The organism is Streptomyces tateyamensis (assembly GCF_003205575.1).
In the GTDB taxonomy this organism is placed as follows: domain Bacteria; phylum Actinomycetota; class Actinomycetes; order Streptomycetales; family Streptomycetaceae; genus Kitasatospora; species Kitasatospora tateyamensis.
Map to the genome: position 1 here is coordinate 168,203 of NZ_PYBW01000053.1, position 44,691 is coordinate 212,893.

The following is a 44,691-nucleotide window of genomic DNA, read 5'->3' on the forward strand; positions in this document are numbered from 1 at the left end:
CCCACGGGCCGTCAGGCGTTGCACGGCGTCACTTGGAGACGACGACCACCGACTTGACGATCTTGTCGGCGAAGGTCTGGTTCTTCTCGTCCCACAGCGGCCACAGGTAGCCGATGCAGCAGATGGCGTCCAGCACGTGCAGGAACTTGCGCCCGATGCCCAGGCCGGCGCCGAGCAGCGAGCCGTCCTCCAGCTTGGCCAGCCGCAGGCCCAGCACCTTCTTGCCGACCGTCTGGCCGCTGGTGCCCTCCATGTAGCCCCAGGCTATGGTGCCCAGAATCTGGATGACGTACTGCAGGCCGACGCCGCCGATCTTGCCCAGGATGAAGGCCGGGACGCCGACGATCAGGCCATCGATCAGCGAGGCGCCGACGCGCTGGCCCCAGTTGGCCAGTACCGGGGCCGGCGGCTGCGGGGTGTAGCCGTAGTTCGGGTCGAGGTTGGGCTGGTAGCCGCCGGGCTGCTGCTCGTACGGGTTGCTCATGCGATCCCCCTGGGACGGTGAGTGCGGTGGATGGTGAATTGGGTGGAACCGTGGTGGCGCGCCGTCAGGCGCGGATCACCAAGCTGTTGCAGACCTTGTCGGCGAACGTCTGGCTCTTGTCGTCCCACAGCGGCCAGAGGTAGCCGAGGTAGCAGACGGCGCCGTCGAGGAAGTGCGCCAGGCGGCGCACGAAGGCCATGCCGAAGCCGAGGGGCTGGCCGTCCTGCTCCCGGACCAGCCGGATGCCCAGGGCCTTCTTGCCGGTGGTCTGGCCGGTGGAGCCCTCCTTGACCAACTGCCAGATCCCCAGGCCCAGGCTGATCGCGAAGCCGAGCAGCATGATCATGGCGCCGCCCCCGACCGCGCTGCTGTCGGTGGTGCTGTAGCAGTAGCCGTAGGAGTCGCAGGTCTGGTGGGTGGAGCCGGCCGCCATCGCGATCAGGACGATGTAGCCCACCAGGGCGGGTACGCCGACGACCAGGAAGTCGACGATGCTCGCCCCCACCCGCGAACCCCAACTGGCCAGCACCGGCGGGGCCATCGGCGCCATCGGCGCGTAGCCGTAGCCGGCCTGCTGGGGGACGCCGTAACCGGCCTGCTGCGGGACGCCGTAGCCGGCCTGCTGCGGGTAGCCGTAGTTGGGCGCGGGCGGCTGCTGCTGCGGGTAGCCGTACATCGGCGGCTGCTGGCCGTACGGGTTCTGCGGCGGAGCGCCGTAGGGGCCCTGCTGCGGCTGGCCGTACGGGTTGTTGGGGTCGGGCGGGTACGTCACGTGGTGCCTCCGGGCGGACGAGCTCGGGTCGAGCCGGTTCTTCGGTCTCCCCGGGCGCGGGTTGGGGAGGACTTGACAGCGGGTGAGACTAGTGGAGCGTCAGGACAGGTGGACACCCAGGCGGTTGAGCTGCCAGATCCAGGCCGTGCCCAGTGCGGCGCCGAGCAGGCCGCGGCGCTTGCCGGTGGAGAGCGACCACCACCAGGCGCCGCCGCCGAGCGGGGCGGTCAGCAGACCGATGGCGGCCACCACGGTGACCGGATTGGCCGTCAGCGCGGCCAGCCAGTGGCCGTGTCCGGCCTCGATGAAGACCGTGGTGGAGCCGCAGCCCGGGCACGGGACACCGGTGAACCGGCGCAGCGGGCAGAGCACGCCGGGGTCGTGGGCGTCGTGCAGGACGGCCACGGTGACCGCGGCGACGGCCGCCGCCCCGCAGCGCAGCGCGGTCTGCGCGACACGGGCGCGCCAGCCCTGCGGATCGGTACGGGCAGCCCGGACCGGCGTGCTCACGGGCGGTGGTGCGGTGCGGGGCCGCAGCGGCCCGGCGGATCGTACTCAAAGATCACGACGTCTGTTCCCCCTGTGCGTTCGCTCGCCCTATCGTCGGGCCGGGGATGCGGGCTGTCCAGCGGCTTAACGTGCTGTGGACACAACTGTGGCGCAACTGCAATCGGATCCACACGTTCCGTTAAGTCGGCGGGGTCCGGGCACCGCGGTTCGGAACCCGGGCCCGGATCCGGGAGGATAGGGGCCATGACTGCCCAGATTCTCGATGGCAAGGCCACCGCGGCCGCGATCAAGTCCGAACTCGCCGTCCGCGTGGCGGCCCTCAAGGAGCGGGGCATCACCCCCGGCCTCGGCACCGTCCTGGTCGGCGACGACCCGGGCAGCCACTCGTACGTGCGCGGCAAGCACCGCGACTGCGCCCAGGTCGGCATCGCCTCCATCCAGGTCGAGCTGCCCGCCGACGCCACCCAGGCCGAGGTGGAGGCCAAGGTCCGGGAGCTGAACGAGGACCCGGCCTGCACCGGCTACATCGTCCAGCTGCCGCTGCCCAAGGGGCTGGACGCAAACCCGGTGCTGGAGCTGATGGACCCGGACAAGGACGCGGACGGCCTGCACCCGACCTCGCTGGGCCGGCTGGCGCTCGGCATCGACGGGCCGCTGCCGTGCACCCCGTTCGGCATCGTCGAGCTGCTGCGCCGGCACGGCGTGGAGCTCAACGGGGCCGACGTCGTGGTGGTCGGCCGCGGGGTGACGGTGGGTCGGTCGATCGGCCTGCTGCTCACCCGCAAGAGCGAGAACGCGACCGTGACGCTCTGCCACACCGGCACCCGGGACCTGTCCGCCCACCTGCGCCGGGCCGACATCATCGTGGCCGCGGCCGGCGTGCCGTACCTGGTCAAGGCCGAGGACGTGCGCCCGGGCGCGGCGGTGCTGGACGTCGGCGTCAGCCGTACCGAGGCGGGCCTGGTCGGCGACGTGCACCCGGCGGTGGCCGAGGTGGCCGGCTGGCTCTCGCCCAACCCGGGTGGTGTCGGCCCGATGACCCGCGCCATGCTGCTCAACAACATCGTCGAGGCGGCCGAGCGCCAGGCCGCCCAGCTGTAGTACCGACCTCGTAGGGGAAGCGCACATGAGGGACAGAGCGCGGCGCCGGCCGGTCAGGAGCGCCGGGACCAATCCGCCGCAGGGCTCCCGCGCGGCGATGGACCGCGAGCATCCGCTGCCGTTCCGGCAGTGGCCGATAACGCTGGTCCTCGCAGTGGTCGGGATCGGCCTGCTGGTCACCTACGCGGACGACTTCCGCTACGGGCTGCTGGTGATCGGCGCGGGCTTCGGGCTCGGTGCCGCGCTGCGGCTGCTGCTGCCGGAGGTCGGCCTGCTGGCGGTGCGCAGCCGGTTCACCGACGTGCTGGTGCTGCTCTTCTTCGGCACGGTGATCGTGCTGCTGGCGCTGCTCGCCCAGCCGGACCAGTGGGTGCACCTGCCGTCGATCGAGTACATCGGCAAGGTGATCGGCCGGCGGGACTGACCGACGGCCCCGGACCTCGGCGGTCCGGGGCCCGGTCCGCCGCGGTCCGGCCTGTGACGCACCAACCACGGCGCCGGTCACGCCGAGGGCTCGGCCTTGCGATAACCTGACGCAGGTTTGTCTCGATGTCGAGAGAAACCGTCCTCGGCTCCAGAGCGCCGGTGTGCCTGGGGCATGTCGGCGATCGTCGGAGAAGGAACCCATGACTCGCACCCCCGTCAACGTCACCGTCACCGGAGCGGCCGGCCAGATCGGCTACGCGCTGCTCTTCCGCATCGCCTCGGGCCACCTGCTCGGTGCGGACGTGCCGGTCAACCTGCGCCTGCTGGAGATCACCCCGGCGCTCAAGGCCGCCGAGGGCGTGGCGATGGAGCTGGACGACTGCGCCTTCCCGCTGCTGCGCGACATCACCATCACCGACCAGGCGAACACCGCCTTCTCGGGCACCAACGTGGCGCTGCTGGTCGGCGCCCGCCCGCGCACCGCCGGCATGGAGCGCGGCGACCTGCTCGCGGCCAACGGCGGCATCTTCGGCCCGCAGGGCAAGGCGATCAACGACAACGCCGCCGACGACGTCAAGGTGCTGGTGGTCGGCAACCCGGCCAACACCAACGCCCTGATCGCCCAGCGCAACGCGCCCGACGTGCCGGCCGAGCGGTTCACCGCGATGACCCGCCTGGACCACAACCGGGCGGTCGCCCAGCTGGCCAAGAAGGCCGGCGTCACCGTGGCCGACGTCAAGAAGGTCACCATCTGGGGCAACCACTCCGCCACCCAGTACCCCGACCTGTTCCAGGCCGAGATCGCCGGCAAGGCGGGCTTCGAGGCCGTCGGCTCCGACCAGGCCTGGGTCGAGGACTTCTTCATCCCGAAGGTGGCCAAGCGCGGCGCCGAGATCATCGAGGTCCGCGGCGCCTCCTCGGCCGCCTCGGCCGCGAACGCCGCCCTGGACCACGTGCACACCTGGGTGAACGGCACCGCGGCCGGCGACTGGACCTCGATGGGCATCGTCTCCGACGGCTCCTACGGCGTGCCGGAGGGCATCATCTCCTCCTTCCCGGTCACCACCAAGGACGGCAAGTTCGAGATCGTCCAGGGCCTGGAGCTCTCCGAGTTCTCCCGCGCCCGGATCGACGCCTCGGTGGCCGAGCTGGTCGCCGAGCGCGACGAGGTCACCGCCCTCGGCCTGATCTGAGCACCCGGTCCGCAACGGCGGCCCGCCCCTCCCTCGCGGAGCGGCGGGCCGCCGCCGTTTACACTGGCCGACCGTGACCGAAACCCTCCAGGACGCGGCTCTCGTCCTGGTCTTCATCGTCCTGGGCGGCCTCTTCAACATCGCCGAGATCTCGCTGATCTCGCTGCGCGAGGGGCAGATCCGCGCGCTGGCCGGGCGCGGCACCAAGCGGGCCGCACGGGCCGCGCACCTGGCCGCCGACCCCAACCGGTTCCTGGCCGCCGTGCAGGTCGGGGTGACCTGCATGGGCTTCCTGTCGGCCGCCTTCGGCGCGGACACGCTGGCCGGCAAGCTCTCCCCGGTGTTCGTGCGGCTGGGCCTGTCGACCGGCGTCGCGGACGCCGCGGCGCTGGTCGGGCTGACCCTGCTGATCTCCTACCTCTCGCTGGTGCTGGGGGAGCTGACGCCCAAGCGGATCGGGCTGCAGCGGTCCGAGTCGATCGCGCTGCTGGCCGCCCCGGTGGTGGACGTGATGTCGGTGGTGCTGCGCCCGGTGATCTGGCTGCTGGGCCGCTCGACCAACCTGATGGTCCGGCTGCTGGGCGGCGACCCGAAGGCCGGGCGCGGCAGCATGAGCTCCGAGGAGCTGCGCGGGCTGGTCGCCTCCAACACCGAACTGGGCAGCGACGAGCGGGCGTTGATCGCCGACGTGTTCGCCGCCGGGGAGCGCCAGCTGCGCGAGGTGATGGTGCCGCGCACCGAGGTGACCTTCCTGGACGCCGACCAGCCGCTCAGCGAGGTGCGGGAGGAGACCAGCACCTCGCCGCACTCGCGCTACCCGGTGGTGGAGGGCTCCTACGACGCGGTGGTCGGCTTCGTGCACGTCCGCGACCTGTACCGGGCCCGCGGGGAGCAGGCGCTGCGGGTGCGCGAGATCGCCCGGCCGGTGAAGCTGCTGCCGGCCACCAAGCGGGTGCTGGAGGCGATGAGCGAGATGCGCAGGGAGGGGCACCACCTGGCCATGGTGGTGGACGAGTACGGCGGCACCGCCGGGATCGTCACGCTCGAGGACCTGGTCGAGGAGGTGATCGGGGAGATCCGGGACGAGTACGACGCGCAGGCCAGCACCACCCGGCGGCTGGCCGGCGGCGGCGTGGAGGTCAACGGACTGCTGAACCTGTCCGACTTCGCCGAGGAGACCGGCGTCGCGCTGCCCGAGGGGCCCTACGAGACAGTGGCCGGCTACGTGGTGGCCGAGCTCGGCGAGCTGCCCGCGGTCGGCGACCAGGTGCTCACCGAGGCGGGCGTGCTGCTGACCGTGGCGGTGCTGGACGGCCGCCGGATCGACCGGATCCGGGTCGCGGATGCGCCCGGTACCGCACCCTCGTCGGAACCTCCAAGGACGACCGGGTCCTGAGCCCGGCACGAAGCTGGAAGAATGGCTTTCATGGTCAACGCAGCGGTCGCCGGTCAGGCGCAGGATCGTCCCCGGGTGCTCTCCGGCATCCAGCCCACCTCCGGCTCGTTCCACCTGGGCAACTACCTCGGCGCGGTGCGCCAGTGGGTGGACCTCCAGGAGGCCAACGACGCCTTCTACATGGTCGTCGACCTGCACGCGATCACCGTGCCGCAGGACCCGGCGGTGCTCCGGGAGAACACCCGGGTCTCGGTCGCCCAGCTGCTCGGCGCGGGCCTGGACCCGGAGCGGTGCACCCTGTTCGTCCAGTCCCACGTGCCCGAGCACGCGCAGCTGGGCTGGGTGATGAACTGCTTCACCGGTTTCGGCGAGGCCTCCCGGATGACCCAGTTCAAGGACAAGTCCGCCAAGCAGGGCAGTGACACCACCACCGTGGGCCTGTTCACCTACCCGGTGCTGATGGTCGCCGACGTGCTGCTCTACCAGGCCGACGCGGTGCCGGTCGGCGAGGACCAGCGCCAGCACCTGGAGCTCACCCGGGACCTGGCCGAGCGGTTCAACACCCGCTTCGCGCCGACCTTCACGATCCCGAAGCCGTACATCCTCAAGGAGACGGCGAAGATCATGGACCTGCAGGACCCGGGCGCCAAGATGAGCAAGTCGGCGGCCTCGCCCAAGGGCCTGATCAACCTGCTGGACGACGCCAAGGCCAGCGCCAAGAAGTTCAAGAGCGCGGTCACCGACACCGACACCGTGGTCAGCTACGACGAGGAGAAGAAGCCGGGCGTCGCGAACCTGCTGCGGATCCACTCGGCGCTCAGCGGCCAGAGCGTGGACCAGCTGGTGGCGCACTTCGAGGGCAAGATGTACGGCGCCCTCAAGACCGAGCTGGCCGAGCTGTTCACCGAGTGGGTGGCCCCGTTCCAGGAGCGCACCCAGGGCTACCTGGCGGACCCGGCGGAGCTGGACCGGGTGCTCGCCCGCGGGGCCGAGAAGGCCCGCGAGGTGGCCTCGGTGACGCTGGAGACGGTCTACGACCGCATCGGTCTCCTGCCGGCCGCCAAGCGCTGATGACGCCGGCCGCCGCCCCGGGTGCCGGGGCCCCCGAGCGGGGCCCCGGCACCGGTGCCGTGCTGACCCTCGGGGTCGCGGTCACGGTGCCGGAGCCGTACGGCTCGGCGGTCCAGGACGCCCGGGCCGGTCTCGGCGACCCGCAGGCCCGGGCGATACCCACCCACGTCACGCTGCTGCCGCCGACCGAGCTGGCGGCCGAGCAGCTCGACCGGGTGCGCGCCCACCTGGCGGCGGTGGCCGCGGCGCACCGCCCGTTCCGGATGCTGCTGCACGGCAGCGGCTCCTTCCGCCCGGTCTCCCCGGTGGTCTTCGTCCGGGTCGAGGAGGGCGCCCAGGAGTGCCGGGAGCTGGAGGCGGCGATCCGCTCCGGCCCGCTGGCCCGGGAGCTGGCCTTCCCCTACCACCCGCACGTGACGGTGGCGCACGGGCTGCCGGAGCCGGTGCTGGACCTGGCGGCCGAACAGGCCCGGGAGTTCCACGCGGCGTTCACGGTGTCCGGCTTCACGCTCTCCCGGTTCGACCGGGACGAGGTCTGGCGGCCCTGGGAGACCTTCGAGTTCGCCGAACCGCGCAAGTGACGGAGTTCTCTCGCAGTCCCGCCGCCCGCCCGGGGTCCGCGCCGACCCGCTCAGCCGAGCTGGAGCATCCGGTCGACCAGCCGGGCGGTGGCCCGGCCGTCGTCCAGCGGGCAGAACCGCTCGCGGAAGGCCTGGTACCGGCCCTGGAACGGGGCGACGGCGGCCTGCGGATCGGCCAGCGCGTCCAGTAGCTGGTCGGACCCGGTGAGCAGCGGACCCGGGGCGATCGCCGCGAAGTCCAGGTAGAAGCCGCGCAGCGCGTCCCGGTAGTGCTCCAGGTCGTAGGTGAAGAAGAGCATCGGGCGGCCGCGGATGGCGAAGTCGAAGAGCAGCGAGGAGTAGTCGGTCACCAGCACGTCCGCGATCAGCAGCAGGTCCTGCACGTCGGGGTAGTCGCCCACGTCGTAGAGGAAGCCGTCGCCGGCCCCCGGCAGCCGGTCCCGGACGTGGGCGTGCGGGCGGACCAGCAGCGCGGTGTCGGGGCCGAGCACGCGACGGGCCGCGGCCGGGTCCAGGTGCAGGTCGAAGCGGTAGCCCTCGCCGTGCCGGCGGTCCTCGCGCCAGGTGGGCGCGTACAGCACCACCCGGCGCTCCGGCGTCAGGCCCAGCCGGCGGCGGACCAGCTGGGCGGCCCGCTGGTCGGGCCGGACCAGCTGGTCGTTGCGCGGGTAGCCGGACTCCAGGATCTCGCCGCGGTAGCGGAAGGCCCGGCGCAGGATCGGGGTGGCGAACGGGCTGGGGGAGACCAGCAGGCTCCAGTGGGGCACCTCGCGGGCCAGCCGCTCCAGGTAGCCGGAGCCGCGCAGCCAGGGGTGGTCCACGTCGTGCGCGATCCGCTTGAGCGGGGTGCCGTGCCAGGTCTGCACCACCACCTGGTCGGGGCGGCGCTGCAGGAACTCCGGCAGGTGGGTGTTGCCCACCAGGTACCGGCAGGTGGCCAGCGCCCGGTACCACTGGGCGCTGCCGACCCGGACCGGGACCACGCCCGGCGGCAGCTCGGCCTGCGCGTCGTCCACCGTCCACAGGTGCTCCAGCGCCGCGCCGCGGCGCACCAGCTCGGCGTGCACGGCGCGCGGCGAGTCGGCGTAGCCGCGGCCGCCGAAGTTGTCGTAGAGCACCGCCTGACGCAGCTTCAGCCGACGGGCCGCGCGGTAGTCGGCCCGCAGCCGGGACTGCGCGTAGTCGCCGCGCTCGGTCGGCGCCAGCACCGGGTGCGCGTCCAGGATCAGCGTGTCGTGCCAGCGGCGCTGCAGGGTCACCGTCTTCGGGCCGGCCGGCAGCCCGGCCGGCAGCAGGGCCAGCGCGCCCGGGGACAGGGTGAGCCGCTGCTCGGCCCCGGGCCGGCCCACCGGGCGCAGCAGCAGGTCCCAGACGCCCCGGCGCAGCGGCAGCGAGCCGCCGTAGCTGGTGGCGGTGCCGACCGGGACCAGCAGCTCGAACCGGTCCGCACCCAGCGGGCGCACCGGGTGCCGGTCCTCCGCGGTGCCGTCGGTGTGCCGCAGCACCAGTTCGGCGGGGGCGGTGCCGATGCCGGGCTGGCGGCCGGTCAACCGGAATCCGGCCGCGGTCGCGGTCAGCTCCTCCACCACCGGCAGCGGTGCGCGCACGCACAGCTGGAGGGTGCCGTCGGCCGGGCCCTTCAGGTGCACCACCCGGTCCGTCCCGGGCAGCCGGTGCTGGCCGGTGACCGGGCCGGCGCGCTCGTCCAGCAGCGGTGCGACGCCGGCCAGCTGCAGGTCCCAGTGCTGCAGCGGCGCGGCGCGGTCCGCGGCCAGCGCGGCGAGCGGGACCTCGGCCGCCGGGCCGCCGGGCACCGGGCGCAGCGGGCAGCGCAGTTCGGCCCCGGTCTCCCGGTTGGCCAGCAGCAGGGCGTCCCCGGGCCCGACCGGGCCGGCGCAGCGGAGCAGCAGGGCCGACGGCAGGCGGCGGACGGCGGTGACCCGCGGCGGGTCGGCGACCAGCCGCAGCCGCAGCTCGCCCTCGGCGAAGACCGGCTGCAGCAGCACCTGCCGGTCCACCCAGGCCCCCGGCGGGTACTCGCCCGAGCCGCACCAGTGCGGGGCCAGGGTGCCCAGGCTCCGGTGCAGGCCGGCCAGCAGGGTGGCCCGGACCAGCCAGTCCCCGGTCGGCCAGCGGCCGCCCTGGCGCAGCCGGGCCGGGTCCAGCACGGCGGTGAAGCCGGACCAGTCGTAGCTGTGCTCGTCCTGGCCGCTCTCCTCGGTCACCTCGGGCATCAGCACCGGGCGGGTGAGCAGCCGGACCGGGCGGCGACCGTCCGGCGGGAGCAGGGTGAGCAGGGTGCGGGCGCTGCCGCGGCGGGCCGAGGGGTGGCCCGGCTCGCGGGCGAAGCCGGTCAGCTCCAGCCGGCCGGCCACCCAGCGGGCCGCGCGCAGCGCTATCGGGGGCGCGGCGTCGGCGGGGGCGGGCGCGGCGGGGCGCCGCAGCAGGGTCGACGGCAGGACCGACGGCAGAACCATGGCGAGCGGCCTTTCGGCGCGGGTACTTCAGTGCGAATTGGCCCGGGAAGGCCGTAGGGGCCCGCGCCGGGAAGGCGCGGGCCCCTACGGGGGGGACTGACGGTGGCTCAGCCGAGCAGGTTGTCCACCACCCGGGCGGCGGCGTGGCCGTCGTCCAGGTCGCAGTACTTCTCCTTGAACGCCGTGTAGGCCTCGCGGTGCTCGGTGGCGACGGCGTCCAGGTCGCCGAGCGCCCGGATCACCTCGTCCGAGGTGCGCAGCAGCGGACCGGGCGCGTCGCGCTCGAAGTCGAAACTGAAACCGCACAGGTTGTCGCGGTAGTGCTCCAGGTCGTGGGTGAAGAAGACGACCGGCCGGCCGGTGTTGACGTAGTCGAACACCGAGGCCGAGTAGTCGGTCACCAGCGCGTCGGCGATCAGCAGCAGGTCGGCCATGTCCGGGTAGCGGGAGACGTCGTACACGTAGCCGTCCCCGGCCTGCGGCACCGGGCCGTAGCAGAGCGCGTGCGGGCGGACCAGCAGCACCTGGTCCTCGCCCAGCGCCGCCCGGGCCGCCGCCAGGTCCAGGCGCAGGTCGGCCTGGTAGCCGCCCTGCGGGCGCCTGCGGTCCTCCCGGAAGGTCGGCGCGTACAGCACCACCTTCTTGCCCTCGGGCAGCTCGAGCCGGCGGCGCACCTCGGCGGCCCGCTTCTCCCGGTCCGGGGCGTAGAAGACGTCGTTGTGCGGGTACCCGGTCTCCAGCAGCTCGCCCTGGTACCTGAAGGCCCGGCGCAGCACCGGGGTCGCGTAGCTGGAGCCGGAGACCAGCTTGGTCCAGGTCGGCACCTCGCGGTCCAGGTGCTTGAGGTAGTTGCTGTCGATGAACCAGATCTTCTCGAAGTCGTGGCCGATCCGCTTCAGCGGCGTGCCGACCCAGGTCTGCAGCACCACCTGGCCCGGGCGGGGGGTCACGAAGTCGGGCAGGTGGGCGCTGGTGACCACGTACCTGGCGGTGGCCAGCGCCTCGTACCACTCCGGGCTCCACTGGCGCAGCGCGCGGGCGCTCTGCGGCAGCTCGGCCTGCCGGTCGTCCACCGTCCACAGGTGCTCCAGCGGCAGCCCGCGGCGGACCAGTTCCTCGTGGATCGCGCGCGGCGAGCCGGCGTACTGGCTGCCGGCCACGTGGTACAGCACCGCCTCGCGCAGCGGGCGCTGCTGAGCGGCCGGGTAGGCCTCCCGGCGCAGCTGGCGCTGGCGGAAGCCGCTGCGCTCGTCCTCGCTGAGGTCGCTGTGCGCCTCCAGCGACAGCCGGTCGTACGCCCGCCGCTCCAGCGCCACGTCCTTGCCGCGGTGGTGGATCCGGGCCGGCAGCGCGGTGTGCGCCTCCAGCGCCACCTGGGCGGCCGGCCAGGCGAAGCCGAGGTCGCCGTCGGCCGGACGGAAGAAGAGCTCCCAGGTGCCCTTGTGCAGCGGTACCCGGCCGCCCGCGGTGGTGGTCGGCACGCCGGCCACCAGCACCTCGAACCGGCCGTCCCGGACGGTCAGCGGGTGCAGGTAGTCCTCCTCCCGCCACAGGTGGCGCAGCACCAGGTCGTAGCGGTGCTCGCCGGGCAGCGGGAAGCGGCCGGTGAGGGTGAAACCCTTCTCGTCGGCGGCGGTGATCCGCTCGATCACCGGCTGCACGAGCTGGTCGTCGAGCTGCAGGTGGCCCTCGGGGCTGGGCCGGGAGACCAGGGTGCGGGCCACGCCGAGCGGGGCCGTCGGGTTGAGCGGCAGGTCCAGGTGGGTCAGCGCCACCCGCTCGTCCACCAGCACCGGCAGCTCGCGGCCGTCCCGGGTGAGCAGCGCGGCCAGCCACGGGTCGGTGGTGCGGTCGGCGGCGGCCGGGTCTAGCTCGTCCCAGCGCACGCGGACCTCGGCCAGGTCGGCCAGCGGGATCCGGGCGGTGAACGGCACCGGCCGGCCGGCCGGGACGCCGAACTCCACCGGCAGGTCCAGCTGGGAGCCGGACGGCTGGTGGGTCAACCGCAGCTGCAGGCCGGCCAGGTCGCCGGCGTTGCGCACGGTGCCGCTCAGCTCGACCGCGCCGTCCACCGCCTTGAGCTCGGTGACCGCCGCGCGCAGCCGCTCGATCCGCAGCTGCAGGAAGTTGTCCTTGAGGAAGGGCACGATCCGGGTGGTGGCGTCGGCCCAGTGCGGGACGAAGTTCTCCGCGGTGTCGGCCCAGCCGCCGCTGATCCGGCCCTTGTAGACGCCGGCCTTGCCGGCACCGGCGATCAGCACCCGCCAGGTGCCCTCCTGCCACTGGCCGCGCCGCTTGAGCCGGGTCGGGTCGATCACGGTCTGGAAGCCGGCCCAGTCGCAGCTGTACAGGTCGTGCGGGGAGCTGGCGGTCGCCTCGGCGCTGTACTGGGTGCGGGTCTGGAAGGTGACGAAGCGTCGGCCGTCGGCCTGACGCAGCACCAGCAGCTTGACCAGGTCGTGCTTGTGTTCGGCGCCCAGGTGCTCGGGGAAGGCGTGCCCGTTCAGCCGCAGCTTGCCGTCCACCCAGGCGGAGTCGTAGATCCGGCTGCGCATCACCAGCGCGTTGTCCAGCCGCAGCACGTCGGCCGGCACGCTGCGGCGGCCGCCGCGCAGGAACGGGTAGTCCGCGTACGGCCGCAGCACACCGCGGGCCGGGGCGGCGCCGTTGCTCTCGGACTCGAACTGCATCTGCTCGACGAACTCGTCCATCCGGCCCTGCAGGGTCAGGTGGTACTTGAGCTTGAGCGGCGCGCGCAGCTTGCGCACGTGCTCCGGGCCGATCGCCCGCAGCAGTCGGCCGACGTGCTGCACGTAGGCGTCCCGGTAGTCCTGCTCGCCGTCGACCACCGACCAGAAGAACATCGGGATCTCCTCGACGAGGTTGTTCTCGTCGTAGGCGTGCAGGTACTCCCGGTACTTCGGGTCGGTCTGCTTGAGCAGCCAGGAGCGGACCAGCTCCATCGAGGCGACCCGGTCGATCAGGCCCTTGGGGTTGGTGCGCATCTGGGTGATCGACATCTCGCCGACCTCGCGCTCGCGCCAGTGGTAGATCGGCTCGTTGAGCACGTCCACGCTCTTGGCCAGGTAGTGGTGCGGCACGCTGACCGGTGCGTCCTCGTAGAGGATGCCCTCGGGGTAGAGCAGGCCGGCCGCGTCCCAGAAGGAGCGGCGGTAGACCTTGTTCCACGCGGTGCGGTCGGTGACCAGGGCCGGCAGCTCGGTGATGTGGGTCTTCAGCCGGGTCTGCTTGAACGGCTTGGCGTGGCCGCCCGAGGGGTAGAAGCCGACGGCCCGGAAGCGCAGCACGTTGCCGGAGCAGAAGTCCGAGCCGGTCTGGTCCAGGGTGCCGATCATCAGCTCGTAGGCGCTGGGCGGCAGGGTGTCGTCACTGTCCACGAAGGCCAGGAACTCGGTGCCCTCGGTCAGGTGCAGCAGGCCGGTGTTGCGGGCCGCACCGAGCCCGGCGTTCTGCTTGCGGACCAGCCGGAACCGGGAGTCCTTGGCGGCGAAGGCCTCGGCGATGGCGGCGCTGCCGTCCTTGGAGCCGTCGTCGACCATGATGCATTCGAGGTCGCCCATGGTCTGGGCGGCAATGGACTCCAGGCACTCCTCCAGATACCGCTCGACGTTGTAGATCGGAACGACGACGGAGAGACGGGGGGCCATCAGCAGTGCGGGCCTTTCATCAGGGGAAGCACTCGGTGCGGTCGCCGCCCCGGCGTTACCGGGGGCGAGTACACGGTAGGTTCGGGAGGAATCCTACCGTCCTGTCCAAGGGGCGATCCGGGCGCGACGCACGGCGGCGCCCGCCGGCGGTCGGCGAGGCGGATGGTCGCCGACCTGACGCGATGCCAGGCTGGGCGGTATGGGATTCCTCACCAGGCTGCCGATGATCGGGCCGTGGGTCGCTGCCGTGCTGCGCAGCCGTCCGTGGCTGGTCTACCAGCTGTTCACCGCGGCCAAGGCCAACCGGTTGGCCGGCGCGATCACCTTCTTCGGGTTCCTGGCGCTCTTCCCGCTGCTCACGGTGGCCCTGGCGGTCGCGGTCAGCGCGTTGACGCCGAGCCAGGTGAACACCCTTCAGCGGAAGATCTCGGACCAGGTGCCGGGGCTGGCCGACGCCCTCGGGCTGGACTCGCTGATCGCCAACGCGGCGACCGTCGGGCTGATCGGCGGCCTGCTGCTGCTGGTCTCCGGCCTGGGCTGGGTGGACACCCTGCGCGGCTCCATCCGGGACGTCTGGCAGCAGCCGGACGAGCGGTCCAACCCCGTGCTGGTCAAGCTCCACGACTGCCTGGTGCTGCTCGGGCTCGGAGTGGTCTCGGTGGTCTCGCTGGGAGCCTCGGTGGTGGCCACCAAGCTGGCCGGACGGCTGGCCGATGCCCTGGGCCTGGCCGACCGCGGGCCCGGGCACTGGCTGCTGGCGGGTGCCGGGTTCGTCATCGCGGTCGGGGCCGACCTGCTGCTCTTCCTCTACCTGCTGGCGCCGTTCCCCGGGATCGACGGGCAGCACCGGCGCGACCTGCTGACCGCCGCCTTGATCGGCGCCGTCGGCTTCGAGCTGCTCAAGCTGCTGCTCTCCTCCTACCTGGTCTCGGTGGCCGGGAAGAGCCTGTACGGCGCCTTCGGGGTGCCGGTGGCGCTGCTGCTGTGGATCAACTTCGTCAGCCGGCTGCTGCTGTACTGCGTGGCCTGGACGGCGCTGGCCGACCCGGACGGGGCCAAGGCCCGGGCGCGGGCCAGCGCGGAGGCGGCCTACCGGGCGGCGGGCGAGCTGGGCGCCGCCCCGGTGCGCAGCGGCTGAGGTGCGGCGCGGTGCGGGGCGGCCGAGGGCTGAGGGCTCACCTCACCGGCGGCGGCCCAGCGCGGTGGACCCGCCGACCGGGCGGCCCGGGTCGGCCTGGGCCGGGCCGGCGGTGCGGCGGCGCCGGTTGAGCAGCCAGCCGCCGCCGGCCGCGCAGAGCGTCACGGCGCCGATCACCGCCCAGCTCTCGGGGGAGAGCAGCCGGGCCCCGGGGCGGCCGACGCCGGCGGCGACGGCTGCCGCTGACGCCCCGGCGTGAGCGGCGGCGGGCGGCGCGGCGGGGGTCGGGGAGGCCACCGGGCGCGGCGGCACCAGGGCGCCGACCGGGGTCGTCTTCCCGGCCGCCGCGAAGCCCCAGTCGAGCAGCGCCGCGGTGTCGTCGTACACCTTGAGATACGACTCCGGGTGCATCACGGCCACCAGCAGGGTGCGCCCGCCGCGCTCGGCCGCCCCGACGAAGGTGGCGCCGGCGTTGGTGGTGTAGCCGTTCTTCACCCCGATCAGGCCCGGGTACTTGCCCAGCAGGCGATCGGTGTTCTGGATCCCGAAGGTGCCGCGCCGACCGCTGGCCTTGTCCACCGTGCCGGGGAACTGGGCGTCCCGGGTCCCGCAGTAGCTGCGGAAGTCGGGGTTGCGCAGGCCCTCGCGGGCGAACAGGGTCAGGTCGTAGGCCGAGGTCAGCTGCCCGTCGGCGTCGTAGCCGTCGGGGGAGACCACCTGGGTGTCGGCGGCCCCCAGCACGTCCGCCTCGGCCCGCATCTGCCGGACCGTCTCGTCCACCCCGCCGTTCATGTGGGCGAGGACGTGCACCGCGTCGTTGCCGGAACTGAGGAAGACCCCGCGCCACAGGTCCTCGACCGAGTAGTCGAGGTCCTCCTTGATGCCCACCAGGCTGCTGCCCGCGCCCATCCCGGCCAGTTCCTCGTTGGTCACCCGGTGCACCTGGGTGCGGTCGAACTTGGGCAGCACGGTGTCGGCGAAGAGCATCTTGAGGGTGCTGGCCGGGGGCAGCCGCAGGTGCGCGTTGTACGCCGCCAGCACCTCGCCGCTGCCCGCGTCGGCGACCAGCCAGGACTGGCCGGTCAGCCCGCCGGGCAGCGGCGGCGCGCCGGGGCCCAGGGCCACCTGCACGCCCGGCTCGGCCAGCCGGGCACCCCCGACCACGGGGACCGGGGGCGGGACGTCGGCGGCGGCCGGCGGCGCGAGGCCGGCCCCCAGGGGCAGGGTCAGGGCCAGGGTCAGCGCGGCGGCCGGGCCGACCCGGCGGCGGGCTGTGATGCGATGATCCGAAAACACGGACGGTGCGTACCCAGCGGACCCCGCCCGCCTCTCGGCCCCCGCCCCGAGACCCCCCGAACGGGTCCCCACGGCGGGGCCGAACGGACGCCCGCCGATACTGGAGCGGCACCCCCGCCTCACGAAGGATCGCCCGTCATGACGCTCAGCCGCCGCACCTCCTGGTTCCTCGCCGCCTTCGGCGTCTGGTCGGTGATCATCTGGACCACCTTCGTCAAGAACCTCTTGCAGGACTCCGCCCACCAGGCCTTCACCAACGGCGACCACGCCCACCCCACCGCCTTCTTCTGGATCCACCTCGCGCTGGCGGTGACCTCGTTCGTGCTCGGTGTCCTGGTCGGGCTGGTGGGTGTGCGCGGGCTGCGTGTGCCGCGTGAAGATAACGCGTTGACCTGAGAGTTGAGCGGCTGTCAGAGTCTCCCTGCAAACTCGTCCAAACGGACTTTCGAAGGGGACTCTTCTTGAAGCTTGCCATCTCCCGGCTGCTCGCCACCGGCGGGGCGCTCGCCCTGACCACCGGCCTGGCCCTGGCCCTGGCGCCGGCCGCGCAGGCGGACCCGGGCCCGGTCCTGACCAACCCGCGCATGAACCCGATCCCGGTGAACGCCGGCGTCAGCACCAACGGCTGCGAGGGTGTCGACACCGGCACTGGCTGGCTGAGCGCGGGTAGTCAGCCTGAGTTCCTGGTGGACGTGCCGGCGGACTACGCGGGCTCCAAGCAGCCCCGGTTCCGGGTGCTCGACGTGACCGGCCCGGACGGCATCGTGGTGTTGGACCAGGAGGCCCCCGTGGCCTACGGCGTCGCCCGGGTGGGTGTCGCCGACCTGCTGGACGGACATTCGTATGCCTGGCGGGCCCAGCTGCCGGGCGGCCAGGGGCGGGCGGTGACCCCGCTGTGCCACTTCCAGGTGGACACCACGGCGCCGACCACCACGGTGAGCTCGACCGACTTCCCGGCCGCCGGATCGAACAAGTTCGCGGGCGAGAAGGGCACCTTCACTCTGGCCGGTACCGACCCGGCGCCGGCCGGCGGTGCGGCCTCGGGAGTGGCCTGCTTCCGCCCGGTGCTCGACGGCAGCGTGTCGGTCTTCAAGTGCGGCGACCCGGGCACCGTCCTGCCGGGGGCCGACGGCACCGCGAACGTGGTGCTGCGGCCGGGCAGTTGGGGCCCCAACACCCTGACGGTCCAGACGATGGACAACGCGGGCAACGTCTCGGTCGCCAGCTACAGCTTCTACGCGCCGTGGAACCCCAACCCGCCGCAGGCCCAGGGAGACGTGGACAACGACGCGGTCCCGGACATCCTGCTGCCGGATGCGGCTGGCAATCTCCAGGTGATCAGCGGCAACGCGGGCAGCACCACCCCGACCACGACGGTGGCGGCTGTCAATGCCCCGGGTGGCCAGGGCACCTGGGCCGGGGTGCAGCTGGCGCACCGCGGCTGGGACAACACCAACCCGGCGGACACCGTCTTCGCGCACCGGGACGGCAACCTCTACGCGTACCGCAACACGGGGACGCTGAACCTCAACTCGGGCGGCTTGGTGCGCCGCCCGTCCAGCTGCGCCGACGCGAACGAGGTCCAGGTGGCCTGCCCGGCCGGCTATGCCACCGACTGGTCCGGTGTCGAGCAGCTGGTCGCGCTCGGCCAGGCCGACAAGGCCAGCGCCACCCGCCCCTGGCTGCTGACGGTGGAGCAGGGCAACCTGTGGCTCTACGGCAACGGGAACCTGCTCTTCGGGCGGGAGAAGGCCCAGCAGCTGACCACGTCCGGCAACTGGAGCAACTTCGACCTGGTGGCTCCGGGCGCGGACGCGAAGGGAAACCTGTCGCTGTGGGCGCGTGACCGGGCCACCGGTGAGCTGCACGTGTACCCGCTGCCGATGCAGGCGAGCGGGATCGTGGACTTCTCGGCGCTGGCGGACCCGAGCGCGCACGGCGTCGGTGCGGTGTTCACCACGGCCGCGTTCCCGACCCTGGGCAGCTCGGGCGACCTGGACGGTGACGGCACCCCGGACCTGTGGGCCGTGACGGCCGACCGCCATCTGCAGGTGTTCCGGGGCTACCAGCAGCCCAAGGACTGGGGTCTGCTGAAGTAGCGGGAACAGACGGCTGAGGGCCCGTCCGGTCGGTACCGGACGGGCCCTCGGCTGTTGTTGCGGTGTCAGCGGTGTCAGAAGCGGCGGGTCACCAGGGCGCGCTTGACCTCCTGGATCGCCTTCGTGACCTCGATGCCACGCGGGCAGGCCTCGGAGCAGTTGAAGGTGGTCCGGCAGCGCCAGACGCCCTCGCGGTCGTTGAGGATCTCCAGGCGCTGCTCGGCGCCCTCGTCACGCGAGTCGAAGATGAAGCGGTGCGCGTTGACGATGGCGGCCGGGCCGAAGTACTGGCCGTCGTTCCAGAAGACCGGGCAGGACGAGGTGCACGCGGCGCACAGGATGCACTTGGTGGTGTCGTCGAAGCGCTCGCGGTCCTCGGCGGACTGCAGGCGCTCGCGGGTCGGCTCGTTCCCGTTGGTGATCAGGAACGGCATGACGTCCTTGTACGCCTGGAAGAACGGGTCCATGTCGACCACCAGGTCCTTGAGGACCGCGAGGCCCTTGATGGCCTCGATGGTGATCGGCTGCTCCGGGTTCACGTCCTTGATCAGCGTCTTGCAGGCCAGGCGGTTGCGGCCGTTGATCCGCATCGCGTCGGAGCCGCAGATGCCGTGCGCGCAGGAACGGCGGTAGGTCAGGGTGCCGTCCTGCTCCCACTTGACCTTGTTGAGCGCGTCCAGGACGCGCTCCTTCGGGTCCATCAGGAGCTGGTAGTCCACCCACACCGGGTCCGGGTGCTCCTCCGGGTTGAACCGGCGGATCCGGAGGGTGACGGTGATCAGCTGGACCGCACCGGACTCGGCCGCGTCCAGCGCCGCCGAGTGCGGGGCGTCGATCGTGGGGGCGCTCATCAGTACTTACGCTCCATCGGCTGGTAGCGGGTCGTGACGACCGGCTTGTAGTCGAGGCGGATCGAGGTGGTGCCGTCCGCGGCAACCTCCTGGTACGCCATGGTGTGCTGCATGAACTTCACGTCGTCACGGGTCGGGAAGTCCTCGCGGAAGTGGCCGCCGCGCGACTCCTCGCGGGCCAGCGCGGAGACGACCAGTACCTCGGCCAGGTCGAGCAGGTTGCCCAGCTCCACGGCCTCCAGCAGGTCGGTGTTGTAGCGGTAGCCCTTGTCCTGGATCGCCACGTGCTTGTAGCGCTCGCGCAGCGCCGCGATGTCCGCACTGGCCTGCTTCAGGGTGGCGCCGGTGCGGTAGACCATGGCGTTGACGTCCATGGTCTCCTGCAGCTCCTTGCGGATCTGCGCGACCGACTCGGTGCCGGTGGACTCGCGCAGGCCGTCGACCAGCGCCTGCACCTTCTCGGCCGGGTTGGCCGGCAGCGCGACGAACTCGTTCTTGCCCGCGTAGTCGGCGGCGGCGATGCCGGCCCGCTTGCCGAACACGTTGATGTCGAGCAGCGAGTTGGTGCCCAGGCGGTTGGCGCCGTGCACGGACACGCAGGCCACCTCGCCGGCGGCGTACAGGCCCGGGACGACGTCGGTGTTGTTCCGCAGCACCTCACCCTCGACGTTGGTCGGGATGCCGCCCATCGCGTAGTGCGCGGTGGGCTGGATCGGGATCGGGTCCGTGTAGGGCTCGATGCCGAGGTAGGTGCGGGCGAACTCGGTGATGTCCGGGAGCTTGGCGTCCAGCTGCTCCGGCGGAAGGTGCGTCAGGTCCAGGTAGACGTGGTCGCCGTCGGGGCCGCAGCCGCGGCCCTCGCGGATCTCGGTGTAGATCGCGCGCGAGCAGACGTCACGGGACGCGAGGTCCTTCATGACCGGGGCGTAGCGCTCCATGAAGCGCTCGCCGTCCTTGTTGCGCAGGATGCCGCCCTCACCGCGGGCACCCTCGGTGAGCAGGATGCCCATCCGCCAGATGCCGGTCGGGTGGAACTGGAAGAACTCCATGTCCTCCAGCGGCAGGCCGCGGCGGTAGACCAGCGCCTGGCCGTCACCGGTGAGGGTGTGGGCGTTGGAGGTCACCTTGTAGAACTTGCCGGTGCCGCCGGAGGCGAAGACGACCGCCTTGGCCTGGAAGACGTGGATCTCGCCGGTGGCCAGCTCGTAGGCGACGACGCCCGCGGTCTTGCCCTCGTTGATCAGCAGGTCCAGGACGTAGAACTCGTTGAAGAACTCGACGCCGTGCTTGACGCAGTTCTGGAACAGCGTCTGCAGGATCATGTGACCGGTGCGGTCGGCCGCGTAGCAGGAGCGGCGGACCGCCGCCTCGCCGTGGTTGCGGGTGTGGCCGCCGAAGCGGCGCTGGTCGATCCGGCCGGCCTCGGTGCGGGAGAAGGGCAGACCCATCTTCTCCAGGTCGAGGACCGCGTCGATGGCCTCCTTGCACATGATCTCGGCGGCGTCCTGGTCGACCAGGTAGTCACCACCCTTGACCGTGTCGAAGGTGTGCCACTCCCAGTTGTCCTCCTCGACGTTGGCGAGGGCGGCGCACATGCCGCCCTGGGCCGCGCCGGTGTGGGACCGGGTCGGGTAGAGCTTGGTCAGCACCGCGGTGCGGCTGCGCTGCGTCGACTCGATGGCCGCGCGCATTCCGGCGCCGCCGGCGCCGACGATGACGGTGTCGTACTGGTGAATCTGCATGAGTGTTGACTCGCCTCTGGTCCTGCGCCGATTAGATGTTCGGGTCGAAGGTGAAGATCACCAGGGTGCCCAGCAGGACCGTGAAGACGGTCGCGACACCCATCAGGGTCTTCAACCAGAGCCGAGTCGAATCCTTCTCGGCATAGTCGTTGATCACGGTGCGCATGCCGTTGGCGCCGTGCAGCATGGCGAGCCAGAGCATCAGCAGGTCCCAGCCCTGCCAGAACGGCGAGGCCCAGCGGCCCGCGACGAACGCGAAGTTGATCCGCGAGACGCCGCCGTCCAGGGTCAGCATGATGATCAGGTGACCCAGGATCAGCACGACCAGCACGACGCCGGACAGGCGCATGAAGAGCCAGGCCAGCATCTCGAAGTTGGTCCGCGTGCGGCGCGGGGTCTTCGTGGTGCGGGTGCGCGGGGGCTGGATCACGAACTGGTCGGCGGGGTTGCCGGTGCCCAGTCCCCTGCCGGTGTGCGCCTGGGAGGAGGAGACCAGCTCGACGTCGTTGATGTCAGTGGACATTCCGGATCAGCCCTTCCCGAACCAGTTGGTCAGCGTGTGCTGGAGGATCGGGTAGAAGGCGCCGGCCATCAGGACGACCCAGACACCGACGACGCTCCACAGCATCTGCTTCTGGTACTTGGGGCCCTTGGACCAGAAGTCGACGGCGATGACCCGCAGACCGTTCAGCGCGTGGAACAGGATGGCGGCGGTCAGGCCGTACTCCATCAGGTTCACGAGCGGGGTCTTGTAGGTCGCGATGGTCGAGTCGTACGCGTGAGGCGAGACCCTGACGAGCGCGGTGTCGAGGACGTGGACGAGAAGGAAGAAGAAAATGAGGACGCCAGTGACTCGATGAGCCACCCAGGACCACATGCCTTCGCGGCCGCGGTACAGCGTTCCAGCCGGCACGGAAAACCCTCCGGAAGCGGTTGAAGGGCTCGGCCGGCTTCGGTGTCGGTCAGCCCGGCCGGGTACGGTCCACCGGCCGCGAGCATCCTATCGACGCCCCGTCGGGAACCGCCTCCGGGGGGTTTGAGTGTGATCAATCAGGCACGAGCGGCCTAACCAGACCCGTTCGGGTGACGCAGGGTCACCAATCGGCTGCGGTGCGGTGCCAATTCCGCGTCGCCGACGCCGATCGAGGACCGATGCCGCAGCACCGAGCCCGTCCCGCCGCTCCACGTGGCGCTGCTCGGCCACCCGGCGGGCCGGGCCGCCGCCGTGCTGTCGGGGCTGGACCGGGTGCCGGCCGGCTGCACCGCATTCGGGACGATCGCGCCGGACCGGTCCCGGCCGCACCCGGCACCTGCTGGCCAAGGCCGACACGCCCACTCCGGAGGGAGCGGACGCGGTCAGCACCTTCACCCTGACGAGTGGTGCGGACGAACCCGCGCTCACCCAGCGGGCCGCGGTGGTGCGGGTCGGCGGCGGTACTGGCCCGGAAACGCAAACTGCGCGCCGCCCAGCGCTCAGGGGGCGACGCGCAGTCAGCAGCTACTGCGTCAGCTCGCGCTGCTGGAGGCCACCAGGTGCTCCAGCCGGTTCAGCGCGATCCGGCGCAGTTCCTCGGCGGCGATCAGGCGCTCCTCGTCCGGCTCGTTGGCCAGCCTGGTGCGGATCGAGCTGAGCACGGTGTCGAGCATCTCCTCCGGATCCACACCGTCCAGGCAGACCACGAAGACGTGGCCGAACCGGGACTCGTAGGCGGCGTGCGCGGCGCGCAGCGCGGTGTGCGCCGCCTGGCTCCCCGGGGCCCGCATGCCGAGCAGCGGCTGCGGCATCCAGCTCTCGTCGGCCAGTGCCTCGGCCAGGTCGCTGGGCCGCAGGTCGTAGGAGGCCTCGCTGGCCGCGGCCAGCAGTGACTCCAGATCGGGGTAGGGGCGGTGGGCGGTCAGGCGCAGGGCCCAGCGGTGGCTGCCGCAGCAGGCGAGCAGGGCCTCCTCGGCCGCCCCGGGATCGGCCTCGTTGAATCGGAGCAGGCCGGCCGCGGGGCCGTCGTTCGAGCAGGGGGCCGGTCCGGTCGGCCGGGGTGCTGGGATACCGACCCGATCAGCGGCGCTGTCGGTCGGATGATCGCTGGCCAGCGGGTCCTCCTCGGGAGGCGGTGACGCGGACGAGGCGCCGAGACGGGTGGGCTCATGGGTCGGACACAACCAGCATGGATCACGCCAGGGCGAAGGGTCGCTCGCCCGCGCGGGTCCGTGGTGCTCCCGGGCAGCGGGTCCACGGTAGTTGAGCGCTCATCAGTTGGGGAGGGTGCCCGCGCAATTCACTCTGACGAGCTATCAAGTTGTGACCAGCGAGCTAACGGGTCATGGCCGGTACCGGTCAGGACTACTCCGGATCAGCCGGCGCAAGTGGTCCCCGCAGCGGGTCGGACGCCGCTGACCAGGTAGGTGTCGAGGGCCGCGGTGACGCAGGCGTTGCCGCTGCCGAAGGCCGCGTGGCCCTCGCCCTGGCGGGTCAACAGGGTCGCGTCGGCCAGCCCGTGGGCCAGATTGACCGCCGCCTGGTACGGGGTGGCGGGGTCGCCGGTTGAGCCGATCACCAGGATCGGGGCGCTGCCGTCGGCCCGCACCGTGTGCGGCTGCTCGGTAGTGCGGAACGGCCAGTCGCTGCACCCGGGGTCCTGGACGTCCTCAGCGGTGGTGTCCCGGTTGAGCAGCGGAGCCTGCTGCTTGAGCTGGGCCAGCACCTGCTGCACCCGCTGCGGCGAGGGAACCGGGCTCGGCGCGTCGGCGCAGCCGATCGCGGTGTGCGCGTCGTCGGAGGAGTTGTAGTGGCCGCCGGCGTCGCGGCCGTTGTACGCGTCCGCCGCGGCCAGCAGCGGCGCGCCGTCGTGCTGGTCGATCCCCGCGCTGAGCGCCGCGCGCAGCTCGCTCCAGGCGGTGCCCTGGTCGCCGTAGAGGAACATCAGCGCGCCGGTCCAGCCCAGCGCCGAGGTGAGCTTGCGCCCGTCCCGGTCCTGGGTGGGCAGGGGGGCCGCGCGCAGGCCGTCCAGGAACTCGGCGGCCCGCAGGCCGGCCCGGGCCGGATCCTGGCCGAGCGGGCACTCCTGCGGGTGGGCCGTGGCGCAGTCGGCGGCGAAGCGCTCCAGCGACTTCTCGAAGCCGATCTGCTGCTGCACGCCCGCGTCCAGCTTGTCCTGGGCCGGGTCCACCGCGCCGTCCAGCACCAGGCGGCCGGTGCGCTGCGGGAACTCCTCGGCGTACAGCGCGCCCAGGTAGGTGCCGTAGGAGACGCCGAGGTAGTCGAGCTTCTCCTGGCCCAGGGCCTGGCGCAGCCGGTCCATGTCGCGGGCGGTGTTGCGGGTGCCGACGAAGGGCAGCAGCTTGCCGGCGTTGGCCTCGCAGGCCTGGGCGTACTCCCTGGCCTGCTGCTCCCGGAAGGCCAGGCGGGCCTGCGGGTCGGCCGGGTCGTCCTGCTGGTCGGCGGCGTCGCGCTGGCGGTCCGTCAGGCAGCGCACCGGCGAGGAGTCCCCGGTGCCGCGCGGGTCGAAGCCGACGATGTCGTAGCGGTCGTGCAGCGGCCCGGCGAACTGCTCGGTGCCGTCCCGGACCATGGCCACCCCGGACTCGCCGGGGCCGCCCGGGTTGACCACCAGCGAGCCGATCCGCTGCCCGGCGTCCCGGGCCGGCTCGCGGACCACGGCCAGCTCGATCGCCGGGCCGTCCGGCGCGGCGTAGTCCAGCGGGACCTTCAGCCGCCCGCACTGCAGACCTGACCCGCAGGAGCTCCAGGAGATCCGGTCGTAGGCGGCGGGGGCCGGGCGTCCGGTCGAGCTGCAGGCGCTGAGCAGCAGCGCGGCGAGCAGGGCCGGCACCAGCAGGCGGCGGAAGGTCACGGCGGTCAGTCCCGGTGCACCTTGTAGTTGGACGCCTGGGCGCGCGGGCGCACCACCAGCAGGTCGATGTTGACGTGCGAGGGGCGGGTGACCGCCCAGGCCACCGTGTCGGCGATGTCCTCGGAGCTGAGCGGCTGCGCGACGCCCTGGTAGACGGCGGCGGCCCGGGCCTCGTCGCCGCGGAACCGGGTGATCGCGAAGCCCTCGGACTTCACCATGCCCGGGGCGATCTCGATCACCCGGATCGGCTCGCCGACCAGCTCCAGCCGGAGCGTGGCGGCGATGGTGTGGGCCGCGTGCTTGGCGGCGACGTAGCCGCCGCCGCCCTCGTAGGCGGCCAGCGCGGCGGTGGAGGACAGGATCAGCACGGTGCCGTCGCCGCTGTCCCGCAGCGCGGGCAGCAGAGCCTGGGTCATGTGCAGCACGCCCAGCACGTTCACCTGGTACATCGCCAGCCAGTCCGCCGGGTCGCCCTGTTCCACCGACTCGGACCCGAAGGCCCCGCCGGCGTTGTTGATCAGCACGTCCACCGGGCCCAGCTCGCGGGCGAAGGCGTCCACCGCGGCCCGGTCGGTGACGTCCAGGGTGACCGCCGTCGCGGTGTGGCCGTCGGCCTGGAGCTCCTTGGCGAGTTCCTCGATCCGCTCGGTGCGGCGTGCGGTCAGCACCACCGCGAAGCCCTCGGCGGCCAGCCGGCGGGCGGTTGCCGCACCGATCCCGCTGCTCGCTCCGGTGACCACCGCGACCGCCTGTCGACCGGTACCCATGACCCGTCCTCTCCTCGCACCCGTCCTCGTACCCGTGTACGGCCCATCATGGCAGGCGGGCGGTGGGCGGGCCGGAGGGCGGCTCCCGTCGGCGCAGCCGCCGTCACACGCACGGGGAGCTGCCGACACGCGCGCGTGGGGCCGCCGACACACACGTGTGGGGCCCCGGAGCGAACTCCGGGGCCCCACAGGTTCACCGACTACGAGGATCAGCCCTCGTTGCCCTGCGCATCGCCGGCGTGCAGGAAGGAGCTCAGGAAGCCCTTGCCCGGGGTGCCGAGGCCGGTCGCGGTGTCGTAACCCGGGGTGGCCTTGAGGCCGAAGTCCGCGCCGATCTTGTACAGGCGCACCCGCAGCGAGCCGTTGACCACGCCGAGGTCGACCACGTTGCCGAGCTTGCCGTGGTTCTCGGTGTCGTCGATGTCGTTGTAGATGCGGTCGTTGTCGCCACGGGCGTACAGCGCCGGGTTGGCGAAGCCGAGGGTCTTGCCGCCACGGGCCTGGATGGCGTCGGCCAGCATGCCGGCCAGCTCCGGGGAGGAGACCGAGGTGCCGCCGTAGCCGCCCTCGCTGTAGGCGCCGCCGGCCGGGGTGTAGCCGACCAGGGTGGAGGCCACCAGGTCACCGCTCATCGCGATGTCCGGGGTGGCGCGCAGCGGGGTGGCCGACTTGCTGCCGTCCGCGGCGGTGTGCGACACCGAGTTCGGGACGATGCCCTTCTGGTACCACGGCTGGGCGATGCCCTTGGCGACGCCGCCGCCACCGCCGAAGTAGAAGAAGCCCGGCATGGGGCTCCACGACTTCTGGTCGGCCGACAGCACCGAGCGCTGGTCGCCCATGGAGACCTCGTCGGCGTAGTCGCCCTTCTTGTTCCACAGCTCCAGCGCGGTGCCGCCGACGGCGGTGACCCACGGGGAGGCGGACGGCCACTGGGCCTGGGCCTGGTTGGTGTCGGCCTGGCAGTTCACGCCGGTGGCCGCGGCACCCGGCGAGTTGTCGCCGCAGTCGCCGGAGGAGACGGTGAAGCCGATGCCCTCGACCGCGCCGAGCATGAAGATCTGGTTGTCCGCGGCCTCGACGGCCGGGTCCAGGTCCCCGCTCTTGCCGTGCATGATCTCGCCCCAGGAGTTGGAGACCACGTCGGCCAGGTGGTTGTCGACGATGTTGGCCAGCGCGTCGCCCAGGTCCTGGTCGTAGCAGGAGTTGGCGCCGACGTAGACCACGTTGGCGTCCGGCGCGAGGCCGTGCACCATCTCGACGTCCAGCGCCTCCTCGCCCGACCAGTCGCCGCAGTCGGCCTGGTGCTGGAAGTTGGCGGGGGTGACGACCTCCTTGTACTGCCCCGGCGCGAACGGCTTGTCACCGTGCGCGACGGAGAAGTGGTTGGCGTCGGCCTCCATGGTGCCCAGGCCGTAGGCGTCCACGATCGCGACGGTGGCGCCCTTGCCGGACAGGCCGGACTTGGTGACGCCGTAGGCGCGGCGCAGCTGCGAGGTGGTGTACGAGCAGGGGGAGAACGGCTCGTTCTTCTCGTAGCCGGCCGGCGCGCCCTTGGCGATCAGCGAGTCGTAGCCGTCCTCGGAGCAGGTCGGCACGGTCGGCAGGGTGTCGGCAGCGGCCAGCACGCCCGGCGCGGCCGCGCGGGCGGCCTGCTGGGCAGCCTGGGCCTTGGCCTCGGCGGTGGCCTGGGAGATCGCCTGCGAGGCGGACTTGCCGGCCGCGCTGGTCAGGCCGGAGATGTTCAGCACCGCGCCGGAGACCGAGGCGGGCAGCTGCACGTCGGACACCGGCGCGGAGCGGACGCCGCTGTCGGTGCGGAAGTTGTGGAACGAGGTGCCGAAGGCCTTGGCCATCGCACCGGTGGTGCCGGAGACCTGCAGGTAGTGCGTGGTCACCGCGTCCACGGTCAGGCCGGCGCTCTGGACCCACTCGGTCACGGCCTTGACCTGCTCGGGGGTGGCGCCGAAGCGGGCCTTGGCCTCCGCGGCCGAGAGGTACTGGCCGTAGTGCGGCGAGTTCGGCGAGGAGACGGCCTGCGCGTAGGCGGCGAGGGACTGCGGGTCCTTGCCGGCCAGGTAGATCCGGGCGGCGTTCGGGGTGCCGTCGGGCACGGCGCCGGTGTCGGCCTGGGGCGTGGCCCAGGCAGGATGCGTTCCCTGGAGCTGCGTGGCGCCCGTGGAGGCGTCGGCGAAGGCCGGGGTGGCGATGGAGATCGTCCCCAGGACCAGGGCGGCGGCGGGGGCCGCCACAGCTATCCGGGAAAGCCGGCTGCGCTTGGCTGCGGGCACGTGGGTTCCCCACTCTCATGTGGTGCGCCGCGGACGCGCTTCGTGGGCGCGGTCCGGACGCGGGCAGGACGGATCGCCCCGTTCGACCGTGCTCCTGACGGAGGGTCGTGCGGCGCGTGGGTTTTGACTGTGCGGACGTTGTCTATTCGCTCGGACGGTCGAAGCTCAAGAGTTCGTCTGATTTTTTTGCCAGCGCATGACCTGGGTGTCCGCATCCTGACACGCGCACGCCATCCGTCCGTGGGTCGGCGGACAATCGCTGGTCGGGCGGGGGATGCCGGTTCGTTACCGTGGCGGCGGCCGGTCGTTGCACAGGTTCATCGCCCTGCGCAGCAGCTCACCCGGGGAAGGCGGTCAAAAGCTGATGTCATACCCACCGGCGGGCCGTGTATGCGCCAATTCAGGGGTTGATTTGGCCGATGTCAAGCCAAACACAGGCCGCCCCCATACCCTTGTTGGGGTGAACCGTCCTCAGCCGGCCGCGCAGGCCGCACCACTGGCTCCCGCGTCCGCCCCGGTCACCTCGGGATCACCGAAGGGGAAGGCGATGACCAGTCACCAACCGTCCCGGACGGAGGAGTTGACGCTCCGTTCGAGGGTGCTGGCGCTGCAGCCCGAGCTGGTCGAGTTCCGCCGCGACCTGCACCGCCACCCCGAGCTCGGCCGCCAGGAGTACCGCACCACGGCCAAGCTCGAGGAGCGGCTGACCGCCGCCGGACTGCGGCCCCAGGTGCTGCCCGGCGGCACCGGACTGCTGGTCGACCTGGTGCCCGGCGGCACCCCGTCCGGGACCCCGCTGCTGGCCTTCCGGGCCGACATCGACGCGCTGCCCATCGCGGACGCCAAGACCGAGGTCCCGTACCGCTCCACCGTCCCCGGCCAGGCCCACGCCTGCGGCCACGACGTGCACACCACGGTGGTGCTGGGCACCGCGCTGGTGCTGGCCGAGGCGCTGCGCGAGGGGCGGCTGACCCAGCCGGTGCGGCTGATCTTCCAGCCCGCCGAGGAGATGATGCCCGGCGGTGCGCTGGACGTGATCGCGGCCGGCGGGATGGAGGGGGTCGGCCGGATCTTCGCGGTGCACTGCGACCCGAAGGTGACGGTGGGCCGGATCGGCCTGCGCACCGGCGCCATCACCTCGGCCTGCGACGCCCTGGTGCTCAGCCTGGACGGCCCCGGCGGGCACACCGCCCGCCCGCACCTGACCTGCGACCTGGTCACCGCGATCGGCCGGATGGCCGCCGACCTGCCCGGCGCGCTGGCCCGCCGGATGGACCCCCGCTGGGGGGTCAGCCTGGTCTGGGGCCGGATCGCGGCCGGATCGGCGCCCAACGTGATCCCGCAGCACGCCGAGCTCGAGGGCACGGTGCGCTGCCTGGAGCTCGACGGCTGGCGCGAGGCGCCGGACGCGCTGCACGAGCTGGTGAGCAAGATGGCCGAGATCCATCGGGCCAAGTGGTCGCTGGACTACAAGCGGGGCGTGCCGCCGGTGGTGAACGAGGCGGTGTCGATCTCCCAGCTGGACACCGCCATGACGCGGCAGTTCGGTGCGCAAGGTGACGTGGTCGTGGAGGAGACGGAGCAGTCCCTGGGGGGAGAGGACTTCTCCTGGTATCTGGAGCACGCGCCGGGCGCGCTGGCCAGGCTCGGCGTGCGGGCGCCGGACGAGAGCGCGGTGCGCGACCTGCACCAGGGCCGGTTCGACGTGGACGAGCGGGCGATCGGGATCGGGGTCGAGCTCTTCACATCGCTCGCACTGGAGCATTCACGTCCCTGACGGCTCAGCCGTGGGAGACTCAGGGGTGCGCGTCGCAGGCCCGTGGCGTCCGACGCGCCCCTTGTGCCACGGTTTGATAACAACCCGAATGGCCCGGCACCCCGTAATAGAACCGTGTTCTACGCGCGTTACGGTGGCGCCAGACCACGCCAAACGGGTGTGTAAGAAGGAGATACTCCCTTGCGCCGTTCAGTAAAGCTCGCCGCGGTGGTGCTCTCGGGCTCCCTGGGCATCGCCTCGCTCGCCGCTTGCGGCGCAAAGAGCACCGACAACACCACGACCTCCGCGGGCGCCTCCGGCTCCTCGCTCAAGGTCGGCATGGCCTACGACATCGGCGGCCGCGGCGACCAGTCGTTCAACGACTCCGCCGCCCGCGGTCTGGACAAGGCCAAGACCAGCCTGGGCGTCCAGGTCAACGAGGCCGAGGCCAAGCAGGGCGAGTCGGACGCCGACAAGGAGGCCCGCCTCAACAGCCTGGTCACCGCCGGCTTCAACCCGGTCATCGCGGTCGGCTTCGTGTACCAGTCGGCGGTCGAGAAGGTCGCCAAGGCCAACCCGAACGTCAAGTTCGCGATCATCGACTCGGCCTCCGACACCCAGCCCTCGAACGTCACCTCGCTGACCTTCTCGGAGCAGGAGGGCTCGTTCCTGGCCGGTGTCGCCGCCGCCTCGAAGACCAAGTACAAGCAGGTCGGCTTCATCGGTGGCGTGCAGACCGAGCTGATCAAGAAGTTCGAGGCCGGTTACCGCGCCGGTGTCCAGTCGGTGGACCCGTCCATCAAGGTCGACGTCAAGTACCTGACCACCCCGCCGGACTTCACCGGCTTCGCCGACCCGGCGAAGGGCAAGTCGGCCGCGCAGGGCATGCTGGACAACAAGGACGACGTGATCTACACCGCGGCCGGCTCCTCCGGCTCCGGTGCGATCGAGGCCGTCGCCACCGACACCGCCAACAAGAACGCCTGGGCCATCGGTGTCGACTCCGACCAGGCCAGCCAGCCGGCGCTGTCGAAGTACAAGGACCACATCCTCACCTCCATGGTGAAGAACGTGGACACCGCGGTGTACACCTTCATCAACAGCATCAAGACCGGCAGCCCGCTGACCGGTGTGAAGAACTTCGACCTGAAGCAGGGCGGTGTCTCGCTGGCCACCACCGGTGGCCACATCGACGACATCAAGGCCAAGCTGGACGAGGCGACCTCGAAGATCACCTCGGGTGCCACCGTGGTCCCGACCGCTCCGCCGGCCGGCTGACCCTCGTTCAGCGGTAACCCGCAGCGGTAACCCGTAGTAGTACCAGCGTTTCTGGGGAGGGGCCCGGTGGGTCGCGCGCGAGCGCACTCCGCCGGGCCTCTCCCGTTCCCCGGGGGCCTGCCCGCCCCTCCGTGACTCCCCGGCCCTCCCCCCAGCGCAACGAAGCGCCTGCCGAGCATCAGGAGATCGCCATCACCGCTTCAACCCCCTCCCCGAGCAAGGGAGGCGACCCCGGCGCGGGGACGGCGGCCGCAGCCGTCGAGCTGCGCGGCATCACCAAGCGCTTCCCCGGCGTGGTCGCCAACCACGACATCAACCTCACCGTGCGGCCCGGCACCGTGCACGCCCTGATGGGCGAGAACGGCGCCGGCAAGTCCACGCTGATGAAGATCCTCTACGGCATGCAGCGCCCGGACGAGGGCACCATCGCCATCAACGGCGAGCAGGTGGAGTTCTCCAGCCCCGGCGACGCGATCGCCCGCGGCATCGGCATGGTGCACCAGCACTTCATGCTGGCGGACAACCTGACGGTGCTCGAGAACGTGGTGCTGGGCGGCGAGAAGCTGCACGGGATCGGCGGCCGGGCCCGGGCGAAGATCATGGAGATCTCCGACCAGTACGGCCTCAACGTCCGCCCCGACGCGCTGGTCGAGGACCTTGGCGTGGCCGAGCGGCAGCGGGTGGAGATCCTCAAGGTGCTGTACCGCGGCGCCCGGATCCTGATCCTGGACGAGCCCACCGCGGTGCTGGTGCCCCAGGAGGTCGACGCGCTCTTCGGCAACCTGCGCGAGCTCAAGGCCGAGGGCGTCACGGTGATCTTCATCTCGCACAAGCTGCACGAGGTGCTCTCGGTGGCCGACGCGATCTCGGTGATCCGCCGCGGCACCACGGTCGGTGACGCCGACCCGCAGCAGGTGACGGCCCGCCAGCTGGCCGAGATGATGGTCGGCAGCGAGCTCCCCTCGCCCGAGAGCCGCGAGTCCACGGTGACCAGCACCGAGATGCTCCGGGTCGAGGCGCTGCGGATCGCCAAGCCGGACGCCGAGGGCATCGAGCGGGTGGTGCTGGACGACATCTCCCTGACCATCCGCAAGGGCGAGGTGCTCGGCATCGCCGGCGTCGAGGGCAACGGCCAGGCCGAACTGGTCGAGGCGATCATGGGCATGCTGCCGCTGACCGCCGGCACCGTGACGCTGGACGGCACGGACCTGACCGGCGCGCTCACCCGGTCCCGGCGCGAGGCCGGCATCGGCTACATCCCCGAGGACCGGCACCGCCACGGCCTGCTGCTGGAGGCCCCGCTCTGGGAGAACCGGATCCTGGGCCACGTCACCGAGGAGCCCAACTCCAAGGGCTTCCGGCTGGACCCGGCCGCGGCCCGCAAGGACACCCTGCGGATCGTCCAGGAGTACGACGTCCGCACCCCCGGCATCGAGGTCACCGCGGCCTCGCTCTCCGGCGGCAACCAGCAGAAGCTGATCGTCGGTCGCGAGATGAGCCACCGCCCCAAGCTGCTGATCGCCGCCCACCCGACCCGCGGCGTGGACGTCGGCGCGCAGGCGCAGATCTGGGAGCAGATCCGCACCGCCCAGCGCGAGGGCCTGGCGGTCCTGCTGATCTCCGCCGACCTGGACGAGCTGATCGGCCTGTCCGACGCGATCCGGGTGATCTACCGCGGCCGCCTGGTCGCCGACGCCGACCCGGCCACCGTGACCGCCGAGGACCTGGGCACCGCGATGACCGGCGCCGCCTCCGGGCACCTGGAGTCCGACGAGACCGCGCTGGCCGAGGCCGCCGCGATCGCCGACGAGCAGTTCGGGCGCAGCGACGCGCCGGGCGGCGGGGCCACCGGGACCGACGAACCATCAGACGCACCTGCTGACACCGCTGCCGACGACGCGCAGGCGGGGGAGTGACCGACATGACCACTTCGACCGAACCGGCCCAGCGGGGCCGGCTGCAGCGGATCGACTGGGAGAAGGTGGGGCTGAGCCTGGCGGCGCCGGTGCTGGCCGTCGTCATCTCCGTGGTGATCAGTTCGATCGTGCTGGCGGTCTCCGGGCGCGACCCGTTCCAGGCGTTCAACATCATGGGGACCTACGGGTCTGCCTCGGACGCCCAGGTCGCCACCCTGAACAAGGCCACCACCTACTTCATCTCGGGCATCGCGGTGGCCTTCGGCTTCCGGATGAACCTGTTCAACATCGGCACCGAGGGCCAGTACCGCCTCGGCGCGCTGTTCGCGGCCTACGTCGGCGGGGCGGTGAACCTGCCCTCCTTCCTGGAGATCCCGCTGGTGCTGCTGACCGCGATGCTGGTCGGCGGCCTGTGGGCGTCGATCGCCGGCGTCCTGAAGGTCAAGCGCGGCGTGAGCGAGGTCATCGCGACCATCATGCTGAACGCGATCGCCACCTCGGTGGTCGGCCTGCTGCTCATCCCGGGCCGGTTCGCGCCGACCGTGAGCGGCACCAGCAACAGCATCCAGACCAAGGACATGGCCGCCTCCAGCGACTTCTTCACCATCACCACCCAGGGTGGCGAGCTGTACGGCTTCGTCATCGTGGCCGTGGTGCTCGGCATCGCCTTCCAGCTGGTCCTCAACCGCACCCGGTTCGGCTTCGACCTGCGGGCCACCGGCCGGTCCGAGGCGGCGGCCCAGGCCAGCGGCGTGAACGTCAAGCGGATGGTGCTGACCAGCATGGTGGTCTCGGGTGCGCTGGCCGGTCTGATCGGCATGCCCGACCTGCTGACCACCACTCACCACTTCGGCCAGACCTTCCAGCTGAACCTGGGCTTCATCGGCATCGCCGTGGCACTGCTCGGCCGCAACACGCCGGTCGGCATCGCGATCGCCTCGCTGCTGTACGCCTTCCTTGACGTGACGGCCGTTCAGCTCCCGCTGAAGGGGGACTTCCCCCAGGAGATCGTCCAGGTCATGCAGGGCACCATCGTCATCTGCGTGGTCGTCGCCTACGAACTGGTGCGCCGCTACGGCCTCAAGCGCCAGCAGCAGAAGGTCGGCGCCCAGCTCGCCGCTCAGGCCGCCGCGGCCGCCAAGAAGGAGGTCGCCGCGTGAGCAGCAACTTCACCACCGAGTTCGGCAAGCGACTGCTGAGCCCGAACCTCAACAAGCCCGTGGGCAGCGGTCCGCGCCGGGGCAAGATCTCCTGGCCGGTCCTGCTGCTGTTGATCGCCGGTGCCCTGGTGCTCTTCTCGGCGGTCGCCGCCGTGACCGGCAACCACGGCCTGACCTCCTCCGGCCAGGTGGAGGCGGCGATCGGCGCCGCCGTGCCGATCGGCATGGCCGGCCTCGGTGGCCTGTGGTCCGAGCGTGCGGGCGTGGTCAACATCGGCCTCGAAGGCATGATGGTGGCCGGCACCTTCTGCGGCGCCTGGGCGGGCTACCTGGTCAACCCCTGGGTCGGCGTGCTGGCCGGAATGGCCGGCGGCGCGCTCGGCGGCCTGCTGCACGCGGTGGTCACGGTGACCTTCGGGGTCGACCACATCGTCTCCGGCGTCGGCATCAACCTGCTGATCCCGGGCATCTGCGCCTACGTCAACAAGATCTACTACAAGGACTACGTAGCCTTCGGCGCGGGTGCCAACCAGTCCCCGCCGGCCGACTCGCTGCCGCAGATCACCGTTCCCGGCCTGTCCTCCTGGCTGGAGACCGTGGAAGCGCACCACTGGTTCCTGGTCTCCGACATGGCCGGCATCCTCGGCGGACTGGTCACCAACCTGTCGGTGGTGACCGTCTTCGCGGTGCTGCTGCTGATCGGTACCTACTTCCTGCTCTGGCGCACCACCTTCGGCCTGCGGCTGCGTTCCTGTGGGGAGAACCCGACCGCCGCCGAGTCGCTGGGCGTCAACGTCTACAAGTACAAGTACTACGCGGTGATCGCCTCCGGTGCCTTTGCGGGCCTGGCGGGCTCCTACCTCTCGCTGGTGCTCTCGCACTTCTACAAGGACGGGCAGACCGGCGGCCGCGGTTACATCGGTCTGGCCGCGATGATCTTCGGCAACTGGATGCCGGCCGGGCTCTCGGTCGGTGCCGGGCTGTTCGGCTTCACCGACAGCCTGCAGTTGCGTGACCAGGCAGCGGTGCACGACCTGCTGCTGATCGTCGCGATCGCGCTGGCTCTCTTCGCCCTCTGGCAGTTCTACCGGCGCAAGCTGGTGTCGGGCGTGGTCTCCCTGGTCGTCGCGGGCGCTCTGGCGGCCTGGTTCGCCACCACGGACAGCGTGGAGGTGCCGATCATCCAGGCGACCCCGTACATCATCACGCTGGTGGTGCTCGCGCTGGCCACCCAGCGACTGCGCCCGCCGAAGGCGGACGGGCAGATCTACCGCAAGGGCCAGGGCAAGTGACGGATCTTCAGCAGGCCCCCGACTGGGAGGCCCTGCGGGTCGCGGCCCGGGACGCGATGTCCCGGGCCTACGCCCCGTACAGCAAGTTCCCGGTGGGCGCCGCCGCGCTGGTGGACGACGGGCGCGTGGTGACCGGCTGCAACGTGGAGAACGCCTCGTACGGGCTGGGCCTGTGCGCCGAGTGCGGGCTGGTCTCGGCGCTGCACGCGAGCGGCGGCGGCCGACTGGTCGCGTTCACCTGCGTGGACGGGGCCGGGCAGCCGCTGATGCCCTGCGGGCGGTGCCGGCAGCTGCTGTACGAGCACGGCGGCCCCGAACTGCTGGTGGAACTGCCCTCCGGGATCAAGCCGATGACCGAGGTGCTGCCGGACGCATTCGGGCCGGAGCGGCTGTAGCGCCACCAGTGTGACGCGCGTAGAGTGACGCGGGGGCGGCCTGAGCAGTGGCCGCCCCCGCCTTGCCTTTCTCCACCCCGACTTTTCTCCCGTCTAGTTGTTCAGCACTTTGGAGCACTGCCATGGACGTCATCTCCGTCATCCTCACCAAGCGTGACCGCCGCGAGCTGACCGATGATCAGATCGACTGGGTGATCGACGCCTACACCCGGGGCGAGGTGGCGGACGAGCAGATGTCCGCGCTGGCGATGGCGATCCTGCTGAACGGGATGAACCTGCGCGAGATCAGCCGCTGGACCGAGGCGATGATCCGCTCCGGTGTCCGGATGGACTTCGCCGCGCTGGGCGTGCCGACCTCGGACAAGCACTCCACCGGCGGCGTGGGCGACAAGATCACCCTGCCGCTGGCCCCGCTGGTGGCCGCCTGCGGGGCCGCGGTACCGCAGCTGTCGGGCCGCGGCCTGGGCCACACCGGCGGCACCCTGGACAAGCTGGAGTCCATCCCGGGCTGGCGGGCGCTGCTCAGCAACGACGAGATGATGGACGTGCTGCGCTCCTCCGGTGCCGTCATCTGCGCGGCCGGTGACGGGCTGGCGCCGGCCGACAAGAAGCTCTACGCGCTGCGCGACGTGACCGGCACGGTGGAGGCCATCCCGCTGATCGCCTCCTCGATCATGTCGAAGAAGATCGCCGAGGGCACCGGCGCGCTGGTGCTGGACGTCAAGGTCGGCTCCGGCGCGTTCATGAAGAACCTGCCGGACGCCCAGGAGCTGGCCCGCACCATGGTCGGCCTGGGCCGCGGCGCCGGGGTGAACACGGTGGCGCTGCTGACCGACATGTCCACCCCGCTCGGCCTGACCGCGGGCAACGCGCTGGAGGTGCGCGAGTCGGTGGAGGTGCTGGCCGGCGGCGGACCGGCGGACGTGGTCGAGCTGACCGTGGCGCTGGCGCGGGAGATGCTGGCCGCGGCGGGCGTCGCGGGCAAGGACCCGGCCGACGCGCTGCGCGACGGCTCGGCGATGGACCACTGGCGCCGCATGATCACCGCCCAGGGCGGCGACGTGGACGCCCCGCTCCCGGTGGCCCGCGAGCAGCACGTGATCGCGGCCCCCGCCTCCGGAGTGCTCACCGCGCTGGACGCCTACGCGGTCGGCGTCTGCGCCTGGCGCCTGGGCGCCGGCCGGGCCCGCAAGGAGGACCCGGTCCAGGCCGGCGCGGGCGTCGAGATGCACGCCAAGCCGGGCGACCTGGTCACCGCCGGCCAGCCCCTGCTCACCCTGCACACGGACACCCCGGAGCGCTTCGACTACGCCGTCGAGGCCCTGACCGGCGGCATCGCCGTCTCCCCGGCGGGCACCGAGTACACCCGCACACCGCTGATCCTGGACCGGATCGTCTAACTGGGTGGTTCTACGACCGCCGCACGGGCGGCCCGCGCGATGGCGCGGGCCGCCGTTCGTGTTTTCGCAGGTTGGCGCCAGCGTGATGCCAGGCGGTGGCATTGGTGACGCCAATGGCGCCACGTGGGCTGGACATGGCGCCATTGTGGTGCCATATTTGAGGCATGGACCTCACGCCCTATGTCGAGAACCTCCGCCAAGAGCTAGCGATCGCCGCGGCTGCCGGCGGGGAGGAGGCCCGCGAGCTTGCTGAGCGGCTCACGGCGCCGTTGGAGTCGGCCACTCGGCTGACCTTGCTCAGTGCGTTGTCGGCCGCGATGGGCGAGGTGACGCAGGAGTTGGCGCCCGGATCGGTGGACGTCAGGCTGCGCGGAGTGGACCCGGAGTTCGTGGTGGCACTGCCGCCGACCGAGGTGGAGTCGAGTGGCGCCATCATGGCGCCACCTGCTGCGCCGGCGCTGCCGCCCGTGGACGCGGACGACGCCGGGACGGCCCGGATCAACTTCCGGCTGCCGGCCCACCTGAAGTCCCGGGTGGAGGACGCGGCGGGCCAGGAGGGCCTGTCGGTCAACGCCTGGCTGGTCCGCGCCGTCGCCACCGCACTGGAGCCCGCCGACCGGGGCCGCGCCACCACGACCCGCCACCGCGGCGGCCAGAGCTTCACCGGCTGGGTCCGCTAGCGGCCTCCCGCGCCCCACCTTCCACGCTGTACCGCTTTACCCCTTCACCCGCCTGACCTGCGGGAACACCCAAACGAGCCAAGAGGACGGCACACCCATGCCTACGTACGAGACCACCGGCCCGATCACCGCGACCATCGAGTTCGACGTCGCCAAGGTGCGGATCATCGCGAGCGAGCGGACCGCGGCCACCGTGGAGGTGCTGCCCTCCGACGGCGGCAGCGAGCGGGACGTGGACACGGCCCAGCAGACCAAGGTCAGCTACGCCGCCGGCAAGCTGCTGGTCAAGGGCCCCAAGAAGCGCTCCCTGTTCGCCAAGGTCGGCTCGGTGGACGTCACTGTCGAGCTGCCGGCCGGCTCCGAGGTGCAGGGCACCCTGGCGCTCGGCGACTTCCGCGGCGAGGGCCCGCTGGGCGAGTGCCGCCTGAAGACCTCGGCCGGGGACATCGAGCTGGACCAGAGCGGGGCCGCCAACCTGCGCACCTCGCACGGCGACATCTCGCTCCGGCTGGCGCTGGGCGACGTCGAGGTGACCGGCGGCGGCCGGGTCGAGCTCGGCCGGCTGCAGGGCGCCGCCTCGGTGAAGAACAGCAACGGCGACACCTCCGTGCAGGAGGTCGGCGGCCCGCTGGTGGCCAAGAACTCCAACGGCAAGATCTCCGTCGGCAGCGCCCTGGGCAACGTCGAGGCGAAGACCGCCAACGGTGCGATCCGGCTCGGCGAGGTGGTCGGCGGCCAGGTGGTGGCCAACACCAGCCTGGGCGAGATCCAGGTCGGCATCCGGGAGCACACCGCCGCCTGGGTGGACGCCGGCACCGACTTCGGCACGGTGCGCAACTCGCTGGGCACCGCCGAGGGTCCCGAGACCGCCGAGCGCACCGTCGAGCTGCGGCTGCGCACCGGGCTCGGCGACATCCTGATCAACCGGGCCTGATCAACCGGGCCTGATCAACCCACGCCTGCCACGCCCACCACCCCTGAGCTGCCGTCACCCGTCCCTCGTCACTGATCCGCCGTCACCGGCCCCCCTGCCCCCCGGCCCCCGAGTCCCGATCCCGTTTCCGAGAGGCGACCGCAATGACCAGCGTCCTCACCAGCGGCACAGTCAGCACCGACACCGGCAACGCGAGTCCGGCCGCGATCAGCGCCGTCGGCCTCGCCAAGTCCTACGGCGACAAGGTGGTGCTCGACGGCATCGACCTGCGCATCCCCGAGGGCACCGTGTTCGCCCTGCTGGGCCCGAACGGGGCCGGCAAGACCACCACCGTGCAGATCCTCTCCACCCTGATCCCCGCCGACGCCGGCGCCGCCCAGGTGGCCGGGTACGACCTGGCCACCGCCCCCGACGGGGTGCGCGGGGCGGTCGGCGTCACCGGCCAGTTCGCCGCGGTGGACAACCTGCTCACCGCCGAGGAGAACCTGCTCCTGATGGCGGACCTGCAGCACCTGCCACGCCGCGAGGGCCGGCGCCGTGCGGCGCAGCTGCTGGACCGCTTCGACCTCACCGAGGTGGCCCGCAAGCCGGCCGTCACCTTCTCCGGCGGCATGCGGCGCAAACTGGACCTGGCGATGACCCTGGTCGGCGAGCCCCGGGTGATCTTCCTGGACGAGCCGACCACCGGGCTGGACCCGCGCAGCCGGCGGACCATGTGGGAGCTGATCCGGGACCTGGTCGAACGGGACCGGGTGACCGTCTTCCTGACCACCCAGTACCTCGACGAGGCCGACCAGCTCGCCGACCGGATCGCCCTGCTGGACCACGGCAAGCTGATCGCCGAGGGCACCGCGGAGGAGCTCAAGCGGCTGATCCCGGGCGGCCACCTGCGGCTGCGGTTCGCCGATGCGTCCCAACTCGACGCCGCTGCCGCACTGTTCACCGCCTCGGCGCGGGAGGACGAGGCGCTGGCGCTGCGCATCCCGGGCGAGGCCTCGATCGCCGCGCTGCGCACCGTGCTCGACACCCTGGACGGTGCGGCGGTGCGCGCCGAGTCGCTCACCGTGCACACCCCCGACCTCGACGACGTCTTCCTCACCCTCACCGGCCGCCAGGAGCGTGCGTGATGACCAGCCTGTCCTATGCCCTCGCCGACTCCACCACCATGGTGCGGCGCAACCTCAAGCACGCACAGCGCTACCCGTCGCTGACCTTCGCGGTCGTGGTGATGCCGGTGGTCCTGCTGCTGATCTTCAACTACGCCTTCGGTGGCGCGCTCGGCGCCGGGATCGGCGGTCCGGCAGCCGGCGGCCACTACATCGACTACCTGGCTCCCGGGATCATCCTGATGGCGGCCACCGGGGGGTCGCTGGGCGCCGCCATCGGTGTCTGCACCGACAAGACCGAGGGGATCGTCAACCGGTTCCGCACCATGCCGATCTCGAAGGCCTCCTTCCTCGCCGGCCATGTGGTCGGCGGCGTGATCCAGACCATGGCGAGCATCGCGCTGGTGGTCGGGGCGGCCCTCGCGATGGGCTTCCGCCCGACCGCCGGGGTGGTGGAGTGGCTGGCCGCGGCCGGCCTGCTGACCCTGCTGGTGTTCGCACTGACCTGGATCGCCGCCGCGATCGGCCTGGTCGCCAAGACCCCGGAGTCGGCCAGCAACCTGCCGATGCCGATGCAGTTCCTGCCCTTCTTCGGCAGCGCGATCGTGCCGACCGCCACCATGCCCGCCGGCCTGCGCTGGTTCGCCGAGTACCAGCCGTTCACCCCGGTGATCGAGACCCTGCGCGGCCTGCTGCTGGGCGGACCGATCGGCAGCTCCGGCCTGGTCGCGGTGGCCTGGTGCCTGGGCCTGACCGGCCTCGGCTACGGATGGGCCCGCTCGGCCTTCGCGAAGCTGGGGCGGTAGCGGCCCTGAGTGCCCCGTCCGGGGGAATGGCCCTCCGGATCCGACCCGCCGCCAGTGCGAGGACCGGACAGCCGCAGGGCCGCAAGCAGCCTCGACGCTCATACCGGCTGCGTACCCACCGCCGTCGCTCGTCGGGCCGACACTGCGCGGCGGGTGGCGTACAGCGTGACCCCCGCGGCCATGGTCATCGCGATCAGGCCGACCAGGGCCGAGCCGGTCCAGCCGATCGCGTGGTAGGCGTCGGCGCCGATCGTCCCGCCGAGGCTGTTGCCCAGGTAGTAGGCGATCAGGTACAGCGCCGAGGCCTGGGCGCGGCCGTGGGTGGCGGTGCGGCCGACCGCCGAGGAGGCGGTGGCGTGGCCGGCGAAGAAGCCGGCCGTGATCAGGACCAGGCCGAGCAGGGCGCCCGCCAGCGAGGCGGTGAGCGAGAGCAGCAGCCCGGCCGTCGTGCAGCCGATCGCCACGTACAGGGCGCCGCGGCGGCCCAGGCGCCCGGCCAGGCGGCCCGCCCCGGCGGAGGTGGCGGTGCCGACCAGGTAGACCACGAAGATCGAGGCGGCCACCGACTCGGGCAGGTGGAAGGGGGCGGCGATCAGTCGGAAGCCGACCGTGTTGTAGACCGCGCCGAAGACCGCCATGAAGAGCATTCCGAGCGCGTACAGCCGCAGCAGCAGCGGGTCGCGCAGGTGCCGGCCGACGGTGCGGGCCAGCGCGGACGCGTCCACCGGGGTCCGCCGGAAGTGCCGGGCCCGCGGGATCAGCAGGCGGAAGGCGCCCGCGGCCGCCAGCGCCAGCAGCGCCGAGGTGGCCAGCCCCCAGCGCCAGCCCCAGGCGGCCCCGGCCCAGCCGGCCACCAGCCGCCCGCCCATGCCGCCGATGCTGTTGCCCGCCACGTACAGCCCCATCGCCGAGGCCAGCGCGCTCGGGTGCACCTCCTCCGCCAGGTACGCCATCGCGGTGGCCGGCAGGCCGGCCAGCGCCGCCCCCTGCAAGGCGCGCAGGGCGACCAGGGTGCCCAGCCCCGGGGCGAACGGCAGGGCCAGTGCGATCAGCGAGGCGGCCAGCACCGAGGCGGTCATCACCGCGGTGCGCCCGAAGCGGTCGGAGAGCGCGCTGGCCGGCAGCAGGGCCAGGGCCAGTCCGAGGGTGGCCGCGGAGGCGGTCCAGCTGGCCTGACCGGGGGTCAGGCCCAGGTCGCCGGAGAGCAGCGGGAGCAGGCCCTGGGTCGAGTAGAGCAGCACGAAGGTGGCGATCCCGGCGGCGAACAGCGCGAGGTTGGAGCGGCGGAAGTCGTGGTGGCCCGGACGGAGCCTCGGATCAGCGGGGACGAGGGCATCCGCGGTGACGGACGCCCTGGTATCGGCGGCAGGCATGACAGGAACGTAGCTCCGCCCGGTTCGATGCGTCCAATACATGAATGGCGGATAATCCATACCGTGCTGCATGAATCGACCGCCGCCCTGCTCGCTCCCCGGCTCGCCCAGTTCGCCGCCGTGGCCCGGCTGGAGCACGTCACCCGGGCCGCCGAGGAGCTCGGCATCCCGCAGCCCACGCTCTCCCGGGCGATCGCCCGGCTGGAGGCCGAGCTGGGGGTGCCCCTGCTGCTGCGCGAGGGCCGCGCGGTGCGGCTGACCCGGGCCGGCCGGCTGCTGCTGGACTCGGCCGAGCGGGTGCTGGCCGAGCTGGAGCGCGGGGCGCAGGCCGCCCGGGCCGAGGCCGACCCGGAGACCGGGCGGGTCGCCTTCGGTTTTCTCCACACCCTGGGGACGGACGTGGTGCCCGCACTGCTGCGCGGCTTCCGGGCCGAGCACCCGAAGGTGCGCTTCCAGCTGGTGCAGGACTACTCGGCCTCGATGCAGGACCGGATGCGGGCCGGCGAGCTGGACCTGTGCCTGGTCTCGCCGATCCCGCAGGATACGGACCTGACGGTCCGTCCGCTGGACGAGCAGGTGCTGCACCTGGCGGTCCCCGCCGACCACCGGCTGGCCGGGCGCCGCCGGATCCGGCTGGCCGAGGCGGCCGAGGAGCCGTTCGTCGCGGTGGCGCCGGGGTACGGGCTGCGCGCGATCACCGACGAGTTCTGCGCCGAGGCCGGGTTCGCCCCGCGGATCGCCTTCGAGGGAGAGGACGCCGAGACGCTGCGCGGGCTGGTCGCGGTCGGGTTCGGGGTGGCACTCCTGCCGCCCGGGCTGGCGCCGCGTCCGGGGGTGGTGGACCTGACGGTCACCGCGCCGCGCACCCGGCGGGTGATCGGGCTCGCCTGGCTGGCCGGACGGCCGCTGACCGCGCCGGCCGCGGCCTTCCGCGACTTCGCCCTCTCCCGCCGCGGGCGGCTGCTGGACCACGGGTGAAGCCGCGGGCACCCCCGTGTGGCCGTTAGGAATCTACGCGCGTAGGCCTTACACTCCCGCAATGGAGAAGCAGACCTCTGTCCCCGCGGGCACCACGGCCCCGCGCGTTCCCACCGCCGACCAGATCCGCCGCGCTCCCAAGGTCGTGCTCCACGACCACCTGGACGGCGGCCTCCGCCCCGAGACCATCGTCGAGCTGGCCGCCGCCACCGGCTACCAGGGCCTGCCCACCACCGACCCGGCCAAGCTGGGCACCTGGTTCCGCGAGGCCGCCGACTCCGGCTCGCTGGAGCGCTACCTGGAGACCTTCGCGCACACCTGCGCCGTCATGCAGACCCGTGACGCGCTGGTCCGGGTCGCCGCCGACTGCGCCGAGGACCTGGCCGCCGACGGCGTGGTCTACGCCGAGGTCCGGTACGCGCCCGAGCAGCACCTCGAGGGCGGGCTGACCCTGGACGAGGTGGTCGAGGCGGTGCAGGAGGGCTTCCGGCTCGGCGAGGCCAACGCCCGGGCGGCCGGCCACCGGATCCGGATCGGCACCCTGATCACCGCGATGCGCCACGCGGCCCGCTCGCAGGAGATCGCCGAGCTGACCAACCGCCACCGCGACAACGGCGTGGTCGGCTTCGACATCGCCGGTGCCGAGGCCGGCTACCCGCCCACCCGCCACCAGGGCGCCTTCGACTACCTCAAGGGCGAGAACAACCACTTCACCATCCACGCCGGCGAGGCCTTCGGCCTGCCCTCGATCTGGGAGGCCCTGCAGTGCTGCGGCGCCGACCGGCTCGGCCACGGGGTGCGGATCACCGACGACATCACGGTGGCCGAGGACGGCTCGGTCCAGCTGGGCCGGCTGGCCGCCTACGTGCGCGACAAGCGGATCCCGCTGGAGATGTGCCCCACCTCCAACCTGCAGACCGGGGCTGCCAGTTCCTACGCCGAGCACCCGATCGGGCTGCTCACCCGGCTCAAGTACCGGGTCACGGTGAACACCGACAACCGGCTGATGAGCGGCACCAGCATGAGCCAGGAGTTCGCCCACCTGGTCGAGGCCTTCGGCTACGGCCTGGACGACATGCAGTGGTTCACCGTCAACGCGATGAAGTCGGCCTTCCTGCCGTTCGACGAGCGCCTCGCCATGATCAACGACGTGGTCAAGCCGGGCTACGCGGAGCTGCGGGCCGAGTGGCTGTTCGGGGGAACGGCCTGATTCTGGCTGCTCTGACGAATCGTCACATCCGTTCGCTCATACGGTATGACGGTTCACTCTCCGGGATTAGCCGCCTTTGATCCGCGTGCAACCCAGTGTCTACGGTGGGCCAGTCACTGCTGACACCGGTGCGTGGCACACCCCGTGGGATTCCCCCGGGGTGCCCGGCGCCGGACCGACGAGGACACGAGGTTTCACTCATGAAGCAGGCCACTCTCAAGGCTGCCGGTACCGCTGCACTCGGCGTGGTCATCGCGGCGGCCGCCGCGGGCACCGCCTCGGCCGCCGCCGGCGGTCTCAGCGCGCTCCCCACCGGCGCGCTGCCGGACACGGGTGGCCTGACCGGCAGCCTGGGCAAGGCGCCGGCGGTCGGCGGCCCGGTCTCGCAGACCACCGGCCTGCTGAACCCGGGCGCCGGCACCCCGGCCCAGGCGCCGGCCCCCGCGGCCGAGGCCCCGGCCGACCCGGCCGCCGCGCCGGCGATGGCCCCGGGCGGTGCCAACCGCGGTCTGCCGGTGGGTGCGGTCGGCGGTGTCGCCAAGCAGGCCGGAGGCCCGCTGGGCGGCGTGCTCGGCGGTGCGGTGCCGATCGGCGGCGGGCTGCCCGGCCTGGGCGGCTGAGCAGCCTCCCACCCCGCCTGGGCGGCTGAGCGGCCTCCCAGCCCGCGACCCCGCGCACGGCACAGCGCGTGGGGAGCGA

Annotated in this window: 38 protein-coding genes; 23 read left to right on the forward strand and 15 right to left on the reverse strand. The window is 72.1% G+C overall.

Annotated elements, in window-relative coordinates:
• Window positions 1–28: 28 nt before the first annotated feature.
• The 3 genes from C7C46_RS17430 to C7C46_RS17440 form a co-directional block, all read right to left on the reverse strand.
• Window positions 29–484 (reverse strand): RDD family protein, encoded by a 456-nt coding sequence (locus C7C46_RS17430; protein WP_110670655.1) that lies wholly within the window; start codon window positions 482–484, stop codon window positions 29–31.
• Between the two features lie 64 nt (window positions 485–548).
• Window positions 549–1,256, reverse strand: coding sequence for an RDD family protein (locus C7C46_RS17435; RefSeq protein ID WP_110670658.1), 708 nt, complete (start codon window positions 1,254–1,256; stop codon window positions 549–551).
• Between the two features lie 99 nt (window positions 1,257–1,355).
• Window positions 1,356–1,766, reverse strand: coding sequence for a DUF2752 domain-containing protein (locus C7C46_RS17440; protein ID WP_220040641.1), 411 nt, complete (start codon window positions 1,764–1,766; stop codon window positions 1,356–1,358).
• A 243-nt stretch (window positions 1,767–2,009) separates the two neighbouring features.
• On the opposite strand from C7C46_RS17440, the gene C7C46_RS17445 reads away from it, so the two are divergent.
• The 6 genes from C7C46_RS17445 to C7C46_RS17470 all read left to right on the forward strand — a co-directional run bounded on the left by C7C46_RS17445 (window position 2,010) and on the right by C7C46_RS17470 (window position 7,534).
• The gene (locus C7C46_RS17445; RefSeq protein WP_110670660.1) at window positions 2,010–2,867 is read left to right on the forward strand and encodes a bifunctional methylenetetrahydrofolate dehydrogenase/methenyltetrahydrofolate cyclohydrolase; all 858 of its coding nucleotides are present in this window, start codon (window positions 2,010–2,012) and stop codon (window positions 2,865–2,867) included.
• Window positions 2,868–2,892: 25 nt separating this feature from the next.
• The gene (locus C7C46_RS17450) at window positions 2,893–3,291 is read left to right on the forward strand and encodes a DUF3017 domain-containing protein (RefSeq protein WP_110670662.1); all 399 of its coding nucleotides are present in this window, start codon (window positions 2,893–2,895) and stop codon (window positions 3,289–3,291) included.
• 202 nt (window positions 3,292–3,493) lie between these two features.
• Complete coding sequence (locus C7C46_RS17455) at window positions 3,494–4,486, forward strand: malate dehydrogenase (protein WP_110670665.1); 993 nt, start codon at window positions 3,494–3,496, stop codon at window positions 4,484–4,486.
• A 73-nt stretch (window positions 4,487–4,559) separates the two neighbouring features.
• A complete protein-coding gene (locus C7C46_RS17460) occupies window positions 4,560–5,882 on the forward strand; it encodes a hemolysin family protein (RefSeq protein WP_110670668.1) in 1,323 nt (440 codons plus the stop codon).
• A 30-nt stretch (window positions 5,883–5,912) separates the two neighbouring features.
• Entirely contained in the window at window positions 5,913–6,953 is a 1,041-nt protein-coding gene (gene trpS, locus C7C46_RS17465) for a tryptophan--tRNA ligase (protein WP_110670765.1), read from the forward strand.
• Window positions 6,953–7,534: a 2'-5' RNA ligase family protein gene (locus C7C46_RS17470; protein WP_110670670.1), complete on the forward strand. Its 582-nt coding sequence runs from the start codon at window positions 6,953–6,955 to the stop codon at window positions 7,532–7,534. The genes trpS and C7C46_RS17470 overlap by 1 nt, the downstream gene beginning before the upstream one ends.
• Window positions 7,535–7,584: 50 nt before the next feature.
• Here the strand turns inward: C7C46_RS17470 and C7C46_RS17475 are convergent, their stop codons facing one another.
• Window positions 7,585–10,011: a CDP-glycerol glycerophosphotransferase family protein gene (locus tag C7C46_RS17475; RefSeq protein ID WP_110670672.1), complete on the reverse strand. Its 2,427-nt coding sequence runs from the start codon at window positions 10,009–10,011 to the stop codon at window positions 7,585–7,587.
• Between the two features lie 107 nt (window positions 10,012–10,118).
• Window positions 10,119–13,679 (reverse strand): bifunctional glycosyltransferase/CDP-glycerol:glycerophosphate glycerophosphotransferase, encoded by a 3,561-nt coding sequence (locus C7C46_RS17480; RefSeq protein WP_110670674.1) that lies wholly within the window; start codon window positions 13,677–13,679, stop codon window positions 10,119–10,121.
• A gap of 199 nt (window positions 13,680–13,878) precedes the next feature.
• Between C7C46_RS17480 and C7C46_RS17485 the strand changes: the two genes are divergently transcribed.
• Window positions 13,879–14,817: a YihY/virulence factor BrkB family protein gene (locus tag C7C46_RS17485; RefSeq protein WP_110670676.1), complete on the forward strand. Its 939-nt coding sequence runs from the start codon at window positions 13,879–13,881 to the stop codon at window positions 14,815–14,817.
• A 42-nt stretch (window positions 14,818–14,859) separates the two neighbouring features.
• Here the strand turns inward: C7C46_RS17485 and C7C46_RS17490 are convergent, their stop codons facing one another.
• Window positions 14,860–16,113 carry a D-alanyl-D-alanine carboxypeptidase family protein gene (locus C7C46_RS17490; protein ID WP_110670678.1) on the reverse strand — a complete coding sequence of 418 codons (1,254 nt, stop codon included), beginning with the start codon at window positions 16,111–16,113 and terminating at the stop codon, window positions 14,860–14,862.
• Window positions 16,114–16,251: 138 nt separating this feature from the next.
• On the opposite strand from C7C46_RS17490, the gene C7C46_RS17495 reads away from it, so the two are divergent.
• A complete protein-coding gene (locus tag C7C46_RS17495) occupies window positions 16,252–16,509 on the forward strand; it encodes an SCO4848 family membrane protein (protein WP_110670680.1) in 258 nt (85 codons plus the stop codon).
• A gap of 65 nt (window positions 16,510–16,574) precedes the next feature.
• Window positions 16,575–18,212 (forward strand): hypothetical protein, encoded by a 1,638-nt coding sequence (locus C7C46_RS17500; RefSeq protein ID WP_110670682.1) that lies wholly within the window; start codon window positions 16,575–16,577, stop codon window positions 18,210–18,212.
• Window positions 18,213–18,286: 74 nt separating this feature from the next.
• Here C7C46_RS17500 and C7C46_RS17505 read toward each other — a convergent pair whose 3' ends face one another.
• The 8 genes from C7C46_RS17505 to C7C46_RS17540 form a co-directional block, all read right to left on the reverse strand.
• Window positions 18,287–19,063 (reverse strand): succinate dehydrogenase iron-sulfur subunit, encoded by a 777-nt coding sequence (locus tag C7C46_RS17505; RefSeq protein WP_110670684.1) that lies wholly within the window; start codon window positions 19,061–19,063, stop codon window positions 18,287–18,289.
• Complete coding sequence (gene sdhA, locus C7C46_RS17510; RefSeq protein ID WP_110670686.1) at window positions 19,063–20,805, reverse strand: succinate dehydrogenase flavoprotein subunit; 1,743 nt, start codon at window positions 20,803–20,805, stop codon at window positions 19,063–19,065. The genes C7C46_RS17505 and sdhA overlap by 1 nt, the downstream gene beginning before the upstream one ends.
• Before the next feature lie 31 nt (window positions 20,806–20,836).
• A complete protein-coding gene (gene sdhD / locus C7C46_RS17515; protein WP_110670688.1) occupies window positions 20,837–21,328 on the reverse strand; it encodes a succinate dehydrogenase, hydrophobic membrane anchor protein in 492 nt (163 codons plus the stop codon).
• A gap of 6 nt (window positions 21,329–21,334) precedes the next feature.
• Window positions 21,335–21,718, reverse strand: coding sequence for a succinate dehydrogenase, cytochrome b556 subunit (gene sdhC, locus C7C46_RS17520; protein ID WP_110670690.1), 384 nt, complete (start codon window positions 21,716–21,718; stop codon window positions 21,335–21,337).
• Between the two features lie 593 nt (window positions 21,719–22,311).
• Window positions 22,312–22,848, reverse strand: coding sequence for a 2-oxo-4-hydroxy-4-carboxy-5-ureidoimidazoline decarboxylase (locus C7C46_RS17525; protein WP_425470089.1), 537 nt, complete (start codon window positions 22,846–22,848; stop codon window positions 22,312–22,314).
• Between the two features lie 305 nt (window positions 22,849–23,153).
• Window positions 23,154–24,653, reverse strand: coding sequence for an alpha/beta hydrolase (locus tag C7C46_RS17530; protein ID WP_245984470.1), 1,500 nt, complete (start codon window positions 24,651–24,653; stop codon window positions 23,154–23,156).
• 5 nt (window positions 24,654–24,658) lie between these two features.
• A complete protein-coding gene (locus C7C46_RS17535; protein WP_110670694.1) occupies window positions 24,659–25,420 on the reverse strand; it encodes an SDR family oxidoreductase in 762 nt (253 codons plus the stop codon).
• A 209-nt stretch (window positions 25,421–25,629) separates the two neighbouring features.
• The gene (locus C7C46_RS17540; RefSeq protein WP_110670696.1) at window positions 25,630–27,708 is read right to left on the reverse strand and encodes a S53 family peptidase; all 2,079 of its coding nucleotides are present in this window, start codon (window positions 27,706–27,708) and stop codon (window positions 25,630–25,632) included.
• Window positions 27,709–28,255: 547 nt separating this feature from the next.
• Here C7C46_RS17540 and C7C46_RS17545 point away from each other — a divergent pair.
• The 11 genes from C7C46_RS17545 (at window position 28,256) to C7C46_RS17595 (ending at window position 40,431) form a co-directional block, all read left to right on the forward strand.
• Complete coding sequence (locus C7C46_RS17545; RefSeq protein ID WP_110670698.1) at window positions 28,256–29,485, forward strand: amidohydrolase; 1,230 nt, start codon at window positions 28,256–28,258, stop codon at window positions 29,483–29,485.
• Between the two features lie 180 nt (window positions 29,486–29,665).
• On the forward strand, window positions 29,666–30,742 hold the full coding sequence (locus C7C46_RS17550; protein WP_110670700.1) for a BMP family lipoprotein: 1,077 nt from the start codon (window positions 29,666–29,668) through the stop codon (window positions 30,740–30,742).
• Between the two features lie 350 nt (window positions 30,743–31,092).
• Window positions 31,093–32,658, forward strand: a complete 1,566-nt coding sequence (locus C7C46_RS17555; RefSeq protein WP_245984476.1) for an ABC transporter ATP-binding protein — start codon at window positions 31,093–31,095, stop codon at window positions 32,656–32,658.
• Between the two features lie 5 nt (window positions 32,659–32,663).
• Window positions 32,664–33,818 (forward strand): ABC transporter permease, encoded by a 1,155-nt coding sequence (locus tag C7C46_RS17560; RefSeq protein ID WP_110670702.1) that lies wholly within the window; start codon window positions 32,664–32,666, stop codon window positions 33,816–33,818.
• A complete protein-coding gene (locus C7C46_RS36575; protein WP_110670704.1) occupies window positions 33,815–35,110 on the forward strand; it encodes an ABC transporter permease in 1,296 nt (431 codons plus the stop codon). The genes C7C46_RS17560 and C7C46_RS36575 overlap by 4 nt, the downstream gene beginning before the upstream one ends.
• The gene (locus C7C46_RS36580; protein ID WP_281278556.1) at window positions 35,107–35,505 is read left to right on the forward strand and encodes a cytidine deaminase; all 399 of its coding nucleotides are present in this window, start codon (window positions 35,107–35,109) and stop codon (window positions 35,503–35,505) included. Before C7C46_RS36575 ends, C7C46_RS36580 begins: the two co-directional genes overlap by 4 nt.
• A 122-nt stretch (window positions 35,506–35,627) precedes the next feature.
• Window positions 35,628–36,905, forward strand: coding sequence for a thymidine phosphorylase (locus tag C7C46_RS17575; RefSeq protein ID WP_110670708.1), 1,278 nt, complete (start codon window positions 35,628–35,630; stop codon window positions 36,903–36,905).
• A 164-nt stretch (window positions 36,906–37,069) separates the two neighbouring features.
• The gene (locus C7C46_RS17580; RefSeq protein ID WP_110670710.1) at window positions 37,070–37,585 is read left to right on the forward strand and encodes a hypothetical protein; all 516 of its coding nucleotides are present in this window, start codon (window positions 37,070–37,072) and stop codon (window positions 37,583–37,585) included.
• 97 nt (window positions 37,586–37,682) lie between these two features.
• Window positions 37,683–38,519 carry a DUF4097 family beta strand repeat-containing protein gene (locus C7C46_RS17585; RefSeq protein WP_110670712.1) on the forward strand — a complete coding sequence of 279 codons (837 nt, stop codon included), beginning with the start codon at window positions 37,683–37,685 and terminating at the stop codon, window positions 38,517–38,519.
• 143 nt (window positions 38,520–38,662) lie between these two features.
• On the forward strand, window positions 38,663–39,646 hold the full coding sequence (locus C7C46_RS17590; protein ID WP_110670714.1) for an ATP-binding cassette domain-containing protein: 984 nt from the start codon (window positions 38,663–38,665) through the stop codon (window positions 39,644–39,646).
• Window positions 39,646–40,431, forward strand: a complete 786-nt coding sequence (locus C7C46_RS17595; protein WP_110670716.1) for an ABC transporter permease — start codon at window positions 39,646–39,648, stop codon at window positions 40,429–40,431. Before C7C46_RS17590 ends, C7C46_RS17595 begins: the two co-directional genes overlap by 1 nt.
• 98 nt (window positions 40,432–40,529) lie before the next feature.
• Here the strand turns inward: C7C46_RS17595 and C7C46_RS17600 are convergent, their stop codons facing one another.
• Window positions 40,530–41,804: an MFS transporter gene (locus C7C46_RS17600; protein WP_110670718.1), complete on the reverse strand. Its 1,275-nt coding sequence runs from the start codon at window positions 41,802–41,804 to the stop codon at window positions 40,530–40,532.
• Between the two features lie 27 nt (window positions 41,805–41,831).
• Here C7C46_RS17600 and C7C46_RS17605 point away from each other — a divergent pair, with 27 nt between their 5' ends.
• The 3 genes from C7C46_RS17605 to C7C46_RS17615 all read left to right on the forward strand — a co-directional run bounded on the left by C7C46_RS17605 (window position 41,832) and on the right by C7C46_RS17615 (window position 44,612).
• Window positions 41,832–42,782, forward strand: coding sequence for a LysR family transcriptional regulator (locus tag C7C46_RS17605; RefSeq protein WP_110670720.1), 951 nt, complete (start codon window positions 41,832–41,834; stop codon window positions 42,780–42,782).
• Window positions 42,783–42,843: 61 nt separating this feature from the next.
• On the forward strand, window positions 42,844–43,992 hold the full coding sequence (locus tag C7C46_RS17610; protein ID WP_110670722.1) for an adenosine deaminase: 1,149 nt from the start codon (window positions 42,844–42,846) through the stop codon (window positions 43,990–43,992).
• A gap of 200 nt (window positions 43,993–44,192) precedes the next feature.
• Window positions 44,193–44,612 carry a hypothetical protein gene (locus C7C46_RS17615; protein WP_110670724.1) on the forward strand — a complete coding sequence of 140 codons (420 nt, stop codon included), beginning with the start codon at window positions 44,193–44,195 and terminating at the stop codon, window positions 44,610–44,612.
• Window positions 44,613–44,691 lie beyond the last annotated feature (79 nt).

What these genes read in the sequence shown, in the direction of transcription:
- C7C46_RS17430 (WP_110670655.1), bottom strand. Translation starts at nt 484, where the DNA reads ATGAGCAACCCGTACGAGCAGCAGCCCGGCGGCTACCAGCCCAACCTC.
- C7C46_RS17445 (WP_110670660.1), top strand. Translation starts at nt 2,010, where the DNA reads ATGACTGCCCAGATTCTCGATGGCAAGGCCACCGCGGCCGCGATCAAG.
- C7C46_RS17450 (WP_110670662.1), top strand. Translation starts at nt 2,893, where the DNA reads ATGAGGGACAGAGCGCGGCGCCGGCCGGTCAGGAGCGCCGGGACCAAT.
- C7C46_RS17455 (WP_110670665.1), top strand. Translation starts at nt 3,494, where the DNA reads ATGACTCGCACCCCCGTCAACGTCACCGTCACCGGAGCGGCCGGCCAG.
- trpS (WP_110670765.1), top strand. Translation starts at nt 5,913, where the DNA reads ATGGTCAACGCAGCGGTCGCCGGTCAGGCGCAGGATCGTCCCCGGGTG.
- C7C46_RS17470 (WP_110670670.1), top strand. Translation starts at nt 6,953, where the DNA reads ATGACGCCGGCCGCCGCCCCGGGTGCCGGGGCCCCCGAGCGGGGCCCC.
- C7C46_RS17475 (WP_110670672.1), bottom strand. Translation starts at nt 10,011, where the DNA reads ATGGTTCTGCCGTCGGTCCTGCCGTCGACCCTGCTGCGGCGCCCCGCC.
- C7C46_RS17480 (WP_110670674.1), bottom strand. Translation starts at nt 13,679, where the DNA reads ATGGCCCCCCGTCTCTCCGTCGTCGTTCCGATCTACAACGTCGAGCGG.
- C7C46_RS17485 (WP_110670676.1), top strand. Translation starts at nt 13,879, where the DNA reads ATGGGATTCCTCACCAGGCTGCCGATGATCGGGCCGTGGGTCGCTGCC.
- C7C46_RS17495 (WP_110670680.1), top strand. Translation starts at nt 16,252, where the DNA reads ATGACGCTCAGCCGCCGCACCTCCTGGTTCCTCGCCGCCTTCGGCGTC.
- C7C46_RS17505 (WP_110670684.1), bottom strand. Translation starts at nt 19,063, where the DNA reads ATGAGCGCCCCCACGATCGACGCCCCGCACTCGGCGGCGCTGGACGCG.
- sdhA (WP_110670686.1), bottom strand. Translation starts at nt 20,805, where the DNA reads ATGCAGATTCACCAGTACGACACCGTCATCGTCGGCGCCGGCGGCGCC.
- sdhD (WP_110670688.1), bottom strand. Translation starts at nt 21,328, where the DNA reads ATGTCCACTGACATCAACGACGTCGAGCTGGTCTCCTCCTCCCAGGCG.
- C7C46_RS17535 (WP_110670694.1), bottom strand. Translation starts at nt 25,420, where the DNA reads ATGGGTACCGGTCGACAGGCGGTCGCGGTGGTCACCGGAGCGAGCAGC.
- C7C46_RS17545 (WP_110670698.1), top strand. Translation starts at nt 28,256, where the DNA reads ATGACCAGTCACCAACCGTCCCGGACGGAGGAGTTGACGCTCCGTTCG.
- C7C46_RS17555 (WP_245984476.1), top strand. Translation starts at nt 31,093, where the DNA reads ATGGGCGAGAACGGCGCCGGCAAGTCCACGCTGATGAAGATCCTCTAC.
- C7C46_RS17560 (WP_110670702.1), top strand. Translation starts at nt 32,664, where the DNA reads ATGACCACTTCGACCGAACCGGCCCAGCGGGGCCGGCTGCAGCGGATC.
- C7C46_RS17575 (WP_110670708.1), top strand. Translation starts at nt 35,628, where the DNA reads ATGGACGTCATCTCCGTCATCCTCACCAAGCGTGACCGCCGCGAGCTG.
- C7C46_RS17580 (WP_110670710.1), top strand. Translation starts at nt 37,070, where the DNA reads ATGGACCTCACGCCCTATGTCGAGAACCTCCGCCAAGAGCTAGCGATC.
- C7C46_RS17585 (WP_110670712.1), top strand. Translation starts at nt 37,683, where the DNA reads ATGCCTACGTACGAGACCACCGGCCCGATCACCGCGACCATCGAGTTC.
- C7C46_RS17590 (WP_110670714.1), top strand. Translation starts at nt 38,663, where the DNA reads ATGACCAGCGTCCTCACCAGCGGCACAGTCAGCACCGACACCGGCAAC.
- C7C46_RS17595 (WP_110670716.1), top strand. Translation starts at nt 39,646, where the DNA reads ATGACCAGCCTGTCCTATGCCCTCGCCGACTCCACCACCATGGTGCGG.
- C7C46_RS17600 (WP_110670718.1), bottom strand. Translation starts at nt 41,804, where the DNA reads ATGCCTGCCGCCGATACCAGGGCGTCCGTCACCGCGGATGCCCTCGTC.
- C7C46_RS17605 (WP_110670720.1), top strand. Translation starts at nt 41,832, where the DNA reads ATGCGTCCAATACATGAATGGCGGATAATCCATACCGTGCTGCATGAA.
- C7C46_RS17610 (WP_110670722.1), top strand. Translation starts at nt 42,844, where the DNA reads ATGGAGAAGCAGACCTCTGTCCCCGCGGGCACCACGGCCCCGCGCGTT.
- C7C46_RS17615 (WP_110670724.1), top strand. Translation starts at nt 44,193, where the DNA reads ATGAAGCAGGCCACTCTCAAGGCTGCCGGTACCGCTGCACTCGGCGTG.